At 37.6% G+C, this 57671-nt stretch carries 45 protein-coding genes, 2 tRNA genes and 6 pseudogenes; 20 read left to right on the forward strand and 33 right to left on the reverse strand.

Annotated features, from left to right (window positions below):
* Positions 1-69 precede the first annotated feature (69 nt).
* The 4 genes from JCM17102_RS09955 to JCM17102_RS09970 all read left to right on the forward strand — a co-directional run bounded on the left by JCM17102_RS09955 (position 70) and on the right by JCM17102_RS09970 (position 5598).
* Positions 70-1473: a hypothetical protein gene (locus JCM17102_RS09955; RefSeq protein WP_025075005.1), complete on the forward strand. Its 1404-nt coding sequence runs from the start codon at positions 70-72 to the stop codon at positions 1471-1473.
* A gap of 302 nt (positions 1474-1775) precedes the next feature.
* Complete coding sequence (locus JCM17102_RS09960) at positions 1776-2273, forward strand: hypothetical protein (protein ID WP_009128705.1); 498 nt, start codon at positions 1776-1778, stop codon at positions 2271-2273.
* A gap of 31 nt (positions 2274-2304) precedes the next feature.
* Positions 2305-2964: a hypothetical protein gene (locus tag JCM17102_RS09965; protein WP_009128706.1), complete on the forward strand. Its 660-nt coding sequence runs from the start codon at positions 2305-2307 to the stop codon at positions 2962-2964.
* Between the two features lie 15 nt (positions 2965-2979).
* Positions 2980-5598 (forward strand): UvrD-helicase domain-containing protein, encoded by a 2619-nt coding sequence (locus tag JCM17102_RS09970; protein WP_025075006.1) that lies wholly within the window; start codon positions 2980-2982, stop codon positions 5596-5598.
* 145 nt (positions 5599-5743) lie between these two features.
* Here JCM17102_RS09970 and JCM17102_RS09975 read toward each other — a convergent pair.
* A tRNA-Ser gene (locus tag JCM17102_RS09975) sits at positions 5744-5831 on the reverse strand.
* 235 nt (positions 5832-6066) lie between these two features.
* On the opposite strand from JCM17102_RS09975, the pseudogene JCM17102_RS27080 reads away from it, so the two are divergent.
* Positions 6067-8027, forward strand: a pseudogene (locus tag JCM17102_RS27080) (beta-N-acetylhexosaminidase).
* A gap of 419 nt (positions 8028-8446) precedes the next feature.
* Positions 8447-8606, forward strand: a pseudogene (locus JCM17102_RS32440) (two-component regulator propeller domain-containing protein); the annotation flags it as partial.
* A 505-nt stretch (positions 8607-9111) separates the two neighbouring features.
* On the opposite strand, the gene JCM17102_RS09990 reads toward JCM17102_RS32440, so the two are convergent.
* Positions 9112-10146 carry a YrzE family protein gene (locus JCM17102_RS09990; RefSeq protein ID WP_025075008.1) on the reverse strand — a complete coding sequence of 345 codons (1035 nt, stop codon included), beginning with the start codon at positions 10144-10146 and terminating at the stop codon, positions 9112-9114.
* A gap of 402 nt (positions 10147-10548) precedes the next feature.
* Here JCM17102_RS09990 and JCM17102_RS27085 point away from each other — a divergent pair.
* Together JCM17102_RS27085 and JCM17102_RS10000 are read left to right on the forward strand one after the other, a co-directional pair.
* Positions 10549-11690, forward strand: a pseudogene (locus JCM17102_RS27085) (OmpA family protein).
* 118 nt (positions 11691-11808) lie between these two features.
* Positions 11809-13032: an NAD(P)/FAD-dependent oxidoreductase gene (locus JCM17102_RS10000; RefSeq protein WP_025075009.1), complete on the forward strand. Its 1224-nt coding sequence runs from the start codon at positions 11809-11811 to the stop codon at positions 13030-13032.
* Positions 13033-13273: 241 nt separating this feature from the next.
* Here the strand turns inward: JCM17102_RS10000 and JCM17102_RS10005 are convergent, their stop codons facing one another.
* The 4 genes from JCM17102_RS10005 to JCM17102_RS10025 all read right to left on the reverse strand — a co-directional run bounded on the left by JCM17102_RS10005 (position 13274) and on the right by JCM17102_RS10025 (position 14736).
* Complete coding sequence (locus JCM17102_RS10005; protein WP_025075010.1) at positions 13274-13480, reverse strand: hypothetical protein; 207 nt, start codon at positions 13478-13480, stop codon at positions 13274-13276.
* A gap of 52 nt (positions 13481-13532) precedes the next feature.
* Positions 13533-13823: a YtxH domain-containing protein gene (locus JCM17102_RS10010; protein WP_025075011.1), complete on the reverse strand. Its 291-nt coding sequence runs from the start codon at positions 13821-13823 to the stop codon at positions 13533-13535.
* 328 nt (positions 13824-14151) lie between these two features.
* Complete coding sequence (locus tag JCM17102_RS10020; protein ID WP_025075012.1) at positions 14152-14448, reverse strand: YtxH domain-containing protein; 297 nt, start codon at positions 14446-14448, stop codon at positions 14152-14154.
* Positions 14449-14478: 30 nt separating this feature from the next.
* Positions 14479-14736, reverse strand: a complete 258-nt coding sequence (locus JCM17102_RS10025; protein WP_025075013.1) for a GlsB/YeaQ/YmgE family stress response membrane protein — start codon at positions 14734-14736, stop codon at positions 14479-14481.
* Between the two features lie 617 nt (positions 14737-15353).
* On the opposite strand from JCM17102_RS10025, the gene JCM17102_RS10030 reads away from it, so the two are divergent.
* Positions 15354-15845 carry an outer membrane protein gene (locus JCM17102_RS10030; RefSeq protein WP_025075014.1) on the forward strand — a complete coding sequence of 164 codons (492 nt, stop codon included), beginning with the start codon at positions 15354-15356 and terminating at the stop codon, positions 15843-15845.
* 507 nt (positions 15846-16352) lie between these two features.
* On the opposite strand, the gene JCM17102_RS10035 is transcribed toward JCM17102_RS10030, so the two are convergent.
* Positions 16353-16437: transfer RNA gene (locus JCM17102_RS10035), tRNA-Ser, on the reverse strand.
* 240 nt (positions 16438-16677) lie between these two features.
* Between JCM17102_RS10035 and pflB the strand changes: the two genes are divergently transcribed.
* Together pflB and pflA are read left to right on the forward strand one after the other, a co-directional pair.
* The gene (gene pflB, locus JCM17102_RS10040; protein ID WP_025075015.1) at positions 16678-18906 is read left to right on the forward strand and encodes a formate C-acetyltransferase; all 2229 of its coding nucleotides are present in this window, start codon (positions 16678-16680) and stop codon (positions 18904-18906) included.
* A 14-nt stretch (positions 18907-18920) separates the two neighbouring features.
* Positions 18921-19646, forward strand: a complete 726-nt coding sequence (gene pflA / locus JCM17102_RS10045; protein ID WP_025075016.1) for a pyruvate formate-lyase-activating protein — start codon at positions 18921-18923, stop codon at positions 19644-19646.
* 769 nt (positions 19647-20415) lie between these two features.
* On the opposite strand, the pseudogene JCM17102_RS27090 reads toward pflA, so the two are convergent.
* The 3 genes and pseudogenes from JCM17102_RS27090 to JCM17102_RS10060 form a co-directional block, all read right to left on the reverse strand.
* A pseudogene (locus JCM17102_RS27090) lies at positions 20416-21320 on the reverse strand (glycerophosphodiester phosphodiesterase family protein).
* A gap of 127 nt (positions 21321-21447) precedes the next feature.
* A complete protein-coding gene (locus JCM17102_RS10055) occupies positions 21448-22740 on the reverse strand; it encodes an outer membrane beta-barrel protein (protein ID WP_025075017.1) in 1293 nt (430 codons plus the stop codon).
* Between the two features lie 7 nt (positions 22741-22747).
* A complete protein-coding gene (locus JCM17102_RS10060; RefSeq protein WP_025075018.1) occupies positions 22748-23296 on the reverse strand; it encodes an RNA polymerase sigma factor in 549 nt (182 codons plus the stop codon).
* 179 nt (positions 23297-23475) lie between these two features.
* On the opposite strand from JCM17102_RS10060, the gene JCM17102_RS10065 reads away from it, so the two are divergent.
* Entirely contained in the window at positions 23476-24189 is a 714-nt protein-coding gene (locus JCM17102_RS10065; protein WP_025075019.1) for a NigD1/NigD2 family lipoprotein, read from the forward strand.
* A gap of 139 nt (positions 24190-24328) precedes the next feature.
* Here the strand turns inward: JCM17102_RS10065 and JCM17102_RS10070 are convergent, their stop codons facing one another.
* From JCM17102_RS10070 to JCM17102_RS27100, 11 genes and pseudogenes are all read right to left on the reverse strand, one after another.
* Complete coding sequence (locus JCM17102_RS10070) at positions 24329-25255, reverse strand: hydrogen peroxide-inducible genes activator (protein WP_025075020.1); 927 nt, start codon at positions 25253-25255, stop codon at positions 24329-24331.
* 175 nt (positions 25256-25430) lie between these two features.
* Positions 25431-26543, reverse strand: a complete 1113-nt coding sequence (locus tag JCM17102_RS10075; protein ID WP_033886721.1) for an AMP-binding protein — start codon at positions 26541-26543, stop codon at positions 25431-25433.
* Complete coding sequence (locus tag JCM17102_RS10080) at positions 26540-27565, reverse strand: o-succinylbenzoate synthase (RefSeq protein ID WP_025075022.1); 1026 nt, start codon at positions 27563-27565, stop codon at positions 26540-26542. Before JCM17102_RS10080 ends, JCM17102_RS10075 begins: the two co-directional genes overlap by 4 nt.
* 30 nt (positions 27566-27595) lie before the next feature.
* A complete protein-coding gene (gene menB / locus JCM17102_RS10085; RefSeq protein WP_025075023.1) occupies positions 27596-28420 on the reverse strand; it encodes a 1,4-dihydroxy-2-naphthoyl-CoA synthase in 825 nt (274 codons plus the stop codon).
* Positions 28421-28423: 3 nt separating this feature from the next.
* Positions 28424-30091: a 2-succinyl-5-enolpyruvyl-6-hydroxy-3-cyclohexene-1-carboxylic-acid synthase gene (menD, locus tag JCM17102_RS10090; protein WP_025075024.1), complete on the reverse strand. Its 1668-nt coding sequence runs from the start codon at positions 30089-30091 to the stop codon at positions 28424-28426.
* 61 nt (positions 30092-30152) lie between these two features.
* The gene (locus tag JCM17102_RS10095; protein ID WP_025075025.1) at positions 30153-31256 is read right to left on the reverse strand and encodes an isochorismate synthase; all 1104 of its coding nucleotides are present in this window, start codon (positions 31254-31256) and stop codon (positions 30153-30155) included.
* Positions 31253-32485, reverse strand: a complete 1233-nt coding sequence (locus JCM17102_RS10100; protein WP_025075026.1) for a Cof-type HAD-IIB family hydrolase — start codon at positions 32483-32485, stop codon at positions 31253-31255. Before JCM17102_RS10100 ends, JCM17102_RS10095 begins: the two co-directional genes overlap by 4 nt.
* Before the next feature lie 84 nt (positions 32486-32569).
* On the reverse strand, positions 32570-32932 hold the full coding sequence (locus tag JCM17102_RS10105; RefSeq protein WP_025075027.1) for a DUF488 domain-containing protein: 363 nt from the start codon (positions 32930-32932) through the stop codon (positions 32570-32572).
* A 1178-nt stretch (positions 32933-34110) separates the two neighbouring features.
* Positions 34111-35760, reverse strand: coding sequence for a sialidase family protein (locus tag JCM17102_RS10110; RefSeq protein WP_025075028.1), 1650 nt, complete (start codon positions 35758-35760; stop codon positions 34111-34113).
* A 74-nt stretch (positions 35761-35834) separates the two neighbouring features.
* Positions 35835-36757, reverse strand: a pseudogene (rlmF, locus tag JCM17102_RS27095) (23S rRNA (adenine(1618)-N(6))-methyltransferase RlmF).
* 89 nt (positions 36758-36846) lie between these two features.
* A pseudogene (locus tag JCM17102_RS27100) lies at positions 36847-38153 on the reverse strand (histidine-type phosphatase).
* 563 nt (positions 38154-38716) lie between these two features.
* Between JCM17102_RS27100 and JCM17102_RS10125 the strand changes: the two are divergent.
* Complete coding sequence (locus JCM17102_RS10125; protein ID WP_025075029.1) at positions 38717-39670, forward strand: manganese catalase family protein; 954 nt, start codon at positions 38717-38719, stop codon at positions 39668-39670.
* A gap of 43 nt (positions 39671-39713) precedes the next feature.
* A complete protein-coding gene (locus JCM17102_RS31520) occupies positions 39714-39842 on the forward strand; it encodes a hypothetical protein (RefSeq protein WP_275564364.1) in 129 nt (42 codons plus the stop codon).
* Between the two features lie 629 nt (positions 39843-40471).
* Here JCM17102_RS31520 and trxA read toward each other — a convergent pair.
* On the reverse strand, positions 40472-40954 hold the full coding sequence (gene trxA / locus JCM17102_RS10140) for a thioredoxin (protein ID WP_025075031.1): 483 nt from the start codon (positions 40952-40954) through the stop codon (positions 40472-40474).
* Positions 40955-41640: 686 nt separating this feature from the next.
* Here trxA and JCM17102_RS10145 point away from each other — a divergent pair.
* The 4 genes from JCM17102_RS10145 to JCM17102_RS10165 all read left to right on the forward strand — a co-directional run bounded on the left by JCM17102_RS10145 (position 41641) and on the right by JCM17102_RS10165 (position 49206).
* On the forward strand, positions 41641-45636 hold the full coding sequence (locus JCM17102_RS10145; RefSeq protein WP_025075032.1) for a hybrid sensor histidine kinase/response regulator transcription factor: 3996 nt from the start codon (positions 41641-41643) through the stop codon (positions 45634-45636).
* A 1308-nt stretch (positions 45637-46944) separates the two neighbouring features.
* Positions 46945-47964 carry a recombinase family protein gene (locus tag JCM17102_RS28965; protein ID WP_159106324.1) on the forward strand — a complete coding sequence of 340 codons (1020 nt, stop codon included), beginning with the start codon at positions 46945-46947 and terminating at the stop codon, positions 47962-47964.
* Positions 47965-48044: 80 nt separating this feature from the next.
* Positions 48045-48431, forward strand: coding sequence for a hypothetical protein (locus JCM17102_RS10160; protein WP_025075035.1), 387 nt, complete (start codon positions 48045-48047; stop codon positions 48429-48431).
* A 136-nt stretch (positions 48432-48567) separates the two neighbouring features.
* On the forward strand, positions 48568-49206 hold the full coding sequence (locus JCM17102_RS10165) for a recombinase family protein (RefSeq protein WP_025075036.1): 639 nt from the start codon (positions 48568-48570) through the stop codon (positions 49204-49206).
* Between the two features lie 100 nt (positions 49207-49306).
* On the opposite strand, the gene JCM17102_RS10170 is transcribed toward JCM17102_RS10165, so the two are convergent.
* Entirely contained in the window at positions 49307-49786 is a 480-nt protein-coding gene (locus JCM17102_RS10170; RefSeq protein WP_025075037.1) for a hypothetical protein, read from the reverse strand.
* Positions 49787-49972: 186 nt separating this feature from the next.
* On the opposite strand from JCM17102_RS10170, the gene JCM17102_RS10175 reads away from it, so the two are divergent.
* The gene (locus JCM17102_RS10175) at positions 49973-50719 is read left to right on the forward strand and encodes a hypothetical protein (RefSeq protein ID WP_025075038.1); all 747 of its coding nucleotides are present in this window, start codon (positions 49973-49975) and stop codon (positions 50717-50719) included.
* An 88-nt stretch (positions 50720-50807) separates the two neighbouring features.
* Complete coding sequence (locus JCM17102_RS10180) at positions 50808-51539, forward strand: hypothetical protein (protein WP_136498331.1); 732 nt, start codon at positions 50808-50810, stop codon at positions 51537-51539.
* A gap of 55 nt (positions 51540-51594) precedes the next feature.
* Here the strand turns inward: JCM17102_RS10180 and JCM17102_RS10185 are convergent, their stop codons facing one another.
* The 10 genes from JCM17102_RS10185 to JCM17102_RS32670 form a co-directional block, all read right to left on the reverse strand.
* Positions 51595-52269 (reverse strand): DUF2971 domain-containing protein, encoded by a 675-nt coding sequence (locus JCM17102_RS10185; RefSeq protein WP_136498332.1) that lies wholly within the window; start codon positions 52267-52269, stop codon positions 51595-51597.
* A gap of 69 nt (positions 52270-52338) precedes the next feature.
* Entirely contained in the window at positions 52339-53091 is a 753-nt protein-coding gene (locus JCM17102_RS10190) for a WG repeat-containing protein (RefSeq protein ID WP_159106325.1), read from the reverse strand.
* A gap of 5 nt (positions 53092-53096) precedes the next feature.
* Entirely contained in the window at positions 53097-53921 is an 825-nt protein-coding gene (locus tag JCM17102_RS10195) for a hypothetical protein (RefSeq protein ID WP_025075042.1), read from the reverse strand.
* A 60-nt stretch (positions 53922-53981) separates the two neighbouring features.
* Positions 53982-54443 carry a hypothetical protein gene (locus JCM17102_RS10200; RefSeq protein ID WP_025075043.1) on the reverse strand — a complete coding sequence of 154 codons (462 nt, stop codon included), beginning with the start codon at positions 54441-54443 and terminating at the stop codon, positions 53982-53984.
* A gap of 5 nt (positions 54444-54448) precedes the next feature.
* Positions 54449-54850: a hypothetical protein gene (locus JCM17102_RS28970; RefSeq protein WP_136498333.1), complete on the reverse strand. Its 402-nt coding sequence runs from the start codon at positions 54848-54850 to the stop codon at positions 54449-54451.
* Between the two features lie 11 nt (positions 54851-54861).
* Positions 54862-55179: a hypothetical protein gene (locus JCM17102_RS10210; RefSeq protein WP_025075045.1), complete on the reverse strand. Its 318-nt coding sequence runs from the start codon at positions 55177-55179 to the stop codon at positions 54862-54864.
* Positions 55180-55198: 19 nt separating this feature from the next.
* A complete protein-coding gene (locus tag JCM17102_RS23180; protein WP_033886724.1) occupies positions 55199-55405 on the reverse strand; it encodes a hypothetical protein in 207 nt (68 codons plus the stop codon).
* A gap of 13 nt (positions 55406-55418) precedes the next feature.
* A complete protein-coding gene (locus JCM17102_RS10220; RefSeq protein WP_136498334.1) occupies positions 55419-55739 on the reverse strand; it encodes a hypothetical protein in 321 nt (106 codons plus the stop codon).
* 1190 nt (positions 55740-56929) lie between these two features.
* Entirely contained in the window at positions 56930-57097 is a 168-nt protein-coding gene (locus JCM17102_RS31530; RefSeq protein ID WP_245798499.1) for a hypothetical protein, read from the reverse strand.
* A gap of 76 nt (positions 57098-57173) precedes the next feature.
* Positions 57174-57251, reverse strand: a complete 78-nt coding sequence (locus JCM17102_RS32670; protein ID WP_245798500.1) for a hypothetical protein — start codon at positions 57249-57251, stop codon at positions 57174-57176.
* Positions 57252-57671 lie beyond the last annotated feature (420 nt).

Here is a 57671-nt window from a genome sequence, read left to right on the forward strand (position 1 = left end):
CACCCCCTAAGAACCCCTCTGCGGAAGCGAGCAAAGCAATCAATTGTAAACAATAAAAACAGAATAGTTATGGCAACAAAATCAAGCATACATATCAAGCCTTGCAACATCGCATCGAGCGAGGCGCACAACCGAAGGACTGCCGAGTATATGCGTAATATCGGGGAGTCCAGAATCTATGTCGTTCCCGAACTTTCCACCGATAACGAACAGTGGATAAATCCCGACTTCGGCACTCCCGAACTGCGGACGCACTATGACAACGTCAAACGAATGGTCAAGGAAAAGACCGGACGTGCCATGCAGGAAAAAGAAAGGGAACGCAAGGGAAAGAATGGAAAGACTATCAAGGTGGCGGGATGTTCCCCCATCCGTGAGGGAGTGTTACTCGTCAGACCAGACACCACACTGGCTGACGTGCGTAAATTCGGCGAGGAGTGCCAAAGGCGTTGGGGCATCACACCGCTTCAAATCTTCCTGCACAAGGACGAGGGGCATTGGCTGAGCGGACACCCCGAAGCCGAAGATAGGGAGAGTTTCCAAATAGGCGAAAGATGGTTCAAACCGAATTATCATGCCCATATCGTTTTCGACTGGATGAACCACGAAACCGGAAAAAGCCGAAAACTTAATGATGAAGATATGACCGAAATGCAGAGCTTGGCATCCGACATTCTAATAATGGAACGTGGGCAGTCAAAGGCCGTCACTGGCAAAGAGCATTTAGAGCGAAACGACTTTATCATTGAAAAACAGAAAGCTGAACTGCAACGTATAGAGGAAACCAAACGACACAAGGAGCAACAAATAAGCTTTGCCGAACAGGAGCTGAAACAGGTAAAATCGGAGATACGCACCGACAAGCTCAAAAGTGTAGCCACTGATGCAGCCACCGCCATAGCAAGTGGTGTCGGTTCTCTTTTCGGCAGCGGTAAATTGAAAGATTTGGAACAATCTAACGAGAATTTACGTCATGAAATAGCCAAACGTGACAAGGGTATTGATGAATTAAAAGCCAAGATGCAACAAATGCAGGAACAGCACGGCAAGCAGATTCGTAACCTGCAAGGAATACATAATCAAGAGCTTGAAACCAAAGACAAGGAAATATCACGATTGAACACCATTCTTGAAAAAGCATTCAACTGGTTCCCATTGCTCAAAGAGATGTTGAGAATGGAAAAACTATGTTATGCTATCGGATTTACCAAAGACATGGTAAACAGTCTTTTGACCAAAAAAGAATCTATCAGGTGTAATGGTAAAATTTATTCCGAAGAGCATAGACGAAGATTTGAAATCAAGAATGATGTTTTCAAAGTGGAGAAAAGTCCGGTCGATGATAACAAATTGGTGCTGACCATAAACCGACAACCGATAGGTGAATGGTTCAAGGAACAATGGAAGAAATTAAGGCAAGGTTTGCGACAGTCTGCGGAAGAGCCAAGAAAAAGTAGAGGGTTCAGAATGTAATTTTGATAGTATTTGATTGTATCTCAATAAAATTAAATATCTTTGTAAGCGGATTGAGGCAACTCTTTCCAAGACATAAGAAAAAAGAAGAAGCGTTATGCTTATCTTGTACTTGAAAACGTAGGAAATTTTCAAATTGGATACAAGGATAGCATAGTGGTTCTCACGCTATAGCGTGGGCTGCTATTGTTACATCCGTATCCAAGGTTTCCTACGACCTTCAAGTAAGAGTGTGGCATACAGTTCCACGCTTCGTGATTTAACCCATCCTTTGTGGAAGCTGGAGGATAAATGTGTAGTGTATGAACGCAATTAAAAATTGGCTATTAGTTTTTTGCACCATTCTATTAGCAAATGGGTGTGCGCCACTTCGAACACCTGTAATAGTAAGGAATGCTCCTATTGAAATGTATAAATACGCATACATTTCTCCGACAAAGGAATTGACATCAAGCACAGGAGGTACATATGGAGGTCAATATGGTATCTATGGCTCTTCAACTACCAAAAGTGTTAATCCGAGTGATGTGATAGCAGGAATATTGATAAAACAGGGGTATATTATATTGCCTGAACTCAAATCCGAATTAGCGAATGAAACCTTAATCGTCAATTATGGCGAGAGTGGTAGGCGTAACAGAGGTTTAGGCTATACAATAGAAGTAACCATACAATTTAGTTCTGCAAAAACCAATGAAATGATATGCTCTTGTACGGCAGAGGGGCAAGGAGAAACAGAAGCAGATGATATTCGCCAAGCCATTAGACGAGCATTGTCAAGTTTATTCCCTGAAAAATAAAATCAATTAATAGCCAATAATATAATAAATTATGAAGAAGCTTATTGTATCATTTGCATTGATGGTTATTACGTTGGCATCGTATGCCCAAGTTTATAAAATGTATAGTACGCGAAACTATCATAACCAGCTTCGTTTAAATACGATGACAGGTGAAGTGCAGCAAATACAAGATGATGGTCAGTCTTGGATTATTTGTAGTGCAAGAGAAATATCTGGAGATAAGGAAAGTAGGTTTTGCCTTTATGAAACACAAAACATGTGGACTTTCATAATGCTTGATACATATACAGGGAAAAATTGGCAAGTTCAATTTAGTGTAAAAGGTGAAGATTATATGTTTGCTGCCCCAATCAACATCTTCTCTCTTGCATATCCCGAAGCAACTTCAAATTGGACTAATAGGTTTCAGATGTTTGCCACCCAAAACATGTGGACTTTCATATTATTAGATTCGTATAATGGACGACTATGGCAAGTCCAATATAGCACACAAGATTTAGATAATCTATTTTGCATACCTATAAACAAAGACGAATTAGGATCTGATAACGAAAAATGTATATTCTCTATTCAACCATTGACAAGCATGTATCAATACTATCTCATAAATGATAGAACAGGTGACATGTGGAAATTCCAATGGAGTACCAAGGGGGATGATTATAGGTGGATTGAAAAATTTAAATAGTCATCATCCTCTGATATGCAGTTGGTTTTACTTATAGTTGTGGTTTCTCTTGTTGCTATTTCTGTTATTGCAGTAGCCACAATACGAATACGCCTAAAAAACAAGTCCAAGGAACTTTCAGAAAAGTTAAACCACATATCTTCTTATAGCAATAAATCCAATTATGAGCAAGCAAAAGAGAGATTGTCGGCATTAAACAACGAAGCATTTATTGATATTCCGACCGACCTTAATAATGTTTTTTCATGTAAGATAATCTCTGCAACGCAAGAAAAGGATTTCACAAATCATTATATACCATATTTTCAAGAGGCGCATTCATTAGTCAAGAGACTTGAAGCCTTCAATATCACTCCATCTGTAGCAATCTCAAACCTAATTCGTGACTTTGGGAATATCAATAAGATTGTCGAGCAACATAATGATGCGGTTATAAATTCTTTACTTGATACACATAAAGAATTTTTCGACCATTGTTTGAAATATCCATTGGACAAGCAGCAAAGACGCTCAATCGTTTCAGAAGAAGATAATTGCTTGGTTGTTAGTAGCGCAGGTAGTGGAAAGACCTCTTCTATTGTTGGAAAAGTCAAGTATCTAACAGAAATAAAAGGCATTGTACCTCATAGAATCTTACTCATTAGTTACACGAACAAAGCAGCAGCCGAACTTACGGAAAGAATGGCTACTAACGGCTTGAAAGGTTATACTTTTCATAAATTAGCCATTGATATTATTGGAAGAGCAACAGGCACAAAACCATCTATTTGCGATAATACTGATTCTTTATTCGTAGATATTTATCACACTTTATTAGGGAATAAGGATTTTAAGAATAGTATAGTAGAATATTTTATTGATTATCAATCCAATGAAGCGGATTGGGAGCAACGCAAGAATGAAAGGCGAAAAAAGTTATCGGAACAAAAAAATGTTCAGTTAAAAGCAATGTGTCCCGATATGGATGGTCGAGCCATATATGTGAGAAGTGAGCAAGAGCAAAAGATATGCTTTGTCTTGTCTTCACTTGGAGTAAGATTCAGATATGAAGAGGCATACGAACATCAATTGGCAGATGAAATGCACTCTCAATATCGCCCCGATTTTTCCATATATTTCGAGCAAAATGGAGTAACCAAACGAATCTATCTGGAGCATTTCGGGGTTGATGAACATGGTCTTGTTCCAGCTTGGTTTGCAAAGGATAAAAATATAACATACGAAGAAGCCAATCAAAAATATAATGATGGTATAACTTGGAAGAAAGCAGCTCATGAGAAATTTGGCACTCAACTTTTAGTAACATCAAGTGCTGATTTCCATTATTCTGATATTAGGGATAAACTCCGTAAACTATTAGATGATGCAGGTGTACCAATTCAAGAGAAAACGGATGAAGAGTTATATGATTTAGTTTTACCCAAAGGAAGTAAGCAGGAAAAGGCATTTATACGACTTGTTGTTACTTTTGTGACATTAGTGAAATCAAGCTGTAAATCAGTTAAGGACGTTCTTAAACGAGCGAAGTATGCAGAGGATGAACGGAGTGTTTTTATTATCAAGAATATATTCCAGCCTGTATATGAACGCTATATAAGCGCATTAAGAGATAATAACCAAATTGATTTTACTGATGCGATTCTTCAAGCCACAGAAATATGTCGTGTTTCACGTCCTGTTGAGTATGATTATATCATCGTGGACGAGTTTCAAGACATATCTGTTGACCGTTATAACTTTTTGAAAGTGTTGCGTGAGGGAAATCCACCAGCAAAGTTGTATTGCGTAGGCGATGACTGGCAGTCCATATATCGTTTTTCGGGAAGTGATATGGCTCTTTTCAATCAATTCTCCGAATACTTTGGAGCAACAGAAATAAATAAGATTGAAACCACATACAGATTTGGAGAACCTTTGGTTTCGTTGTCCTCTCATTTCATACAACGCAATAAATCACAAATTCAGAAAGATATACACTCGTTCAGTTCTGAAATGAAAACAGAATTGGAGTTTTATTCTTATGACAGACGTGATTATTGCAATACGATAGGGCAACTTGTAGCTTCTATTCCATCAGACAAATCAATATTTTTGTTGGGACGTTATTCCTTTGATGATTATTATCTCTCTTTTATGTACCAATCCATCAAAGAGGGCAATAGGTTCTTTTATGTGATAGGAGGACGAAAAATCGAGTTTTTGACTGTACATAAATCGAAAGGTCTTGAAGCAGATTACGTAATACTCTTGCAATGCAATAAAGACACTTATGGCTTCCCATCTCTTGTGAGTGACGACCCTGTGCTTAACTATGTACTAACTAAAAGCGACCAATTCCCATATGGAGAAGAACGTAGATTGTTTTATGTAGCAATAACAAGGGCAAAGATGAAAACTCTTGTGCTATATGACAAGCGTTTCCCCTCTGTATTTGTGGATGAATTTTTGCATCCTGAAAAGGTTTCAGAAGAGAGTTATGTGAAGCACCCCAATGCCAATAAAAGATGGACAAGAAGTGCAGACCAATTTCTATTGAAACTGCATAATGAGGGTAAGAGCGTCAAATATATTGCAAACAAAATGGGCAGAAGTCAAACGTCAATTGTTATGCGATTGAATAAACTTAATCAATAATAATGCTCTATTTTTACCCAATAACATTGGTTGTGTCCCTATTTTCAAGTATAAATCTTAAATAATACAAAAGCACCCAATTTTACATTCTTGGGTGTAAAATTGGGTGCTTGTTTTACAATCTGCTGATTTTCAGCGTTTATTGCGGAGAGAGGGGGATTCGAACCCCCGATACACTTTTGGCGTATACACGCTTTCCAGGCGTGCCTCTTCAACCACTCGAGCATCTCTCCTCGTTTCGGGGCGCAAAAGTAGAAGAAGTTTTTGAAATTAGCAAACATCTGATGCAAATTATTACACATCAATAAATTCAACGATTTTATATTGACGCATTGAATTTCATTAAAGAACTCAAAAAGCAAATGAATAAGCCAATATTATTAAAGGAAATTGCATGAAAGCTTAATTTTGTTTATCTTTGCAAATCAATTATTTAATAACTCTATTACTCACTTTTTAATCTAGAATATGCAAACCATCCGTCGAGTTCTTTTTACTCTTATCACTATCTTATGTATCAGTTCAGGTATTAAGGCTGAAATAAATCCCCAACCTTTTATTATCCCTGAAATTAAAGAATGGAAAGGAGCTACCGGTAACTTTACACCTACTGAAAAAAGTAGAATTGTATGCGCTGATAAGAATCCTGAATTAATGCGCATAGCAAACATGTTTGCTGAAGACTATAAAATCATGTTCGGTATCAAACCGGAAATAATACAAGGGAAGGGAGCAAGTGGAGACTTTATTCTTTCTATCCATGCAGATAAAAAACTGGGTAAAGAAGGATATGCCATCAAGATTACTGATCGGATACAGCTCTCAGCTCCCGAAAACATGGGCGTTTATTGGGGCACACGTACTTTATTGCAAATAGCCGAACAAACGGATAATCATAGTTTTCCTAAAGGCAAAATTCGTGATTTCCCCGACTATGCCATTCGCGGCTTCATGATCGATTGTGGACGTAAGTTCATTCCTCTTACTTTTCTACAAGATTATGTAAAGATCATGGCTTATTATAAAATGAATACGCTACAGATACATCTCAACGACAATGGTTTTAAACAATATTTTGAACATGATTGGAACAAGACATATGCGGCATTCCGATTGGAATCAGATACTTATCCGGGTTTAACCGCAAGAGATGGCTTTTATACCAAACGTGAATTTATTGATTTGCAGAAACAGGCAGAAAACTGTTTTGTAGAAATCATACCAGAAATAGATGCTCCGGCACATACCTTGGCTTTCACTCACTACAAACCGGAAATAGGAAGTAAGGAATACGGCATGGATCATCTGGACTTGTTCAAACCTGAAACTTATGAATTCATGGATGGGTTATTCAAAGAATATCTGGAAGGAAAAGATCCTGTGTTCCGAGGCAAACGAGTACATATCGGGACAGACGAATACTCTAACAAAAACAAGGATGTAGTAGAAAAATTTCGCGAATTTACTGATCATTATATTCGTTACGTAGAAAGTTATGGAAAACAAGCCTGCGTATGGGGTGCATTGACACATGCCCAAGGAGATACCCCGGTAAAATCTGAAAATGTAATTATGAGTGCTTGGTATAATGGTTATGCTGATCCCGTAGAAATGATTAAGCAAGGATACAAATTAATTAGTATTCCAGATGGACTGGTTTACATGGTACCGGCGGCCGGTTATTATCATGATTATTTAAATACAAAATCTCTATATCAAAGTTGGACTCCTGCCCATATTGGTAACGTTGAATTTAATGAAAAAGATCCCGCTATATTGGAGGAATGTTTGCTATATGGAATGACCATGTCGGCAATGGCATATCAACCAAAGATATTCATCATCGCGTTTATCCGGCACTGCAAACACTGGCCGTTAAAATGTGGACAGGCAAAAATCCAACCTTACCATATGAAGATTTTGATAACCAACGTAATCTTATTAGTGAAGCACCGGGAGTTAACCAACTGGGACGTATCCTCCGACAAGCGGGAATAGTTTATGAACAGGCTTCTGTTACACCGGGTAGTCGAACACCTTATCGAGAAATCGGTTACAATTATCTGGTATCTTTTGACATTACCGGAGCAAATGAAACACAAGGTACAGAATTATTTCGTTCACCAAATGCTGTCTTCTACCTATCTGATCCAATTAAAGGTATGTTAGGGTTTGCACGAGACGGCTATTTAAACACTTTCAATTATCGCATTTTACCAGGAGAACATACCACTATCAGTATTGAAGGTGATAATCATTCTACACGATTATACATCAAAGGAAAGTTAGTGGAAGAAATGAATATTCAGAAAAGATTTTTTAATGGAGGGAAAGATTCTATGAGTTATGTCCGTACATTAGTATTTCCGCTGGAACAGGCAGGTAATTTCAAGAGTAAAATAACTAATCTAAAAGTTGTTAGCAAATAAAAAGGTGTTTTATCTGGCATAATTTGCAATGCGCATTCATTCTTATCATATTCTAATATTAGGAAAAGTTATGCGAATACCCAATCTATGCCAACCATTGTTTAGTGATAATTATAAATTTAATTCCATCACCCATATAAGTTCCTCTGATGAAATGAATTAGGCTAATAGTGAAACAAAATTCATTTATTTGGTGGAGATTTAATTAATATATTATATATTTCCCAAATGTATTTTTGAATCTTTTGCAACAAATATGAAAGCATTTTGAATATCAAGAGAGTTTTCTTTTTACTATTTTTTTCATTAATAGTATTATAAGAAAGTTTCAAATTTATAAGTAGATAGGATTAGAAGAGGGTCTAATAATCAGAATATATATATCATATCCCCAAAGTAAAAAAGATCAAATCTGACATGCTAATTATCCTACCAGCATTACCATCCGTAACAACCGTTATGGAAGTTACGACCTGATAAAGCATTCTCTCGGCAACAACCGCTCATTGGTGAACGATCAGGTTCATGACGTAATAGAGGACAGTGAAGGTGAACTTTGGTTTGCAACCAGTAACGATTACTTTCCCGGAAGAAACAACCATCTCCATAAAACAAAATTTATCTCTCCCCGGTCAAAAACATACATACAAATCGTACTTTGCTCAGTCAAGTTTAAACAGCATTTGAAGATAAAAAACAAACCAGTCAATTGTACTAATACTTTGGACTGTAAATTCATAGCCTCTGTTAAGGAATGAATAGAGAGGAACATAGGAAACTCGGATTTTAATGTAGACATGGTCAGATTCTCAGATGCAAAATATACCCGTTAGGTATTAAAATTACAATATAAATCCTAGTAAATTTAATATAAATCAGAAGATTGATGATCAATAACAAATCTCACTTACCTGAGCCCCCAGTGTCTTAAACATATCGTTCCTCCTCAGTTATAATCATCCCGTTTGCCCTAACTGAAACGAAATGAAAGACATCTGGTATTTTTAAGGAATGATTCGGTTGAGACACATAGGGGCAATGCAAATGAGATTACAGGAATTTTATTCCTAGTTCTTTCTAATTATCAGATATCCACTCTTTCCTGTGTTTTTCTACTACCATAAGCACCAGCGACACAACACAATACAGCCCCTAACAGAATAGCAAAAAATGAAATCAGAGCAGAACGTGCAGCCGCATCTGTTGCCTTATCGGCAGCTACCAGTGCCTTATGTTTGAATTCTTTCAATTCTTGTGCTGCTTGTTGCAAATTGACTTCCAAATTGTCTATCTGTTGTCCGGCTTCCATACGTGCATTATCTATCAGATTCATATACTGTTCAACCGTCTTATCCGCTTCTGACTTAGACATATTTGTATTGTTAGCTATAGCTTTAGCCAAATCATTTCGGTTTATATTCCGACTAAGTTTTTCCGCACGTTGTTTCAAGCGCTCCAAGAAGCTGTTGATAGTTTCCTCCATTTCCTGAGGAGACGCAACAATTTTCTTGACAGATTTACTTAAGTCACCTTTTACTTCCTCCAGTTGCTTATTTAAATAGTCTGGATGCAATTCTTTCACATTACTTTTGATAAGTGCTGTACGGATATTCTGTGGTATATTTCCTTCTTTCAAAGTTGCATTGAAATCGATCCCAGCAAATAGTTTCTCCGCTTCTTCAGACAATGCAGAAACTCCGCTTCCAACAACATTACTTGCTCCAGACAGAACGCCACCTGTCACAGATGAAATAGCTCCAAGTGCATTCGCTGTCATTTTTGCTGTACCTACAGCTAAAAAGATTCCAAGTACTACGGCTACAATCAGTGTGGTAGCCCAAACCAAAAATCCATGTATTATACCATCTACCCCGGCCAGCTTTCCGGCTACAAAACCACCTGCAGCCATGCCAACAACCAAAATAATAGCGGAACCAATCCCTACAGCTGTACCTATGCCAGAAGCTGGATGTCCATCCAAGGGATCAAACATAAATAATCCGATACTCGAATTCAGAATAGACAGTAGCACAGATATTGCTAATACTGTCATGACACCACCTAAAACACTCCCCCAGGACACTCTGCCCTTCAGTTCTGCAAAACTTAAATTTTTCATAATTGTTAGGTTTTTAATTAATACTAAAAATGATACTTCATAAAAAAAAACAGCACTAAAGAATATTTGTTTGACTAATATTTGTCATCATAATAAATTTTTGTGTTAAAAAACACATAAATATATAAAGTTATATTGGAGAGCATTATATACAAATTCTGAAGATATATACCTTAATATCTGTAATGTGTATTTATAGATAATATAGGATCCATAGGCTTTTTACTTCTTAAATAGTTGTTAATTCCGTCCTTCTTTCCGAACTATCCTTTTTTATGGTCTGTTTCTTAGATAAAGTTCAGTGACAAAGTAATTCATTATCTTGTATACAATCATAACTATACAAATGACAATATAACGTGTGTGAAATTTTATTGTATTACCATTAATTTATTTTTAATTATGAAAAGATCTATCTTTGTATTAGCACTAAGCATGGGTATCTTTACCATGCATGCGCAAAATGAGCGAACGGCCCTTGAAGGCACACGTCTTGGCGATAACTGGTCTATTGAACTAAAAGCTGGTGCTGTGACACCTCTTACCCACAGCGCTTTCTTCAAAAATGCCCGGCCGGCTTTCGGATTCGGAATCGGAAAACAACTCACTCCAACATTCGGTCTGGGTATCCAAGGTATGGGATATGTAAATACCTCGAGTAGCAAGACCGCATTTGATGCTTCCGAAGTGAGCTTACTCGGCAAAGTCAACCTGATGAATCTCTTTGGAAGCTATACAGGTGAACCACGCGTTTTTGAAATCGAAGCCCTAACAGGTATAGGTTGGCTACATTACTATCAGAATGGTCCCGGAGATACCAACTCATGGTCCACACGCTTTGGTCTAAACTTGAACTTCAATCTAGGTGAGGAAAAGGCATGGACACTCGGTATCAAACCAGCCGTTGTATATGATATGCAAGGAGACTTCAACAAAAACAAAAGTCGTTTCAATGTCAATAATGCAGCTTTTGAACTGACTGCCGGAATAACCTACCATTTCATGTGTAGCAACGGTACACATCATTTCACGACCGTTAAACCATACGACCCAATAGAAATAAAAGAACTGAATGATGCGGTCAACAACCTGCGGTCACAATTGAACGATAAAGATTTGCAGCTAAACAATGCTTTGCAACAGACAAACAATCTGCAAAAAGAACTGGCTGACTGCAGAACCCAGACTACCAACACAGAAACCATAGTAAAGACCAATCGCATTCCTGAATCCATCATTACCTTCCGGCAAGGAAAGTCAGTAGTTGACGCATCCCAACTACCTAACGTAGAACGTGTAGCCAATTACATGAAAAAGCATCCTGAAGCTAAAGTTATCATCAAGGGATATGCTTCTCCTGAAGCAACCTCGCTTTCAATGAGAAATTGGCAAAAGCACGTGCCGAATCTGTGAAGGCTATCCTTGTAAAAAAATATAAAATCAATAATACTCGCATTACTGCCGAAGGACAGGGAATCGGTGACATGTTCTCCGAACCAGACTGGAACCGCGTCAGCATTTGTACTATTGAAGAAGGTAAATAAATTCCAGCTGTAAGCGGAAGATAAATTCGGATAAAATAACTTTTCTAATTTCATTTCCCCCCTTCACTTCTTTCCTGTTTTTCAGTAAAAAGTGAAGGGGGTATCAACAAAATATATTATGGACTTACATTCAGGATTACCCTATTGGATCGTCAGAAATTCTTTATTGGACTATTATCACCCTTTAGAGAATGATCTGACAACAGATATCGCCATCATAGGCTCAGGCATAACGGGTGCCTTGATGGCCCACGAATTGTGTCGTGCCGGAATAGAATGTTGCATCATTGACAAACGCAGCATCGCAACCGGAAGTTCCGCGGCAAGTACTGCCTTACTACAATATGAAATAGATGTTCCCCTTTACCGGATGGCAGGAATCATCGGCGAAAAAAATGCTGAGACAGCTTACCATGCATGTCTGCAATCCATTACTGATATCAAAAAAGTATTGGAGGAAACAGGAGTCGATGCAGGATACGAACAACTGCCCAGCCTCTTTTATGCCAGTAGTCCGGCAGATAACAAGCTTCTGGAACAAGAATATGAAATGCGGAGAAAGCATAAGCTACCAGTCAGTCTGCTCAAGAAGAAGGAAGCCAAAGAACGATTCAATGTAGAAACGCCCGGCAATGCTTTAGTAAATGAAACATCTGCACAAATTGATGCATATAGAGCTGCAACCGGACTACTGACCTATCATATAAAGGAAAATGGACTGAAAGTTTTTACCCATACCGACATAAAGGAGTGCACCGAAACGTCTGATGGCTGTATCATGACAACAGATAAAGGATATAAAATTAAATGTGGATATGCAATCATTGCAACAGGATTCGAAGCCGGCCAATTCCTTCCCAAAGTAATCATGGATTTGACTTCCACCTACGCACTCATATCCCACCCAGTAGCTCCTGAATACTTATGGCCAACACATTGCCTGATTTGGGAAACAGCTGATCCATATTTATATATCCGAACCACTGACGGAAACCGGATTATTATAGGCGGTGAGGATGAAAAATTCAGCGACCCACAGCGTCGTGATTCACTACTCAGAAATAAAACCCACATCTTGGAGAAAAAATTCAGAAAACTATTGCCCAATATCCCTTTCAAAACAGAGATGGCATGGTGTGGCACATTCAGTACTACCAAAGATGGATTGCCTTTCATCGGCAACTGGCCCGACAAGAAACGTATCTTTTTCGACTTAGGATATGGTGGAAACGGAATCACTTTCAGCATGATTGGAGCACAAATAATCTGCCATATGCTACAAGGCATTAAAGATGAACGCAGCTCTGTATTCGGCTACAAAAGAATTGAGAAATATTGGTAAGGGCAAATGCTTCTCACGAGAAAAACAAAAAACTTCAGAATACTTTTCTAGGCATGGGTTTTGCTGTTTTTATTTATAAAACACACAATCCATGCTTATTTTATACAAATACTCACGAATTGCCAACACATATCCTATACACAAATATCCCAAAACAAAATGCATTGGTCACTATTATCAACCAACGCATTTCTTGTTTTAAGATATTCTCATCCAGCCAACTTAAATAGTTATACAACCATCAGTACCTTTCAAGACCGGTTCCCAACCACTGTGTCATACGAGGCTTGCCATAAAAATAATAGAACAGCAAACCTATCCAACTGGTTAAAACGACTAGTACAATAGCTATCAGCCTTCTTTCTACCGGTGCATGAATGCGCCATATCTCCAAAGCAGCTTTAATAGTCAGAACCAGTCCAATAATCCATATTACGAATCCAACCATAATTTACTTATATGTTAAGATATAACTACTAACGGAATGATATACTCAAAAATCAGTCAAGTTTTTTGCTTGCTTCTTTTTTTACTTCATTATATCCTTCCTTGATTTCTTTCTTAGCTTTTTCAGTGCCTTGTTTGACATCCTTCTTCGCATCATTCCATGTATCCTTTACAGCATCGGCACCATCTTGAATTTTATCAGATACCTTGTCTGCTGCATCATTGATGCCCTCTTTTACTTTTTCAACCTGATGTTGCGTTCTGTTCTGCTCTTTTTTATCACGGCAAGACGTGAAAGACAGTACCAAGGTCAATACAAAAACTACTAATGATATTTTTTTCATATTCATTCAAATTTAATTACTATTAGACAACCCGTTTTTTTCTCGGGTTGCCTATATAAACTCTAAAGTTTTAAACTCTTACTTCTTCTCTGTCTTCTTGCATGAGGTTGAAGATTTGCATTCTTTGGTCTGAACACCCTTTTTCGTATCTTTTACCTCTTCCTGTTTCTTTTCAGTTTTCTTTTTCATAATTTAAATGTATTATAGTTAATACTAACAACAGCTAACGACTATTTTATTGCAAATACTTGCATCAAGACATCTCTTTTTATTAAAAGCAGCCTACAGTAATTAGCATATGGGTTGTCAACAAATTCCCTGTTCAAGCTTATTTTTTCATGTCGGAAGCCATCGTATGCATTTTACTTTTAAAATCGTCCGCTTTCTCAGCAAGGTCCAAGGTTTTATCAGCCACCTTGTCCGCTACAATCTTTCCAGCATCTACCGCTTTCTCCTTGGTTTCATCCAACATGTCTTCCGCTTGTCCAGCTATTTTATGAAAAGTATCACATACTTTTTCTTTCAATTTCTTGGCTTTTGATGTACGTGAAAAACGATAAGCCAAAGCACCGATGACCGAACCTATTCCTAGACCAATCCATAAACTAGAATTTCTATTCTCCATAATTAAGTTGTTTTTAAAAGGTTAAAATAATTATTGTTCAATTTTCTTTTTATTATTAAACAACGAAACAATCCACAACAATACGACAGCTCCTACAATCGAAGTAAACAGACTACCCAACAGCCCCGTCGTTGCAATTCCTAGTAGACCGAACATCCACCCGCCTAAGACACCACCAACAATACCCACTAGCAGGTTGATAAAGAGACCAAAGCCTCCACCCCGCATGAGTTTACCAGCAATAAATCCGGCAATAATTCCGATAATAATGTACCATAAAAAATACATAGACTGATTTTTTTAAGTTATACACTCCGTTTTAAATTTACATGTAAATATATAGATCGATATATCATCTACTTATTTTAAATATTAATACATACTTTTCAATCTTTTATATTGTCATCACTTTATCTGTCTGAGGGTACTAGAACATAAACAAACTATTGCCCTAATAACAGAACTAACTATTAACCTGGTCCGCAAATCAAAACTTAGACTTTTCATGGCTATAGATTTTAACAATAAAACAATCCAGATAACTTACCGTTTTAAAATTATGCAGTTTCTATCAGTTAGCACACTCCCATACACATTCCACAGTCCCATTTCTACAAACTGGCTATTCAGGATGTAACTAACTTTAATCCCTGACATATACTGAAAAACACAGTATAAAAAAAAATAGTTCAAGCAACAAAAACGGAATTAACATCATTTTTTGCTTTATACAAAATTAAAAAAATCTCGCATATTAACGTCAACACTCTTTATATGTGTAACAATATATGGCAAACAAACTTAATCAAACATTTGTTGTTTACATGAAAAGAGGATCGTTCTTCTTTTAAAGAAACATTTTATTAACTAAATGCCTTAATTATGAAAAATTAATTTTACTAGCCATGGTTGCAATCGCATCAGTGGGCATGAATGCCCAAACAGTTAAAGGTGAAGGTTCCTTGATGGGAAATATCGGTTATCAGACCAATTATGAAAGGTTTGGCCTGGGAGTTCAGGGACGCTATGCTATAGCTAATAATCTTCGGATTGCTCCCGATGTGACTTTCTACTTTCCTAAAGACAAAGTTACTGGACTGGATGTAAACGTGAATTTCCATTATGTATTTAACTTTAAAAAAGATGGTCAAGGATTTTCTGTTTATCCTCTTGCAGGTATCGGTATGCAAAACAATTTCTATGGGAAAGAAAGTGTTGAAATAGACGGGAAAGAAGTGGAAATAGACCGAAGTAACTCCACCAAATTTGCCTTCAACGTAGGAGGAGGTATCACATTACCTATTACGGAACGCAGTTATTTGAACGCTGAAGCAAAATTCATGTTTGCTAAAGATGACAATGTGTCAATCATGCTGGGATATGGATACAGATTCTAAAAAACAATATAAAGACAATTCAGCGTTTCTCAAATGATAAATACAATTATCAAATGTTATTTCAGACCTTCATATAATCTTAATATGGACTTTTCCCATGTCTCTTGTTGTTGGAATATCAGCATTTAATTACGTATTTCAGCGATATTTGATTTTTGCGGAATAGATAATGATTTAGTAACGAAACGTTGTCTTTTCAAGGGATCAAGCGTAAATCCTGATTGGTGATTTTTCTTCTATTAAAACAGTAACGGTAAACCGTAAGTATAGTGACGGTATATGGTTATTATACCGTCACTATCATAAGCACATAGCGTCACTGTTTTTACATAATACTAAATAAAATTTTAAAATACGTTTATTTTAATTCCAACAAAGATTTAGACTTGATCCTATTCAAATTCTGTTACTGTCTTGGGAACAAGACCTAAAAGTAATAAAAAACCTACAAATCAATGATTTGTAGGTTTTTATACGCTTTCTTTCCTCTTTATCTAATAAATTTAGCGGAGAGACAGGGATTCGAACCCCGGGTACCTCGCAGTACAACGGTTTTCAAGACCGCCGCAATCGACCACTCTGCCACCTCTCCAAAACTTCTTTATCAGAAGTGCTTTTTGTTAAAAGCGGTGCAAAGATACAAATCATTTTCCAATTTACAAGAATTTCCGAATATTTTTTGAAAAACTATTTTCCAAATAATCCCTATTTATAGGTATTTTGTGTTGAAAAGCATAAAATGAGGTATAATTATGCCGAATATATGAAAAATCATTGTAACTTTGTGCGCTCTAAAGAAAGGATAACTAAAACCTCTAATTTTTATCATTTTATGGAATTAAACAAGATCTTTAAAGACGGTCTTTGGAGCAGCGAAATCAACGTAAGAGATTTCGTAAGTCATAACATTACTCCGTACCATGGAGACTCCTCCTTCTTGGTAGGTCCCACCGAACGTACTAAAGCTGTATGGAACCATTGCGTAAAAGCATTGGCAGAAGAAATTGCTAATAATGGAATCCGTTCTCTGGACAATGTTACCGTATCCACGATCACTTCTCATAAAGCCGGATATATTGATAAAGAAAATGAGCTTATTGTCGGTTTGCAAACAGATGAACTTCTAAAACGTGCCATCAAGCCGTTCGGAGGAATCAATGTTGTCAGTAAAGCTTGTCACGAGAATGGTGTAGAAGTAGATGATCGCGTTAAAGAAATCTTCACTCATTACCGCAAAACACATAATGACGGAGTATTCGATGTATATACTGAAGAAATCCGTTCTTTCCGTTCTCTGGGTTTTCTTACTGGACTCCCCGATAACTATGCTCGCGGACGTATAATTGGTGATTATCGCCGATTGGCTCTTTATGGTATTGACCGACTTATCAAAGCTAAACAAGATGATTTACGCCATCTGACTGGTCCAATGACCGAGGCGCGTATTCGTCTGCGTGAAGAAGTGGCCGAACAAATCAAGGCATTGAAGGACATGAAGGTGATGGGAGAATATTACGGACTTGACCTAAGTCGACCGGCATACACAGCGCAAGAAGCTGTTCAATGGGTATATATGGCATACTTGGCTGCTGTAAAAGAGCAAGATGGTGCTGCGATGTCACTTGGTAACGTTTCTTCTTTCTTGGATATTTATATTGAATATGAATTGAATAAAGGAACCATTACAGAATCTTTTGCACAAGAACTGATTGACCAGTTTGTGATCAAACTACGTATGGTACGTCACCTACGTATGCAATCATACAACGATATCTTTGCCGGTGACCCGACTTGGGTAACCGAATCTTTAGGTGGACGTTTCAATGATGGACGTACTAAGGTAACTAAAACTTCTTTCCGTTTCTTACAAACACTGTACAACCTCGGTCCTTCACCAGAACCGAACCTGACAGTTCTCTGGAGCCCGGAACTTCCTGAAGGTTTCAAAAATTTCTGCGCCAAAGTTTCTATTGACACCTCCTCTATCCAATATGAAAACGATGACTTAATGCGCGAAGTACGTCAATCTGACGATTACGGAATCGCTTGTTGCGTTTCTTTTCAGGAAATCGGTAAACAAATTCAATTCTTTGGAGCACGTTGTAATTTAGCAAAAGCATTATTACTTGCTATCAACGGTGGCCGTTGCGAAAATACAGGTACAGTGATGGTAAAGGATATTCCAGTACTGACTAATGATGTATTGAACTTCGAAGAAGTAATGAGCAACTACAAAAAAGTACTAAAAGAAATCGCACGCGTTTACAACGAAGCAATGAACATCATACATTATATGCATGATAAGTACTATTATGAAAAAGCTCAGATGGCACTTATCGATACTAACCCACATATCAATTTGGCGTATGGTGTAGCAGGACTTTCCATAGCACTCGATTCTTTATCGGCTATCAAGTATGCAAAAGTAACTGCCCGCCGAAATGATATCGGTCTGACTGAAGGTTTTGATATTAATGGTGAGTTCCCTTGTTTTGGTAACGATAATGATAAGGTAGACCATTTGGGAGTTGATTTGGTATACTTCTTCAGCGAAGAATTGAAAAAATTACCGATCTATAAGAATGCCCGTCCTACCCTTTCACTATTAACCATTACTTCTAATGTGATGTATGGTAAGAAAACCGGTGCTACTCCTGACGGACGTGCTAAAGGTGTCGCCTTTGCTCCAGGTGCCAATCCAATGCACGGACGTGATAAGAATGGCGCAATTGCTTCCTTAAGCTCTGTAGCAAAACTTCGTTATCGTGACTCTCAGGATGGTATCAGTAACACTTTCTCTATCATTCCGAAATCATTAGGTGCAACTTCAGATGATCAGATCGAAAACTTGGTAACGATGATGGATGGTTATTTCACCAAAGGTGCTCATCACCTGAACGTGAACGTACTGAATCGTGAAATGTTATATGATGCCATGGAACATCCGGAAAAATATCCGCAACTGACAATTCGTGTTTCCGGTTATGCCGTAAACTTCATAAAATTAAGTCGCGAACACCAATTGGAAGTTATTAGCCGTAGCTTCCATGAACGTATGTAATTCAGTATTATATGATGATAAACGTACATTCATACGAAAGTATGGGAACATTCGACGGGCCAGGTTTACGGCTCGTCGTTTTTCTTCAAGGATGTAACTTCCGCTGTCTGTATTGTGCCAACCCTGATACAATAGCAGGAAAAGGAGGCACTCCCACTCCGTCGGAAGAGATTATACGCATGGCTATGAGCCAAAAACCTTTTTTCGGAAAGCGCGGTGGAATAACTTTCTCAGGAGGTGAACCAACCTTCCAAGCAAAAGCGTTAGTACCTCTGGTCCATGACTTGAAAGAGAAAGGTATCCATGTCTGCCTTGACAGTAATGGAGGTATCTGGAATGAGGATGTCGAGATGTTATTAAAGCTTGTTGATCTGGTATTATTAGATATAAAAGAATTTAATCCATCTCGCCATCAATCACTTACCGGAAGAAGTAATGAGCAAACACTTCGCACCGCTAACTGGTTAGAAGCTAATGAAAAACCTTTCTGGCTACGATATGTATTAGTACCGGGGTACAGTGATTTTGAAGTAGATATCCGACAACTCGGACAGAACCTTGGAAAATACAAAATGATTCAGAGGGTTGAAATTCTCCCTTATCATACATTGGGCATACATAAATACGAAGCTATGGGACAGAAATATTTGCTGAAAGACGTAAAAGAAAATACTCCTGAGCAACTCGATAAAGCTACAGAAATATTTAAAGAATATTTCTCCAACGTTGTAGTGAACTAGAGGAAATAAAGAGTGAAGAGTTTTTATCTCGTGCAAAATAATATACGACAATCACTCTTCCTCTTTTTCATCATCATTTAATCAGTTAATAGAAAGTTTTGAAAAATCCAATCTTTGTAATAATCAAGTTCCTAATATAAATCACTTTACTTTTTTCAACAAGAGATTTATTGTCTTTATTTCTCTTTATTCTTTCGATAAAAGTATCTGTTTAGTGACTATCTCTTTAACCTTTTCTATTCATTATAAAAAGGCATCTAACAGATAATCGCAATTTCTTAATACATATATTTATATTATTGTAAATCAATCCCCAAATGCCCCCCAAATCACTGTTTACCAATAAGAAATGAGATTTAATGATTATAAATCAAATAAAAAAGAGAGATCGTTACCTAATTACTAAGCAAAACGATCTCTCACACAAATTAACTGGTTGGGGGAGTCCATTATTATGTTGTTTCAATATAGTAGTTCTGAAAAACTTTATCTCTTTAATACTTTGCAAAGATGAGAATTAAATTCGACATAAACAATATTATTTGCAAAATTTATTTCAAAAATCATCAACTTCTGATATTTAAAGATGATTGATAAACGAAAATAAGTAAAATTACAACAGATAATTTTAAATATTACTTATAAAGAAATCAAGCAAAGACCTATGATCAACAGGACAGGAATAAAAAAGAGGATACATATGTATCCTCTACTAATAAGTATAGTATCAAGTTAAATTCCTTCTAATCAACTTTCCTATGTTTCTCTTTTACTTATTACCCGAACGCTTCTTACGAGCTTGCAAATACTCCAGCAAATATGCAGTCCGATCTGTCTGAATAATAGTTGCACCTAATTCATCAATTAAATATCCATAACCTTCATCCGGATCTTCAAGCGACATATCATCATCATGTCCTCCTGCCATAGTATCCCAAAGTGTATTATACCAGATTTTACTTTTACCTTCCAATAAACTTTTCACTTGTTTAGGAACTTGGTTGGTATCAGATTTAAATAATAGTTCGAAAGCTACCGGACGGATTTCTTTCATAAAATCTTTTATTTGTTGTAGTGCTCCCGGACTGTCTAAATTGACGATTGGCATGTACAAAATACGATCAAGGTATTTACCTAAATCCTTTTTCACCTGTGCAACAGGCTTAGAACCTTTCATTATTATCTGATCAACAGTTCCGGTCTTTTCAAGTATAGGAAAAATTTCATCAAAAATAGGATATGCTTTATCCAGATTTACCATTACATGTCCTTTAGCTGTCAGTAATGCTTCCTCCAAGGTGGGAACACGATGTTTCGTTCTCAATGAAGCCCCATTTTTTAAATAAAGAGTACGAATAGAATCCAATGTCCATTCTGAAACCTTCCCTTTTCCTGTAGTCGTTCTATCTAATGTATTATCATGCATTAGAATCAACTTCCCATCTTTTGTTTTCTGAATATCCAATTCCACTACATCCGCTCCTAAACGAATGGAACTTTCAATGGCAGCAATTGAATTTTCAGGAGCATACCGCCAATCTGCCGATGGGCTACTACAGTAACTTCTTTATTGGCAGGATTCACAATTTTCCTATGAATAGCTTTCACAGGCTCATCTGCAAATAAATAAACGGAAAGCAACAATGCAATTCCTACTAGTAAGTTTCTTTTCATAATTGTAGTTCTATCTTAGATTTTATAACAAAGGTACACGATACTATTGCACAAATGAATGGCAATATTATGAATATTTTCCCAAATATCCAATTTTCAAATAAGTTATTTCTAGTCTCCAGCCGACTTAATAAGTCAAACGAATACCTGCTTGCATATTAAAATTAAATGGATTCTCCTTGCGTATAGTTTGTATACTTGAACCATCATCAAAGAAATATGAAACCCCAGGTTCAAAATATACTCCTACGCGCTTCGTTGCATTCACTTGAATTCCGACTCCTCCAGACACAGAAAATTGTAATGGTTTTACTGTTTCTTTCTCAGAACCCAATTTACCATATATACACTTTTCGGCCATACCTCCACCTGTAACGTAGAGCGTAAAGTACTTCTCTTCAAGAAAATTCCAATTGGCACGCAAAGGAATACCAAGATAATGCAACTTTTGTTCTACATTACGTTCACTATCCCTCAATTTTACATCAGAAGATAATAATGTATAAGTCAATCCAGTTTCTAGAGAGAAACCTCTGCCTAAACTCTTACGAACAGATAAACCAAAAGAAATAGGTTGGTGATGTTTAATATCAACAATATCATTCGCTTTACGCAAATATGGAACACCACCTTCAAACACAAGAGTTTGATCATTAGGAATTGCCATTAGACCATTCGAAACAGCCAACATACTCACACGCGAGATATAAGAAGGCATCCCTGCACCGATCTCGGCAGAAGCTCCTCCTGCATTACCAACCGATAGTCCCATTGACCATCTCCCTTTTTTTGCCGAAGTATTCGTATTCCCTACAGGAATATGTAATTTATCCTTTGCTGAAGGACGATAAGGCCTATTCTTATTTATTTGTTTTTCCTGAATAGAATGCGTCTGTTTTTCCTGAGCAACGCTTACTTCTTCCGGCTGTTCTATCAATTCATCATCTTTCTTATTTTCCACATCTACAGTGGATGCTCCGTCATTATCTATTTTTGTCAATCGTTCATCTTTTATTCCTTGTTGCGTGATTTCGGTCCTTCTTTCACTTCTATTTACTTCAGCTTTTGCTAAACGGCCTTCAGCTACCGGACTTACTAAAGGAGCAATGATCGTTCCCCGCGTATCTGGTTGATCTATTCCAGGCAGCACATCCGGTGATGAAGCCAACACTGGAGTTTTGATATGTCGTATTTCATCAGCTGCAGGAGTCCCTAAGAAATATAGGCTCAGTGATGATACAATAGCCAATAATATAACAGCCGCAGCAGCCATTGTCCATCTACGATAAGGATATATCTTCTTCTCCACAGGAGGTATAAGTTCCTTCTCCAGTTGTTCCCAGCCAGAATCAGGTGTGGGCTCGGAATAATCTGCGAGCTTCTCCTTCAACTTACTCATCCACAATTCTTTCTCTTCCATCTCTAATCTATCCGTTATTCATTAACCATTCTTTTACCTTTTTAGCCAATACGTTTTTGGCCCTAAATAGCTGAGAAGCTGATGATTTCTCATTGATACCCAATAACTGTGCAATTTCTTTATGAGATTTATCTTCAAAAGTATAAAGGTTAAACACGGTACGATACCCAACGGGCAAATCTTTTACGAATTGCATTAATACACCTTGCGGAATCAATTCAACAGTAGAAGCTTCCGGTTCTTCGTAAACTTCCGGAACTTCTTCCAAAGTTGTCGATTGATTGATTACATCATTCTTACGAAGATATTGCAAAGCGGTATTAACCATCACTCTCTCCATCCACGCCCTTAAGGAACCTTCACCTCGCCAAGTAAATTTATCGAAAGAACCGAATATCTTCAAAAAGCCATCGTGAAGCAAATCCTGAGCTGTATCCCGATCGCCTGCATAACGAAGACAGACACCAAGCATACGCCCCGCATACTGCTCATACAGTTCCTTGCGGGCTCGGTTATTGCCTTGCCTACATTGTTCCGACAACTCAAATTCTTCCATTATCTCAAACACGTGTTTATTCTAAAAATGCGGTAAAGATAGAAATACTGCATAGAGAGAACAACTTTTTCGCAACTTTTGTTTCTTTAACAGATCCAAATGCAATATTTACTATTCTCCTGCATTTCTTAGATACTAAATAAAAAGCAGTAATACAAAATCTAAAACTTACAAAGTATATGAAGAATTTAAAGTTCATAGTATTTATCTTTGCTGTAATAACCGCTATTCCCTTTTTGCAGTCATGTCAAGATGATGATACTCCCACCAATTTATTGGCCATCGGTACTATTAATACCATTCAGGACACCAAAGATTTATACTTTACTCTAGATGATGGAAAGACCATGTTTCCAAGCAATCCTCAGGAAATGGGAGCTAAAGAATACGAAGATGGACAGCGTGCTTTTATTATTTTCAATAAACTGGACGAGCCCGTCAATGGCTATAACTATAATATACAGGTAAAACGTATCCAGGAAATTCTGACAAAAGAGATTATTACAATAGACGAAGATGGAAATACAGAAGAGAAGATAGGAGATAATAACATTAATGCTACGTACATGTGGATTACGCAGGATAACAAATACCTGACCATTGAGTTCCAGTACTATGGAACACATACCGAAGACAAAAAACATTTCCTGAATCTGGTTATCAACCCATCAGATGAACATCCCACAGCAGATAGTGATAACGATTATATTAATCTGGAGTTCCGTCACAACAACGAAGATGATTATCCCGAACATTTAGGTGAAGGATACGTATCATTCAAACTGGACAAAATAAAAGATCAAATAGAAGGAAAGAAAGGACTGAGAATTCGTGTCAATACTATATACAACGGAATAAGGTACTATGAAGTGAAATTTCCTTCGAAAAAATAAATTAAAGTGCACGATAAACACCCTTATTTATAATTTGCAATATATATGTGAGAGGGCGGTTGTTGTGATAACAATCACCCTCAATTTGTATTCTATCTCTCAAAATGTGAGATCAATGACACTCTTTCATTCAAGCTTTTTAAAGCAAATATTGAACAGATTGTAGAGACAACATGTTTTTAGGGATTGCAGCCTGTATCTCTTCTTTTAACACATTGAGCAAACTATACCGTATAAAGTCTTTGCTTGTCACCAACACTATCTGTCGAGTAGGACGAGGAATGGCAAATGGACGTACAAGTTCACGCTGCTCTTCAGATAGTTGTGCAACAGCCAATTCCGGAATAAAAGTAATTCCTTTCCCGCTTTCAACCATTCGCATAAATGTCTCCATACTTCCCAGATGATACGCCATTTGACTGACTTTTACAGCTTCTATCTGACAAAAGCGAATGAGTTGATCACGAAAACAATGACCTTCATCCAACAGCCAAAGCCGCTCACCTGTGATATCAGAGGTACGAATAACCTCATGCTTGAATAATGGTTCTTTCTTTGACACATATCCATAGAACTGCTCATAAAATAGTGTTTCTTCTATCAAAAAAGAATCTTCCAACTTATTAGCAATGATTCCTGCATCAATATCTCCTGAATGTAGCGCTTGTTGAATATCCTGTGTCTTCATCTCAGTAACACGAATATCCAATTCCGGATACTTCTCCATCAGTTGGGGAAAGAAACGAGGCAACAAATAAGGAGCAATAGTAGGCAATACCCCTAAACGAAACACACCAGTTAGTGTCTGCTTCTCTTCACTAATAATTTCCTTTACTTGCGCTGCCTGTGCCAGAATAATCCTCGCTTGGCTAATAATCTTCTCTCCGATAGCTGTCGGGCAAACCGGTTGCAATGTCCTATCAAATAACTTCACCCCCAATTCATCTTCCAACTTCTGAATCATAGCACTCAGAGTCGGTTGTGTCACCCTACAATACTCTGCAGCCCGAGCAAAATGGCGAAACTGGTCCACCGCTAAGATATACTCCAATTGTTGTATCGTCATATCTTCTATCTTATTGAATTATCTATTATGATTTATAGAGTTCATCTATGCAAAGATAGAAATTTTCAGTTTGACACGAAGCATTTTCCGCCCTATCTTTGTCGTACAGAAAAACGAGTATAAATCATTAAAAGCGAAAAGAACATGATAACTTTCATGTTATCAGTCAGCCCTACTAACATTTTTCTACATCCTGTGATAATAGAATCTTTTTCGCTAAATCACGACAAGCCTTACGATCTATTTTTCCATTTTCAGTTTGTGGGATTTGCTCTACAATATAAATGTATTTAGGACAGTAATAGAGAGGTATCACAGACTTTATTCTATTTTCCAATTCCTCTACATTTGACGGCTGCATGGTTAATAATGTCACAGCTTGCCCCAAACGGCTATCAGGTACTGAAGTTATAACAAATGGTTCGGAGATCAATGAATGAAGTTTCTTTTCTACTTCTTCCGCTTGTATTTTAATCCCGCCACTATTGATAACATTATCTTTCCTGCCCAGAATTGTAAAACTCCCGTCCGAATAAATACACGCTATATCATTCGTATATAATGTGTCATTACACACTAAAGGGGCTTCGATCACTAATGTATTTTCCTGAGACAAAGAGAGTTTTACTGAATCAAAAGGATAATAACGTTCCGAAGCTAATTTTCCATTGAGCCGTCGAAGAGCGATATGAGATAAAGTCTCTGTCATACCATAGGTAGAATAGACTGCCCCCGAAAGATTTTTAATTTCGGCTGCCAAGGAGTTATCTATTGCACCTCCACCTATTATTAAAATATCGATTTGTTCTAATCGTTTGCGTTCTTCTTCTTTTTGAAGAGTATTATATACCTGCAAAGGAACCATTGCCGCAAACCTTAATGGCCCCTTCACATCCGCCAACGGATGACCAGAAGCCGGACGAACTATTAAATTCAAACCTGCAACCAAAGAACGTACAACTACCATCATTGCTCCAATATAGCGGAGATTCATACAAAGCAATGCCGTATCACCTGACTGTAAGTTCAAATGCTCACAAGTCAGCCGAGCACTTTGCATCATTCGGTCTTTACTAACTAATAATTCTTTGGGTACCCCCGTAGAACCAGAGGTATGAACCACTAAAGTAGGAGAATCATCAAACCATTCCTTCAAGAATAATAGTAATTCCCAAATGGCGTGAGGAAATTCTTTTTCACCTCTTTTTATCAGACTGCTCACATCTTTGGAAGTATATTTTCTCCCGTCCAGCAGTAAGCTCTGTTTCTGTCGATCAAATATCATCATTTACAATACCACAGACAATCTTTTCTTATCTCAAGCGGCATCTCTACATTATCCGTAAAAAGCAAACCGGTCCCCAACCCTTGTGGCAATGGATTATGGAAAATTGAACACCATTGTGCGATAGCATTTAAACCTATATTCGATTCCAAAGCAGAAGTAATCCACCAACCAATTTGTTGTTTTTCCGCTTCAGCAATCCACTCTCCTCCTCCAATCATTCCTCCATGAAGTGAAGGCTTGAGAATGATATATTGCGGATGAATAACAGATAGAAGTTTTTGCTTTTTCTCGATGGTATTGAGACCTATCAATTCCTCATCCAAGGCTATTGGTAATGGAGACTCAGAAGCTAGACGAGCCATTTCTTCCCACTGTCCGGCACGAATAGGTTGTTCGATAGAATGCAAATCAAGTTCAGACAGACGTTTTAGTTTTTCCATAGCATCAGCCGGAGAAAATGCCCCATTTGCATCTACACGCAATTCGATTTCTTTGGAAGAGAAGTGAGCACGAATATGACGAAGTAATGCCAATTCTTCGTCAAAATTGATAGCACCTATTTTTAGCTTGATACATCGGAACCCTATTTCCATTTTTTTTTCTATCTGCTCAAGCATGCTTTTAGAATCCCCCATCCAGATAAGTCCATTGATAGGAATCCCAACTTTTCCACGCGAGAAATCAGTATCCCATAAAGCCCAATCACCGATAAAGAAATGTCTGGTAGCTGTTTCCAAACCAAAAAGAATGGAAGGATAATCCCGTAATGCCTCTACATCCAACCTCCCTCCTTGCTGTTCCACTTTTCGACATATATCTGCCAATATCTGTTCATAACCCGGAACATCATCACAACTTAAGTTAGGTAATGGTGCACATTCACCTATCCCTATCCGATCGGGAAATTCAGAAGAAGTGAAATGAAGATACCAAACCTTCCGAGTAGTATATACTCCTCGTGAGGTACCAGCCGGCTGTTTAAAATGAAGCAACCGGGGAATAATGTCAATTTTGCAATCCATTCTACTAAATGCGCAAATTTGAATGTTATTTTATGGGAATTTGGGATATTGTTTAAAGTTAGGTTTACGTTTCTCCAAAAAAGCATTTTTTCCTTCTTGTGCCTCGTCAGTCAAATAGTAAAGTAAAGTTGCATCACCCGCTAATTCCTGAATACCGGACTGGCCATCCAATTCAGCATTTAAACCAGCCTTAATCATTCGCAATGCTAATGGACTAAGCATCATCATTTCCTCCGCCCATTGAACATATTCATCTTCTAACTTTTCTAAAGGAACAACCTTATTTACCAATCCCATATCTAAAGCTTCCTGTGCATTATATTTGCGGCAAAGGAACCAAATCTCACGCGCTTTTTTCTGGCCAACCACACGTGCTAGATAGGAAGCTCCGAATCCTGCATCAAAACTACCCACGCGAGGACCTGTCTGTCCGAAAATAGCATTCTCCGAAGCAATGGACAAATCACACACCACATGAAGTACATGACCGCCGCCAATAGCAAATCCATTTACAGCAGCAATCACCGGTTTCGGAATACTACGGATTTGCTTCTGCACATCCAATACACTTAAACGAGGTATTCCATCCTTCCCAATATAACCACCGCGTCCTTTTACATTCTGATCACCACCGGAACAAAAAGCTTTATCACCTGCACCTGTAATCACAACAACATCAATATCCGCCTCTTCGCGGCAGATGCGTAGCGCATCACTCATCTCGGCTGTAGTAGTGGGAGTAAATGCGTTCCGATAACGTTCCCGATTAATCGTTATACGAGCGATTCCATTATAATAATCAAAAAGAATATCTTCATATTCTCTGATAGTAGTCCATTCTCTTTGTTCTGACATAATCTATTTTTGTTTTAATTGATAATAATAATCTTTCAAAATACGTGCATCTTTGTTCTTGTTCGTAAAAACTTCCATCAAGACAGGCTGCTCCATTGCTTCCGGTAAAGTAAACACTTCCATTGCTTCCGTTAATTGTTCGTCATTTTCCACACACAGATATAAGAAGCCACGTTCCTCTGCCCACCCTTTAGCAGATGTTTTATGAGTAGCAGTGATAAACTTATGAGAGGTCCCTGACATATCTAGTCCAGGCAAGGTATGAAATATTTCCCCTCCTCCGTTGTTCAGCAAAAGAATACGTAAATTGGGACGTATATTGTTAGTCCATAAAGCATTCATATCATAAAAGAAACTTAAATCGCCAATGGCTACAAAGTTCAGTTTATCCGAACAGGCTGCATAGCCTACAGCAGTGGAAAGAGAGCCTTCAATGCCACTTGTTCCCCGATTACAACAGACCTCAATGGTTGAAGGTACAGAGTATAACTGTGCATAACGTACAACAGAACTATTTGCCAAATGTAAAGCACACGATTCCGGTAAGGATTTAATCAATGCTCCTATGGCAGACATTTCCGAATAAGGAAAATTGGGTTCGGGAATTATCTTACAATAATTCTCCCACACAAGTGGATATCCGGGGGTACGGTTATCCAAAAATCCGGCTATTTTTTCCAAAAACTCAAAAGGATCCATCTCAATGATAGTAGTCAGTGAGCCATATAAATCTATGACTTCCCCATCCGGAGAGACATGCCAATGTTCCTTAGGCGGATGCTGGCGCAAGAATTTCTTCAATCGTTTCGAAACAACATGTCCACCATAAGTAATCAGAAGTTCAGGAGTCATCTGAGCTATCTTCTCTTCAGGTATGGCATAAAGAGCAGCATCAAAGTTCTTCACTGGAATGCCAGGAGTCGTCCGATTACCGATATGTTCTGTTAACCATGCGAAGTGTCTATACAATAGCTTTGTATGTTTTTTCTCAAATAGATAAATCAGATTCATCTGACCTACAATTACCATCCGCTTATTGTATTTATTCAGACGATCAATCAAATCATTATAGTCTCTATCGTAAACATTTAATCCCTGATAACGAGTGATAACCCTTACTTGCGGAAGTGAATCTTCAGTAAACTGAAACAAAGGTTCAGAAATAGGAATATTAATGTGTACCGGACCTTTTCCATGATGATTAGTCTCCAAAAGAGCCTCATTGATAAGACGATTACAATACCATTCATCTTCTTCCGAATTAATTTCCGGAAGATTCACAGACTTCTTTACTAATGACTGAAAAACACCAGGTTGTGGCAATGTCTGACCATCCATCTGCCCAATCCAGGAAGCAGGACGATCGGCAGAAATAACGACTAAAGGAATATTCTGGTAATACGCTTCCGCCACAGCCGGATGTAGATTCAGCAATGCTGTACCCGACGTGCAACAAATAGCGGCCGGACGACCACCATTAAGACTCAGTCCAATGGCAAAGTAACCTGCACTTCGTTCATCTGTCATTGAATAACAACTGAAATTCGGATGAGTGGATAGAGTATGCACAATAGGTGCGTTACGACTACCCGGACATAAAACGACCTTTGTAATCCCATACGCTTCCAGTAGCGCAACCAATTGAAGTATATTTTTCTTATCTGTATACATAGGAATATCAATTATTACTTAACTTATTTTACCATCACCCATGAAAAGAGCTCACCTGTTTTTATGAAAGAGCTGGAGTAAGTCTCCGCATGGTTTGCAGTTTTTTTTCCGTTTCCTGCCATTCATCATTCAGTTCAGAGGAAGCCAAAAGTCCTCCCCCGGCATAAAACGTCAAAGTCTCTTTACCAACCTGCATACAACGCAGATTCACATACAAATCTGTTCGTCCATCGGGATCAAGCCATCCTATAAATCCGGAATAATAACTGCGGTCATACCCTTCATTATCTAATATAAAACGGTACGCTTCTTCTTTGGGAAGTCCACAAACAGCAGGAGTCGGATGTAACACATTCAAGAGTTCTCCCAAAGTCTCGCTATTCTTTAAAGAAAACTGGAAATCCGTCTTCAAATGTGACAAAGCACCTGCATAAGCAGGATAAGGTCCGTTTTCAGTGGCCCGAATTCCTAACGAAAGCAGTTGATGACGAATATACGATGTCACATACTCCTGTTCCTTCCGATTCTTATCATCCCATATTTGCGGAAGTTTTCCGCCTTGCAATGGCTGAGTTCCTGCTAAAGCCACTGTATTCCATTCTTTTTTTTCTCCGGACAATAGAATCTCAGGGGTACTTCCCAGCCAAATACCAGTTTGAGGAGTATAACATAAATATATATACGAATGCACATAACGTCGGCAAGCAATCCGAAAAGCAGCTAATGGAGAAAATTCGGATACTTTCTGAATGGTCAAGCTACGTGAAAGCACGAGCTTATCGAAAGTATGATTGCTCAATGCTTCTATAAAAGTATGAAAGCATGCTGCATACTCTTCAGAACAAGAAGCTATAAATGATTCCTCCTCTGAAGAAAACACTGAAAAATCATCCGGAATTATTCCTTCCTCAATAGGCAAAGGCTGTCCCGGCTGCTCTGATTGTATTAATACAATAGGGCATGCCTCACTTACATGAAAAGGTGCAATTACAAATCCTCTTTGTCTATCCAAATCCTTCACATCATAAATCAAGCAAACTTCGCCGGTCGTTTGTGTCAAAAAACGAGGATACTCCTCCCCCGGAATACGGTAAATAGCAAACGGCTGTTTCCGCTGAATAAATGCATCAATAGTTGTCAAGTTCCTTATTTCTTCGTCGGTCATCTCTTTTTCATAACACTGTTTACTACCCGTACGGAAGATACTAATTTATTAGTTGAAGTAAATACATCGACATTCCATACATGGGAAGAACGGCCTTTATGTACAATAGTCCCTACTGCACGAACAGTATCCCCTTCGTGTGCGGAAGATATATGATTTCCACTGACTTGCATACCAACAACAATTTCATCCGGCTGGCAAAGAATCATCGATCCAAGCCCGGCAACAGTTTCTGCCAATGCAAGAGTAGCTCCGCCATGTAAGATACCAAAAGGTTGGCGGGTACGATGATCAACCGGCATTGTGGCTTCCACCCGATCTTCGGCAGCATAAGTATATTGAATACCCAGGTTTCCCATCAACGCATGGCGGGCCTGTGCATTCAATTCATCAAGAGGAATTTCCGTCGCACGAATTTCTTCCAGAATAACTTTCTCCACAGCAATAGCTACTCCGTCTTCTTCATTCGAAGCTGTCACATAATCTGCACAAGCTTTTACTGAATCTTGCGAATGTCCCATGGCAATGCCCAATCCGGCTAACTGAATCATAGTCACATCACATACTCCGTCACCTATTGCAATCACTTCTTCACGTTTCATCTTCAACTGTTCCAATAAAGCGCCCAGTGTATTAGCTTTGTCAATGGAACAAGGAACAACCTCAAGAAAATACGGTTCAGAACGGAAAACATCCAATGCTCCATTCAACCGTCTTTTCCAATGATCTTCCAAGCTTACCAATGATTCTTCGTCATCACTTACCAACATACATTTGCAAGGAGCGAAATCAATAGCCGTTGAAAACTCTTCTTCCTTAATTACCCGCAGATTATTGAGCCGAGCTTCACTTTGAATATGTTCATTCTCTGGTGCATTCGTGATAAGAGTATCATCATGATAAGTAAATAAAGCAAATCCATTTTTATGTGCTTTCTTCTCCAGATATGGCAGCATCTCAGGATTGATCCGTCTTTCAAACAGTATTTTCCCGTTTTGTGCATCGATTATCTGACAACCATTGTATGACAGGATATAACCTCCGTAATTTCCCAGTTCAAGAGACTTAGCTAATGGCATTACCCCATATGTAGGTCTGCCGGATGCCAATACAATGCGCACTCCCATTTGTTGCACTTTCAGTAAAGCGGCAAGTGTACGCTTACTAACTTCTTTTGTCTCATTGAGAAGAGTTCCGTCTACATCAAGAACCAATAATTTATATTTCATGGCTTCACGATTTTGATTTAGATTACAAAGGTAGGAAATTGAGCGAACGACAGAAAGCGAAAACTGATAAAAATTACTATTATTTTATTCTTTCAGATGTGTTTCCAGATAATCCCGAAGGATTCGGGCATGATTATAGATTAGTTCTTTAGAAGCGTAAATCAATGTTACTACAGGATATGGTTTGATAAGAGACAGAAAATCAGCCATGGCCGGAGAAGTTTCCAGCTCTTTTTGATACAATACCACAAAGTCATTCCAATGCCCCGGAATATCCTCATGAAACCACTGCCGCAACATTGCGGAAGGAGTTATATCTTTCGCCCAATAATCATATCTTAAACACTCTTTTTTGATGCCGCGTGGCCATAATTTATCCACTAAAACCCGATATCCATCTGTCTCCGAATATTCTTCGTATACTCGTTTTATCCTAACTTGAACCATTGTCGTTTATACTAAGTTTATATAGAATAAACCAAGAAAACAGTAAATTGTTTAAATAAGCTGTTCAATTAGTACTTTCTAAACCTGACATATAACCAAATGGAAAATAACTATACTTTATACGGTTTTATAGTAACATGATTCTCAATTCTAACGGTCACAAACCTGTGTCAATACAGGGAAACGCAAGATAATATAAACTTTTTTCAAAATAAGATAGGAGCAAACTGAAGTTCAACAATGAGAGTAAAAAATAAAAGTGAGAGTAATGCTCTACAAGACGCACAAAAGAATTAGTCACTGGTTATCAAGACATTAAATCAGTTTCAATTCTCCAAAAAGAAATTAATTCGCTACTCTCACTTTCACTCTCACCTTTATGCTTCTTCTCCTCAAAACACTCTCAGGTCAAGAACAGTATTTGTCAATAAATTACAAATACTGCTTACAGTACATCCGACTAATAATGTTTGAACTAAATTGCCATACTGCTTTTGACACTAGAAAGTAGGAAGAGCCAATTGAACACCATGACTTTCTGTTCTTACCTTATAAATTGACCGAGACTTTCTAAAGTGATAAAGATCCAACTACCGTTTTCTTGTTCAGGATATCAATGTCGTGTGCATATAGAAAAATGAGCAATCGTTCCTTCTGTGTTCCCGGAAGTATTAGGCAAAATGATTTAAACAATAGTTTAAATCATTTTTTCTCAATACTATCATAAACAAAGTACTCTCACTAAAAAATAAAAACAGTCACTTCGATCATATAGCCTCCAATAAGACAATCACACAATATACTAATAATCAACAATATACACATTACAACATAAAAAAAAGAGCAGGAAAGGAGCGTTAAGTGAGAGTGAAAGTAGCATAAATCAGCCTTTCCGAAAGGTCGATTTATGCTGAAGAAACGGAGCAAAAGCATCCATAATATCGTACAATAATTATATATTAGCGACAACTATTCATTCATTAAGTCCTCAGTATCCAATGAATAAGACAGAAAAATCAAGAGCCCAAAAGATTAATAAAAGTAAGAGTGAATAAATCGAGTACTAGAGTATTCCGAATCAAGTACTAGAACTGACAGACTGAAGTACAACAATTCACCAAGAGAAGCACAAGAAACGATCAGGTGAAGTACAAGAGTAGCGTATGTGAAATATTCAATTATTCAGGGTTTCCGGTTTTCAGAATCTCACCCAAACCTATTTTTATAAAAGCTATATCCGCTTGGCTGCTTTCATATAAAATTCCTATCGAAATTTCATCAATAGATGTGATACAAGAATAGCCCGCACTACGATACTGATCGAATAAAATCCAATATTCTTCGGGCCATGTCATACCATCGTCGAAGCTGACTTTCAGTGTTAGCTTATCACGTGTCCGGTAATCATTGGGATTAGCAAACAGAAGTATACTTTTTTTCTCCCCCTTTTCTGTATAATCGTGCCGGTGCAAACTACCCATACAGGTAGGCTCTATCAATGCTTTTCGTGAAGTGGGATGCTCTGTCCATGTTTCTCCCCAATCCGCAGTTGTACCGATTCTTCTTCCGTTTATTTCTTTGCTCCCGCGGTTTCTATTATCACGCATATTCAGCATAATACTACCATCACTCAATTGAACAGCATTGCATTCCGTTACATTGTCATAAGCAGGATTACTGGTGGTCCAGATCTTTCCATGATCTTTGCTGTAAGTGATATTAGAGAAAGGTACCCCCTCTATATCCCGTCCTTGAGTTGGAAATACAAGAGTACCATCGACTAACGTAATCCCCTGTCCGGGTGCAGGAGCAAACAACCACCATTCCGGACGCTTTGTTTTTTCCGTTATATTATCCGGGAAACCCCAAGTAAGTCCGTCGTCCGTACTCTTTGTCAGTAAGAACTGGCAGGTCTCTTTTAGTCCTAGTCCACGCTGAGAGCCTTTCTTCATCCATTGATGTATCCAATAAGTACTATTTTCATTCAGTCCTTCTATCCATTTACCATGATCATCCAATGCACCATGCATCCACAACCCTGCTACATAAATATCATCCGTATTTTTATCTACAAGAATGCAAGCATCACTTACTCCATTGTATTTTTGTGGCAATCCTCCCCACTCTCCCATATCTAACACCTTACAAATAGGCTGCCAGGTCATTCCCTTATCTATGCTTCGATGAAGAGCAATGTCTATATTGCCTTGTAAATCACGAGAAGAATCGTAACGGGCATCAAAAACGGCTAGTAATGTGCCTTTATTACTTGTTGCTAATCCCGGAATACGAGAAGATGTAATACCATCTTGTCCTTTTTGCCTTACGGCGACTCCTACTCTCAAAGGCTTAGCCTCATCTGTATTTTTTATGTCACCTTTACTTGTCTTTATCCGGCTACAATTTATCTGGATCCGGTGATCAAGGGAAACTGTATCTTTTAACGTCACTGCGATCCAAAAACTCAGAGAATCTTGTTCTACAGATATTTCATCAGTAAAAGAAATCTTTCGGGATGCACGAACCGGTTGGCATACCAAATGAGATGTATCAATCCATCCATCTTTACGTACACCATATACTGCCACAGAAACAATATCAGACAAATCAGTACAACCACGCAAATCAACATCAATCTGTCTGATTATGTATGGATGATTGTCTTTTCTAATTAAAGTTCCTTTTATTGTAGGATTAATCTGCTTTTTAACCAAAACAGGAATGACGGGTCTTTCCAACTCCAACTTAATTCCTTTACTAAAAGATATGCCCGGTGTTAATAACAAGACTATCGATATTATAACCAATATCTTCTTTTTTACTTTCACCGTATTTTTATTTATGTTTTCCATGGAATCAAGAATAAATAGGAATGCAATATTAATAATTATTTCCTATAAAATCAGATAAATTCATATTTATCAAAACCGCCAAGCCAATATTCTACTATTTTTGGTCCCTTGCTCATCTGAATTATCCTATATTCCGAAACATTGATTGTTTTCAATTTAGCACATAGTACATCCAGATTCTTTCCTTTAGAAACCAAACTACTGAACCATCCACAGTTCTGCTGATACTTCTGACTCTCAAAAATCATGTTCAATAAAAAGTGTAATTCCCCGCCTTCACACCAAAGTTCATTTGCATTTCCTCCAAAATTCAGCTTTACTTTTCTCACTTTTTCTCCCTTCAGACTACTTAATTTACGTATTGTGCCATCTTCAGCCTCTTTTCGGGAGCTATGAAGGGTGGATTACATATCGTCACGTCAAAGTATTCATCCGCAACAATGATTCCATCAAATATTTTCCGTTTATCTTTCTGAAGCCGTAATTCAATTTTATGTGCTAATATCGGATTACAAGTTATAATCTTTCTTGCATTTTCTATGGCCAAGGGATCAATATCAGAACCTACAAATCCCCATCCATACTCAGTTTGACCTATAATCGGATAAATACAGTTAGCACCGACGCCAATATCCAAACACCTATAGTTTTGTTTATTCCCTTGGTCAATACTACCACTCAAAGGTTGTGCTTGTATCAGATCTGCCATATAATGGATGTAATCTGCTCTTCCAGGAATAGGTGGGCACAGGTATCCTTTGGGTATGTCCCAATACCGAATACCATAATAGTTTATCAATAAAGCCTTATTCAAAGCCTTTACAGCATGTGGATTGAAAAAGTTTATTGTCTGTATCCCATGTGGATTTAAAGTTACAAACTTTTTAAGTGGAGGATAGACCTTTGTTAAACTGATAAAATCATATTGTCCACCATGCTTATTTCTTTCGTGTAGTTCGTTTCTTTCTATCATGGTGACAAAGATATGTATATTTTCATATCAAAAAAATAAAGACAGCCTACTGTATTGAAGCTATCCTTATATTTTTAGTGAGGTGTCAGTCAGTGTTGTGTATAAGAGGAAACAACTTTTAATTTTTCTCTTTTTAAAAGAACCTCTTTCGCCATTTCAATTCTCTCATTAAGATATGTACAAACTGTTTTCCACTGATAATAGGGAAAACGAGAAGTAGAGATAGGAAGTGTTGCCTCCCTTTCATTCAAAAGAATTTTCACCCATATTTCACGATCTTTATCATGATAAAAACCCATTGTACATTAGCAGCCATTGGAGAAATCTCATAATCTTTCCAATATCGGAAGACAGAATCAGCAATGGAAACTTGAACATCCGTTTTTTCTATTCCCATCAATGCCACAAAAGGAATAACTGTTTCCGCATGAGCAAAACGAAAGTTTGCACGAATATCAGACTTACCATCTATTACCTCATTGGTAGAATGAATGAATTCTGCTAATAAAGGCCATGCAATCACAACAGGTAACATCTTTCCGACAGGCGCAGAACTCTTGCTCATATATTGTCGCAAATTCTGTGTCTGCCAGTAATCGGCCCATTCGTTTATTGTAAAAAGACCATCCAGATTTGTTAAATCACCTGTATCCGGAAGTATGGCAGCAATGGAAAATAAAGCCATGACAAACTCCTCTGCTTCTTGATCTGTCTCTTGTCCCGATTCAAGAAAAAAGTTTTTCATAATAGGAGCAGGAGCTATTTTTTTTCGCACAAAATTCTCATATATAGGAAGCCAGTCACCTTTTTCCTTATACTCCACATAAGATTTGTTTAAGTCGAAAAAACGAAGAATATCATTATATTGTCTCCCTTCACTACGTTGTATGCGTAAAGAAGAATTATATTGTGTCATACAAGCAAGAAATGCATCCATACTATGTATACAACGGGGAACATAAGTCGCTATTGCCTCTATTTCAGCTGAATCGCTAAATAGTTGAGGGTAGTGTTCTATCATACGCCCGGCAATTCCTTGTTGCTCTAATTCTCCCACTACTGATAAATTTCCCCACTTTCCTTCAAAAGCCTCAGATAAATGTTGCAATGTGGAAAGTAATGATACTCCTGCTGTCGTCAATCTATTTTCTTGTTGAGCTGCAATTAATATCCCCTTCACCTTACTCAAAGCCTTTCCTGAAGTTGGGAAACGGGCTCCATGTCTTCCCAAATGATTCATATAGAATGGAACCATACCATCCTGAGAAATGACAGATGAGTCTTTCACAACAGGATATGGCATAGCTGTTCCTGCATATTGTTGTATTCCAGCCTGCCCCCATATTATAGAGACAGGACAAAACATAAGAATTCCGATGAACAATAATTCTTTCATAATTATCTATCCTTTTTATATATAGACTATAACGATGAAAGAAGAGTAATGTTCATCCAGAATCATATACAACACCTAGGACATTCAGTACCATGACATCAAGCGGTTCTCATTCCTCATCAAGCATGTCATTATCTTCTATCTCCGAGCGGCTTTTCGTAAAGTGCTTAAAAAAACATATATATATTTGACAACAGAACGTTACATGGTTACAATGAACCACATTAACATGCCATCTCCTGTCTATTATATAATTATGAAAATTGTTGTTAAATCCTTCTTTTAGCACAAACTATTCTTTTACGCACTGCGTTTTTTTCACAAACGGAATTGGTGGTTTTCTACCTGTTATAATTCCATAAACCATTAATACTTAACTAAAAATTGGTATTATGTATTATATTGGGCATATTATATCATTTCCGCTATCGGAGCAATTCTATTAAATGGATTGGATAAACTCTTATTGGTCAGTATTTACGGCCCATCAGAGATAACCTTATTCATAAAAATACAGATGTACATCTAATTAACCTAAATTATTAATTAAAAAAGAATCTATTATGTTTTACCATGTAAAAGATCTACAGTTCAATGCTCGAGTATCACAGCCGGATCCTCGTTTTGCACGTGTGATGCTTGAAGCATTCGGTGGAGCCAACGGTGAGTTGAAATCTGCTCTACAGTATTTTGTACAGGCATTTAGTTGCCATAATCCCCACCCTGACAAATATGACATGCTTATGGATATTGCCACTGAGGAATTCGGCCATCTTGAAATCGTTGGTGCAACTATCCAAATGCTTCTTGGACCTGTAAATGGAGAAATGAAAGATGTGATGGAAGATACTCCCTTACGTACCATGATGGGAGGAAAAGCAGGCAAAGAAGATCTCATTCACCAAGCTTTCACTAACCCTGCCTTTTTGGTAACAGCTCCTGGAAGCCCTGTACTAACAGACAGTAATGGTAATCCATGGTGTGCTACTTATGTGTCGGCCAATGCTGATCTAACGGTAGACCTACGGTCCAATATGGCTGGTGAAGCTCGTGCTAAAATAGGTTACGAAAATCTCATCCCGCTTACAGATGATCCACTCGTGAAGGAAACACTTGTATTTCTTATGACTCGTGAAGTGACTCATTTTCAACAATTCGAAGCTGCATTAGAAACAATTCAGCCCAACTTCCCACCAGGTGTATTTCAAACATCCCCTCGATATAGTAATCTTTATTTCAATCTTTCTAAAGGAAAAGAAGTTCGTGGACCATGGAATGAAGGTGAAAGTACCAGACTCAAGGAAGAATGGCAATATATCGAGGATCCGATAAATGAAGTCAGAGACACTGATGGATTACTTCAGCGTGAACCAAAAGGTACTGAACGGACAGAAGAGGAAGTACACCAGACTGATAAAAAATTAGCTAAAGAACGCAGCAATGAAATACTTTCCAGTATTCCTAATGGGGAAATGTCTTGGTGCAAATATGAAAATAAAAAGAATAAAAGGGAATAATATTTCCGGATTCTTTCATTGTTTAACTTAAATACTTAACTTTATGACAACAAAAACTGAGAAAAAACCAATGGAAGCAAAAAGTGACAAGAAAAGTGCACAAAGTAAGGCTAAGGAAAATAAGCTACTGCTTCAAAAAAGAAATCAGATAAGAAATAGTCTGATATTCTAACAGAGTGAAATTTATGTCTTTATCCCGATGGAGAACTCTTTTTCTCCATCGGGAACTCTACAGGGCCATTATTTAACCATCTAACTAAATGTCATATGAAAAAGAAAATCTTTATCATCTCAGCATGTTTACTAGCAATATACATATCATCTCGTTGGAACCAAAAGGAAGGTAACCCCAAAAGTCAATTATTATAACATAATATTCAATCAAACTCTTATCAAATTTATATAGGTATGAATATTCTTGCTATTTGGTTCGTCGGACTAGTACTAACAATAAAATGTGCTTGGGAAATTAGCCTCCTCAAAATTCAATCAGGAAAGAAACTTATAGCTATCCTAACTGTAGTCCTTACAAGCTGGATAGGCGCATTCCTCTATACTTTCTTTTTCAAAGAAAAAATAGTGACATGGCTAAACAAAGAATGATGAAAACCGATCTCGAGAAATATTCGAATATTTAAAGACAAAAAGGATAAAGCATTTTATGCTTGGTCCTTTTTTCTTATTTAGTTTCCGACTTCTTGCCCAAGATTTGTATTTCCTCCTTATATATCGAGAAATCCACTGTCTTATAAATAAACAATCCCCGCTTCTTACTAAGATACAGTTAATTATTTGTTCATACTATTTTAAAAGGACTTTATCAATTCTATCCTTTAACTGCTCTTTAGTTAAAGCTCCCACACTCACCTGTGGATCTCCTTTCATAGGAACAAACCAAATAGTTGGAAGACTCTGAATACCGAAAGCACTGGCCAACTCCTGCTCCTTATCAACATCTACTTTATAAATATATATCTTTCCTGCGTATTCCTTGGATAGTTCTTCAATGTCCGGAGCCATCTTTTTACAAGGACCACACCAATCAGCATAAAAGTCAATAATAGCAGGTTTATCACCCAGATATTTCCATTCATTAGAATTAGTTTCAAAATCGACTACTTTCTTTAAAAATTCTGCGCGGGTCAAGTGAATAGGACCTGATTGCGCTCTTCCAGCTTGATCTGTATCTGCCGAACCAACCTGTTTGTTTCCAGATGCTCCCGAACAGGAAGCAAACAATAACATTCCCATAAATAGGAAAGAACCAAGAATAAACTTTTTCATTGCTCTCTTTTTTTAGGTTATTACTTTCTTAATGATACCGCAATGTTAATCCTTCCGCAGACATACGGCAGTATCCTTAGTGCGATAAACACTAGATAAAGAGATGTTGTTCACCAGCTGTATATCAAAACACTGTTAATCTGTCTTTTTTTGCTGTATTATCTGTTTTGAATATACTGATAAAGAATCCTCCTATTACTCCCAATTATTATTCCTACAAAAGTGAGCCAATTCTTTTTAATATATACTTTCATCATCTTAATTTTAAATGGTTTTAATTTATATGTTTCTTATAAAACAATCTTATGTCAAAATCTCATACAGAGGATAAGATTCTTTATGAACTTACAGAAATATAATATAACTGCATTAAACAAAATATAGTTTGTGAAAGAGGGCTATTGAAATTTACCCATTTCGAAACAAACGTATACCATATGACAACATTATGATAGAACTATAAATCAAAAGCAAATTATCTTTTTATAAAATATTGATGAACAGTAAATTGAAGTATCATTCTCAACATCCGACTACTTATATAATTTTCCATTCACCATTTTTTATTGCATAACTACCTGAAACGCAAATATTATTTTAACGAAACAAAATTCATTCATTTTGATGGATATTTAACCAATATTTTATAATTTTGCAAATATCTTTTTGAATCTTTTGCGAGAAACATGGAAATAACTTTAAACATTAGACGAATTTTTCTTTTTACTGTCCTTTTCATCAGTAGTTCTGTAAGTAGGTGCCAAATTTATAAGTACATAGGACTGGAAGACGGTCTGAATAATCAGAAAATATACCATATCCAAAAAGACCAACGGGGATATATGTGGTTTCTGACTCAGGAGGGAATAGACCGTTATGACGGCAAACATATAAAGCATTACACCTTTTCAGATGACAACATGATGTTGGATTCACGAATTGCCTTAAATTGGCTCTATATGGACAACAAGAATGTATTATGGGTAATTGGCCAGAAAGGCCGTATTTTTAGGTATGATTCCCGACATGATAAGTTCGAACTGGATTATGTACATCCGGAACTGCTCAAAAATAAGTCGCAAGCCTTTCTGAATTACGGTTATTTGGATAAGAATGACAACATCTGGCTATGTGATAAGGATAGCATTACCTGGTATAATACCCATACCGGAACAGCATTACATATGCCACTGCCGATGGACGGTGAAATAACTGCCATCGAGCAGACAGATAGCAATCATTTTTTTATCGGTACCGGAAGCGGTCTGTTTCGTGCCGAGATAGAAGAGGGAGAGCTAAAACTCGTTTCTGATGAAGCTGTTGAAAGTATCACCGCACCTGTACATGAACTTTATTATCATGCAGTTTCACAACAGCTGTTTGTGGGAACCTACAAAGAGGGTATACTTATATATGATATGGCTGGAAAAGGAAAAATCACTACCTGTCAATCCCTCAATAATGTAGAGGTTAACCAAATTGTAGCTTTGAATGCTCATGAACTTCTGGTAGCCACTGGTGGAAAAGGTGTATTTAAACTGAATGTAAATACCTGCGTGGGTGAGCCTTATATAACAGCTGATTATAGCAGTTATAACGGGATGAACGGAAACAACATCAATGATGTTTATGTGGATGAAGAAGAACGCATCTGGCTTGCCAATTATCCTACCGGTATTACTATCCGCAACAACCGTTATGGAAGTTATGATTTGATAAAGCACTCTCTTGGTAATAACCGTTCATTGGTAAATGACCAAGTTCATGATGTGATAGAGGACAGTGACGGTGACCTCTGGTTCGCAACCAGTAACGGTATCAGCTTCTATCAGACTAAAACAAAAAAATGGCGTTCTTTCTTTAGTTCCTTTGATTCGGTACCAGATGATGAAAATCACATATTCTTAGCACTATGTGAAGTTTCTCCCGGTGTAATATGGGCGGGTGGTTTTATGTCTGGAATATACAAGATTGAAAAGAAGGAAGGATTTAAAATTAATTATCTTTCTCCTGCTGTTATGGCAGGAGTACGGCCCGATCAATATATTTATGACATTAAAAAAGACTCATGCGGCGATATCTGGTCTGGCGGATATTATCATTTGAAACGCATCAACCTTGAGACTAAAAGTGTACGTTTATATCCGGGAGTAAGTTCTATCACTACCATTCAGGAAAAAGATGCCCGGCATATGTGGATTGGTACGCGGATGGGGCTCTATCAACTTGAAAGGCAATCTGGAATTTACCAATATATTGACCTACCTATTGAGTCTCCTTATATATGCGCATTATATCAAAGAGAGGATGGCATCCTGTACATTGGTACCCGTGGAGCCGGACTTCTTGTTTATGACATCCATAAGAAGAAATTTATTCATCAGTACCGAAGTGACAACTGTGCATTGATTTCCGACAATATTTATACAATTCTTCCGCGTCATGACGGAAGCCTCCTGATGGGTACGGAGAATGGTATAACGATTTATTCACCTGAGGAACACTTCTTCCGTAATTGGACGCGTGAACAAGGATTGATGAGCGTCAATTTTAATGCCGGTGCTGCTACACCCTATAACAAAAACGCGCTTATTTTCGGTGGAAATGATGGGGCAGTGAAGTTTCCCACAGACATAAAGATACCAGAACCGCATTATTCACGTCTGTTACTACGTGATTTTATGATAGCTTATCATCCTATTTATCCGGGTGATGAAGGATCACCTTTGGAAAAAGATATTGACGAGACTAAACGGTTGGAGCTAGCCTACGGACAAAACACGTTTTCCATTGATGTAGTTTCCATTAATTATGATTATCCATCCAACATTCTTTTTTCATGGAAAATAGACGGTTATCATAAAGAGTGGAGCCATCCGACCCCGGACAACCGAATTCTTATCAGGAAATTGCCTCCCGGCAGTTATACGTTACAAATTCGTGCCGTATCCAATGAAGAGAAGTATAAAATCTATGAAACAAGGAGCATTCAGATTGTTATAACACCTCCGATATGGGCCAGTATGTGGGCCATAGTAGGATATGCAATCCTGTTGATTCTGGTTATGGTTATCATATTCCGTATTATCATGTTGCATAAACAGAAGAAGGTGTCGGACGAGAAAACACAGTTCTTCATTAATACAGCTCATGACATACGTACGCCGCTTACATTGATAAAAGCTCCGTTGGAGGAAGTCGTAGAAAATCATATGGTGACCGAACAAGCGATACCCCATGTAAATATGGCTCTTAAGAATGTGAATACATTACTTCAGTTGACGACCAACCTGATCAACTTCGAACGGATAGATGTTTACTCTTCCACTCTCTATGTTGCCGAGTATGAACTGAATACCTTTATGAATGATATTTGCGCCACTTTCCGTAAATTTGCTGAGATGAAACATGTCAAGTTTGTTTATGAAAGTAATTTTGACTATCTGAATGTGTGGTTTGACAGTGACAAGATGGGATCTATTCTAAAGAATATCCTATCAAATGCTTTGAAGTATACACCTGAAGGTGGTAGTGTACGCATTTATGCCTGTGAAGAAGGAAATTCTTGGAGCATCGAGGTGGAAGATACCGGAATCGGCATTCCCTCATGTGACCAAAAGAAATTGTTCAGGAATTGTTTTCGGAGTAGTAATGTCATTAACCTGAAAGTGACAGGTAGTGGAATCGGTCTGATGCTGGTATACAAACTGGTCAAGTTACACAAAGGCAGGATTCAGATTCATAGTGCTGAGCATCAAGGAACTTGTGTACAAATTACTTTTCCAAAAGGAAACAGCCATCTCAATAAAGCAAAATTCATTTCTCCCAAGACACCGGATGAGTGTTCGGAGACTATTATACCTGGTGGTGATACTTTAGAATTACCATCCATGAAAATATCTCAGGTAAACAGTTCTTTGCGACGTATCCTGATAGTGGAAGACAATGATGATTTACGTAATTATCTTGTTGATATGTTCAGAATGGGGTATAATATCCAGTCTTGCCCCAACGGAAAGGAGGCACTTATCATAATACGGGAATTTAACCCGGATCTCGTCATATCCGACATAATGATGCCCGAGATGGGCGGAAATGAACTCTGCTCAGTTATAAAAAGTAATCTTGAGATGTCTCATATTCCAGTCATTTTGTTGACTGCACTGAGTGATGAGAAAAATATGCTTGAAGGACTGGAAATCGGAGCGGATGCCTATATCTCGAAACCTTTCAGTGTGGGAATGCTAAAGGCAACGGTCAAGAATATACTTACAAATCGTACTTTGCTCCGTCAAGTTTATAATAGCATTGAAGATAAAGAACAGAACCTTCCGAACAACTGCACCAATACCTTGGATTGGAAATTCATAGCCTCCGTCAAAAAATGTATTGAGAACAACATGGAAAATCCGGACTTCAACGTAGACATGCTCAGTAATCAGCATCACATGAGTCGTACTAGTTTCTTCAACAAATTAAAGGCATTGACCGGTTACGCTCCGGCTGATTATATCCGGATGATACGTTTGCAACATGCCGCACAATTGCTGGAACAAGGCGAATATTCGATAACGGAAATTGCTTACATGATCGGCTACTCGGATGCAAAATACTTTCGTGAAGTATTTAAGAAATATTACAATGTAAGTCCAAGCAAATTTAATAAAAAATCAGAAGATTGATGGTTAATAAAAATATTACCAATTTGAAAACCAGTACCTTAAACACATCATTCCTCCTCAGTCCTAATCCTCCCGTTTTTCCTGACTGGAATGATGTGCAAGACATAATGGATTTTTTTAAGAGGTAGCTTAGCCAAGGCATATTATAGGGTCAATTCAGATGAGACTATAGGAGATATTCTACCTAATTCTTTCCAAAATCATAAATAAAAATATGCCAAAAACATAGTTTATGGATTTTGGCGGTGTATGTTATTGTTTATGTGATAGTTAAATGAGTGATTTGGGGCAATTTTAGAGATTTTTCAAAAGTGGAGGAAGTTAAAGGCATTTGATAGCCATTGAGTAGTGATTGGTGCTTAATCCTTATAAGGGGTTATTCAACGTTGGTATCTTCCTTATAAAGCCTATTGGAGTTTCAATAGCCTATAGCCATTAACAATGGTTATTGGCGACTGTTTCAGACTACCCCAACATCTAATAATTCAGCCTATTGCATTATTGAACGGTGTAAGGTATTGAAATATATAGCATTATCGCAATTAATAATGGGAATAGGTATTAATATAGAATGAGGACGGTTTCTATTATATATACTTTATTTGATTGAATGGGATTGGCTGTTATAGCTGTCCTCTCCATATTCCGCTATAATTTATTGTAAATGTTGTTGGTATAAGGTTTAATAATGCCGATAGGTATTATATACAATGCTTTTGGACTTTCCTTTTATATATAGATATTATCGGCTTCAATCCCCATTCACTACCTACAATTCGATTATCCCTCTATAATCACCACTATACCAATGCCATAACCTATCTAATACCGATTATAGGTTGAATGAAAAGGGTGGACGGCTCTTTCTCTTTATATATAAATACTATCAACGGTTATCGACTCCAATAGCTACCTCCCATATTAATGTGTATATACACCTATAAACCAACTAAATACACACCATTATCACAAAATCAGCACTCCATTTGTTAAAAATACGTTAAAATCGGAAATGCCTATAAACATCGCCTTTCTACATCTATATTAGAGTGTTCCTTTTCAATGACGATTGAAAAAGGAAAAGAGGACATTGAAATTTTGATAAAGGCTATAAAATCCCTTTTTACCTCCAATCCTCCTTTATATCTTCTATCCGATTTTTGAAAACGACCAATAAGAGCCTCCCTTTCTTCCACCTCCACTAATGGCTAATGGTCTTTTTCAAAAAATCCATTAAAAAGCAGAAGCCATAACTAAATTTTGGAGGTGCTTTTGGGATATATGGGTACAAAGACAAAAGGACTATTTATGGAAAATAAAGCAATCATATTAAGTAGAGTAAGTTCCAATCATCAGACATTGGAGCAACAAACTGAAACCGTCCTTAAAGAAGTAAAAAAAGACGGTTATACTGATGACAACATTATCATAATTGAAGATAAGGAGTCGGCAATCAAACTTTCAGAAGAAGAAAGAAACGGTCTTAATAAAATGAAAGAATACATCAACAACGACCCCTCCATTAATGTTGTGTATCTTTATGAATTAAGCCGATTAAGCCGTCGCCAAACAATGCTTTTCAATATAAGGGATTATCTAATTGAAAGGAAGATACAGTTAATCTGTCTTCAACCTTATATGAAGCTTTTGGATGAGGACGGAAAAATGTCAACTACTGCTGCCATTATATTTGCTTTATACTCAACCCTTTCAGAAACCGAAATGACGGTTAAAAAGGAAAGAATGTTAAGAGGACGTCGTTATAATAGGGCATTGGGAAAACATAGTGGGGGGCGTCCTCCATTCGGTTACACTACTGATAAAGATAAGTTCTACATTCTACACCCCCAAAATGCTGAAATCATAAAACGTATCTTTTCGGAATATGTGAATGATAGGAAGTCAATGTGGGTTATAACAAAAGAACTTAAAGAAGAAGGGCTTTTTCCTAAAACCTCCCCACATTCACTTTTCCATTGTATCGACTATTGGTTGAGTAGAGAAATCTATATTGGGAATGAAATGTACCCTCAAATCATTTCTAAAACAATGTTTGAAAAAGCACAAAAGGAAAGAAACGCCCATAAGAGATGCCCCAAAAAAAGTCATAAAAATATCTTCCTACTTAAAGGGTTGGTATTCGATGAAAATAGCGGTTTACCAATGTTTGGAGAAAGAGGTGTAGAGTCATATAGCGAAACAAAAGGATATGGTTGCTGTATCAAACGACTGTATTTAGACCCTATCGTTTGGGATTTCGCTAAAATGATGTATCAAAAATACATTATGAACAAAAGCCTCTATCGTCTCAACTCCAAAAGGAGTTAGACACAATTAGGGTTAAGATTGAAACTCTAAAAAAGGAGGGTAAAACAATCATCGAAAAAATTGATAAGGTAGAGGAACGGATGATTTTTGGCAACCTCTCAACAAAAAGAGGAGAAGAACTGATCTATTCATTAAAAGAACAAAAGGAGGAAAAGGAACAAAGATTGTTGGAACTCACAAATGAGTCAGTAGTTAAACATCAACAGTTAATAGACATTGACCTTAAAGAGATTTTTGATGAAAGTGCAATGACTTTAGATGACAAAATCAATATAGTTAGAAAAGTGATTAAGAAAGTAACAATAAAACGTCCTTCCAAATTTACCGCCCATATAAGTATTTTCAATCGGATTAATGATGTGGTTACGGTATATGAAGCGAAAAGCGGTGGAAGATATAGGGAAAGGGGAGTGAGAGTTATTGATGAATACCACCTAAAGGGAAAATCAATTCAGAAAACATATTAAAACCGAAATCATATTAATTTAACATTGAAATCGGCATAAAAAGCAATCGTAAACCCTATTATTTTAAATTTTTATCTTAAATTAATAGGGTTTGATTGTTATATATATCCATAATGAAAAGAAATGACAAAACATTATGGACAAGGTAGTTATATTAGCGAGGGTCAGCACTGACAGCCAGGAATACCAACGGCAGATAAACGAACTGACTGACTATTGCGGAAAGGTCGGTTGGGAAGTGACAGAAGTATTCGCCAATAAGGTCAGCGGTGCCAAAAAGATAGAGGAAAGAGAAGAAATCCTTTCATTGGTGGAATATGTAAAGGAACATCGGATAAAGAGGGTTGTATGTTTGGAAATAAGCAGAGTGGGAAGAAACACATTGGAGGCACTTAAAATAATTCAGTTCCTAACCGAAAACGGAGTGAGCCTATTTGTAAAGAACTACAACATAGAAACTTTGGATGCCAACGGTAAACCCAATCCAATCACTTCACTTATATGTACTATCCTTTTGGAAATAGCGTCAATGGAGCGACTTACTATAAAGGAGCGAATGGAAAGCGGTCGTAAACAATATATTGACCGTTGTCGAAAGGAGGGAATAAAAATGGGTCGCCCCTCCACATATAGGAAAAGTGTTGAAACCTATAAAGAGCAGTACCCAAAAGAAATATCACTCATCCGTAAGGGTCTGTCGCTCAAAAACATTTCAGTCATTACAGGAACTTCAATCAACACCATACGGAAAATAAGGGATATAGTAAGGCAATAAACAAATCAAACCCTCCAATCTTATGCACTGCAACTGATTGGAGGGTTATTTCAACGGTATATTGCGCTTAATACGCTAAATCATCCTCATCAATATAATATCAATGTTCGGATAAAATCTCTTTAATAGCCGAACTTATATCGCTGATAAACAATAGCCTCTGTATTGGATAGAAAGCCACATTGCGGTAAACCCTTGAATACATCTCATAATCCTTTTCATAATCGGCACTGAAAAAGGCGTATGTGTCCCTTATGGTTTCGGCTGTAACCCAATTCAAATCATCTACCGTTACAGTCGGATTTATCAATATTTTTTTCTGATTGTGATAAGGCAAAAGGAGGGTGGCGGAATTTTCCAATCCTATAACCCATTTGGGACGGTGCTTTTTGATTTCCTCCCTTATTGCCTCCTTTGGATTTTTATATAAAAAATCATTGGTATAGACTTCTCCAAATTCTGAAGCTTCATCTTCATTATCCAATTGGGCGAATGTAAAGCCTATCTGACTGTCAGAAGTCGGATTGAGGTTATCCCAATAGTCCAAAAACACTAATATGTCGTAATCCTTTTTATCCATTGTGGTATTGAGGTTTAGAAGTGTAAAATTACTGATTTTTCAGCAGATAACCAAACATATCAGCCTAAATGTTAAGCAGTGTTAAAACTCATTCTTCGACTAAATATCCGACCCTTATTTGCTATATGTATTCAGAGGAAAGAATGGCAGACCCAAAGGAAAGCAACCCCAAAAGAACATTGAAAAATGAGTGTTAACGAAATGTTAAAATCGACCTCCAAACTAAATTTCGACACCTCATTTGGTATATGTGTTCAGAGAGGGAAAGAAAGCCAACCGAAAGGAAAAGCGACCTCTAAAAAACAGAATATTAACTATAAAAATCAGACAGATATGAAAAAGTCAGCTAAAACCGTCATCCGCAACAGCAAAAACAACAACACCGTCAGCAACGTAAAAAGTGCCACCGTTAGCACCGTTGCCACCAAAACCGAAAACGATGTAGAGGAAGTAATCGAAACGGTTGTTGAAAATGGAGTGAATTACGGCTCCCCCAATATAAAGATGATGAAAACCGTAACCATCTACAAAAACGGCGACTACAATACAAAACAGCATTTCTACATCAACGGCTATAAGTTCCGAATGGATGAACATATGCGCTATTCGATGAAACACTATCTAATGGAGGTTATACCCTCCTATAAGGAAGTTGAGGACATCGACAAAATGCTTACCCAAAACATCAATTTCAAAATCGGAAGCGAAGCACCCGATTTCCTCAAAATCAGAATGAAACAGCAGACAACCCTCGTAAGAGGTCTTATAAAGGCTCTCAGAGAGTCCACCAACTTAAAAGCCGAACTGACGGCAATTTTGGGAGAAACCAAATATGAAAAAATCTTCCTCCACAATGATTTCAGCGGTGAAATAGTCTGCAATTGGAAAACGGAATGGAAAAAGGATTATTCAGCTTCCAAATACAAACTATAAAAGACCACCTAAAGAGGGTGGAGTTTAGAAACCGCCTCTAAAATATCCACCCTCTTTCAATATGTTAATCAAAAATCCAAAAACCTATATGAGAGAAACCAAAGACCAAACGATTGCCAGATTGGAAAAGGTAATCAACGAACAGAAAAAGGAACTGACGGAAGTCAAAAAAGAAAGAAAACGCCTCAAATATGCCGTTGAGCGTTTGGAAAAAGAGAAGAAGAAAGCGTTAATAACAAGTACACCCTACGACATCGAACTCATATGCTCCTGCACCGATGAATTACAGGAACAGAAAAAGCAGGTGGAAGAACTCAAAGCTACGTTGGCAGAAAAAGAAAACAATATTCAAGTTTTACGAGATAGATATACAAAAGAGAGGGAGAATGCGGCTAATATACGAAAGGGAGTATTCGACGACTTACAAGCTTATATTGATGGAGCAAAATGGGGCGTAATTCAGAAAATCAATGAATTTCGTGTTCCTAAATATGGAAAAAGAACCTACATGGAGCATTTTCAAAATGGGGATAGATATTATGACTACGAATTTGAAGGATATGAAACTCATATCTTGGAGGCTATGTTTGATCCTAAAACTCTGTTTATTCGCATCAATCCTAAAAATGGCAGATTAATGGAGGAAGATATTGATAAAATGAATATGAGAGAATATCTTAAAAATATATGGGACTATATTGAGGCAAAAAAAGCATTGGAAGAATTTATGAAAACAAATCCAACGAATGATGAGATAGTTGAATGGACTTATAAAAAAGGAATGGAGTTATTACCTAAATATGAAGACATCCTTTTTTAATGATAAAAAAGAACACCGTTTTTAGGCGGTGTTCTCTATTCGTTGATTATTTCGGTTAAAAACCGAAATCTATATCATCCTTTGTGAGTTTTACAATCTCGATAGGCTTTTTCTGAGGGAAAGCTCTGTTTGCCATTTTTATGAGTTCGGTGTAAAAACTAACATCGGCTCGGGTCATCTTTGCGCCTAAATATATCGTGTCTATTTCAATTTTCAGATACGAAGATTTAGGGTTGGTGTTTATGTACCTAACTTCTTCCTCATGTTGCCACTGAACGGACTTTTTCCCCAATATGGTTTCAATAGAGGCATTTCGGTCAGTAATAAGAGTTCTTTCGGAAGTATAGTCAATGTTGACTTCTTTCCAATTAGGCGAGGTCACACGTAATTTTATACAACATCCCTTATGTTCATCGCCGTACATTGACCACATAAGACCATTGAACGGAGTTTTTGATAATGAACATATTAGGGTCGTCGCTCTTTCATCGCGTAGTTTAGATACAACGTTCCGAAGAACATTTTGGTCGTATAGAAAGTAGCCCTCCATTGGGTCGTTCAACTCCAAATATTTGGAAGCATACAATCTACGGTTCATCAGTATGTCGATAAACCGTTTCATATTTACCAAACTGCGGTATTTATAGAAATATTCCATTGTGCCAACTTTTTCTACAAAGTTACAAAATTCTACTCTAAGAAACAAACGGACATGCAAGATGTTTTGCATATCCGTTTGTTATAAAAGTCATTGACTGTCAACAGTGTTGAGAAAGTGTGAGTTTTCTCACTTTTATCATCATGGTATGATATTGCCGTTGATGTCAATTTTGATTTTTTCGTTATCTACCGTCACCGCGAAGATTACCAGATTTCCATTTTGCTTATAGAAGTTGGTGATTTTGCGATATTGTGGCTTTAATACAAACTCTCCTTTACAGTTTACCATTCCGAAGAGTTCGTTATCTGCGGATTGGGCAGACGCATAGCCTTCCTTAAAACCGCTAAGGTCGAGGAACGTAGGACGGACAATGTATTCAAAGTCACCATTCATGATACCCCATTTGTCATCAAGTGACACCACATACAACTGTTCATCATCAGTATTCTTACAAGAATAGATGGTGTCAAATTCCGGTTCGAGAACGAAATTACCGTTCTTATCTATGAAGCCATTTTTGCCATTGATTTTTACTTGGGCAAGACCTCCTCCGAAATTAGAAGCGTAGTCAAACTTCGGTTCAACCACGATGTTACCGTCCCTGTCGATATATCCGTATTTCCCATTGATTTCTGCTACGGCAAGTCCGTCATAAAAATCCCGTGCATCATCAAATTTAGGCGGGATTGCAAGTTGAGCTTCTCTATTGATATAACCAACTTTACCATGTTGTTTATATGTAAAAAGTTCACGTTCTTTGTGATACTTGATAGCAGAATCAAGTACAGCTTTGCGAGTGAGATAGTCGAACTGTTCATCGGACAAGTCCAACATTTCGATGCCTCCGTTGGCATATGCGATAAAGATGCAGGAACCATTGCCAAAATTCACTCGCACTATAGCTTTCCCATTCTTATACTCTTCTTCCCAATCGTAGGAATATTCATGTTTATTGCCTCCATCGCAGAACTCATTGAGGCTACACCGACGATATTATCACATGAATAAAGGTCTTCTTCTCCATCTTCAGAGTAAAAATCAATGGAAGCTGACAAGTATAACGTGCTTTCTTCTCCATCGGGAAGTTTGGAAATACGTTTTTTTGCCTCAGACATCAACCAGTCATACGAACGTTCGTCTTCAGAATAGACAACTGCGTATTGGTCATCATCGGGAACGCCATGATAAAGAACTGCAATTCCATCGTTGTTGTTGCCGAATATCTCTTTGGCATAATCCTCATAGGAATTTTCATCTTCAGGCAAATCAACTTTTGCAAAGTTGATGTCGATAAGCAAAATACCTTTGTATTCCTCTGGAACTTCCACATTTTCAGTCGCTTTTTCATTCACGACTTCTGCGTTTTCTTCCTCATCTCTCTGATAAGAAAGATGTTCTTCCATTTTCGCCTTAGTCATTCCGTTGGGAAGCTGACCTGCGGTTGCGAGTGTGATACCGTCTAACACCTTGACCCAATTGTCTTTGGTATAGACTTTTACTTTTAGGTTGAGTTCGTCTTGGAACGCTTCCTCAAACTTGCCTACTGTTCGGCTTGTCCTGCATTCCAATTCGCCCTCTTTCGCTCCGAGCGATACCAAGTTCGCTCCGTCGGGAGCCTCACTGCGCCCTTGATAGACACGGAGGACACACCCGACCTCATTGCCGAACTGCTCTTTGAGGTCGGCAACGGTTGTCTTTGGGGTGATTTTGAATTTTGCCATATTAAGCGTTAATAATATTGTTTCGTATACCGTTCTCATCGAAGTTATAAGTATGATTTCTTATACTTCGATAATAACCATTTGAAGTGATTGACCTTTGAGATATTCGGGTATTTCTTTACATCGGCAAACAACCTTTACCTCGTTGAAGTCAATTATACTGTCGGTAAATGGAAGCGTATCTCTTTTCAATGAATTTTTGATAAGATGCTCCAATTCCGCCTTATCCTCAATCCAACCGACTTCATCAATGTTATCAAACACAAATCCCTCATAACCACCGTGCATTACCTGCTTTTCTATAAGTCTGTAATCGCCTTTCTCACATTTGGAGAAGTCGATATATTTCAGAAAAAGGTCATGATTTTTTGACGGATAGTTATTTATCGGCATTTGATTGTCGGGGTCAACCAACAGAACGGAAAGCACTCCCTTTTTGAATGTCTTGTCAAAAAGGTTGAATTTCTCTATCATTCTGTCCATATCTCCGTTGAAGAAGCCGTTTAGATCAAGTACGCTCATAATGTTCAGTTTTTTAGGGTTTGAACATAATTAACAAGATGGCGACCGAAATTTTGTGTATTCCAACCGTTTTCTTTCGGGTCTTCGTCATATCTGGCAACCTTAGCCGCCTCTCTCAGACCGTCCATTGTTGTGGAATATGTACGGATTACATTGATACGGTTATTGGCCTCCCTCTCAATGGTGTATTCTCCGATTGTTCCCTCCTTATCTCCGTTGCAGAATTGGGAAAGGAGCAACCGACCCAAATGTTGGGTAGTCCATGTTTTCTGTACCTCTATGCCGTTGGCTTCCGCTATCTCTTTGAGAGCCGCCATTGTGCTTTTATATATACGGCTGACTGATACAGAGTCGTTATCGTCAATCGTAACTATATATTCGCCTATGATTTCTGACTTCTTCGCCATAATAGCTTGATTTACATTGACCTTATCCAACCTCCGTTTTCAAAGCGGAGTTCACAGCTTCCGTTGTTGTTTTCAACGAACACATCTTTTCCGCTCCAACGTGCGGTTCTGATGTTGCCGTTGCCCGAAAAAGATTTTAGCTGACCGCCGTTGTCATCGCATACGATTACAACGCCTCTTTCAGTCGTTACCAATATCTTTCCGTTTGAGGGATTGTAGTCGGCGAATACCGCTTTGCCTCCGCTATTGGGAGAGAATGTGCGTATTCTACCGCCATACTCATTTATGACAACGACATTGCCGTTTTCCACTTTTGCGAATTTTGCCATTGGGTCGTTCCGAAGTGGATTAGAGTTGTTTGATTGACCACTTTTTGCCTTTGTGGAGTGAGGAATATAGTGAACACATCCTCTTTCCGAGCTGGTCTTCTACTGCCTCTCTAACCATCGGGCCAGTGATTTGGGTTTCGTTCTGTGCCTCAACGATAACAGAGTCCCCGGGTTTGAGTTGTTCGCCCGGCATGTCTGCAATTACTGTCATTCTGAATTTTGCCATAGTCTTTTGTTTATTAGAGTTTTTCGATTGGTTTATGACCTATGACAAATCCCCAATAGGGCAGAAAAGAAAAAGGGTCGCTCCCTTTGAACTTTTCTCTATTGGGTTGGTAGGCTCTGCAAAGCCTCGTAGTCGCAATAAGGGAAAAGTAGGTTGCGCCCTGTTCGGGTACAATCCTACCGTCCGACTTATCATTTGGACTACGTTTGATGAATTTTGCAGATTTACCAACGCCAAATAACTTGTCTTCAAGTCGTTTGTAATATGTCTTTTGTTCTACTGTCTGTTTCTTCCTTTTTGTTTGAGGGTTTAACACTATCGCAAAATTAGCCATAATTTTCCACTCATCCAAACGAAAACGCCAAAATCTAACAAAATTTTTTCAAACGGCAAAATTTATAACCTATTTTGTTTCAGCAAAAAATGACATATATAACAAAAGTGCCTCCAATATTTAGTCAGATAGCCATTTTTTTTGAAAAAATTTTTCGACCTCCATTTTTACCGTTTTCAAACGACTTTCGACCTCCTTTCAAATACCCTCTAAAATCATCGTTCCTCCATTGATGAAGATAGAGAGATTGAAAAGGTTTCCCTTTTTCTTATCTAAAATTTCAATGTCCTCTTTCTCTAATGTTGTTCATTCCTCCTTTAATGAACACTCTAATATAGGTGTAGAAAAGCAATGTTTATAGCCAATTCCGATTTTAACACTTATTTAACATTTGAGGTGCTAATTTTGTGGCAATAGCAGATATGTCGTTGGTTTATAGGTATATATGCACATTAATAAGGGATATGGCTTTTGGAGGCTGTAATTGTTGATAGTATTTATATATAAAGAGAAAAAGCCGTCCTCCCTTTCCTTTCAACCTAAAATCGTTATCAGATAGGTTATGGCAATAGTATAGTGGCGGTTATAGGGGCAAATAAGGATTGTAGGTAGTGAATGGTGGATGAAACCGATAATATCTATATATAAAAGCATTGACCTAAAAGCATTGTCGATAATACCTATCCTCTCCAATAAATTACTTATTAACTACATTCCCAATGGATTACAGCCATTAATAAGAGTGGTAGGTATTGATTGGGAATGAGGACGGATTTTGGTTTATATATAAAGTAATACTGAATAGAACACCTCCAAATACCTATTTCAGTCATTATTTAGCCTATTGGCTACATATTCAATAGGTTATGCACTTTATCGGTTGGAATAGGTCTAAATGCCCCCTTTTTCGGTTTCCTTTTATATATAGTATCGAATTAGGCAACTCCAATCACTCTAAACCTATCGAAACATTAACCTCCGAAACCTCCTAATACATACATCGTTACGCCACCTAACGATATAACAGCCAATATATTAGAGCCTTATAAAAGCCATTAATCCCAAATTGATAAACTATGTTTTTGTTATGGTTTTATAAACAATATTTCCATCAATGGAATATTACACATGATTTTAGTCTTCTGTCTCCCCTGCATATCCACTGAACACCGTTTGAGTCCTCTAAGGTTTCAGGGGGCCATATCTGTAGCAAACAATTGGGTACATTTATCATAATGCTCGCGGAAAACCTCAAACAGAGTACACTGTACAGGTACATCCTTACTCAGGAAACAGTTCAGGTCACTGTTGGCAGAAATAGATATATACTCTATTTCCAGCTCACACTGAATCTTCATTATCCTCAAGCGGATAGAGTCAAGATACAAATTATGTCCCTTGTACTCACGTTTTTTTCTAAAGCTCTTCCCTTTACTATACTCCAAAACTACTGAAGAATTGTTTTTTCACTGAGGTATCCACACGAACCCCGTCCACTGTAATTCTTATCATTATCGGAGTTTCTCCGTTCCGATTTAATTTCGTCCTACAAATATAGAACAATAGATAAAATGGTATTCTATCCTCTTACTTGTTATTTAACCACAAAACTTATTTTCCTAGAGTAACATGTCAATATACAAAAAGAAACTGATAAACAATAAATTAACAGCTAAACAGGTGTACTTTTCATTGGAGGTAATCAGGTACATTGAAGAATTCTTTGATACGCTTTTGCTATGTACAAAAAATAAAAAATCCCTGTCAAGTGTTAATTACAGGGATTTTCTTTATTTTATAATTCTTTCCAGCGGAGAGACAGGCTCTCGAACTCATACTTTCAGAAAATATCACAAAATCACAATTTACTGATAATCAAATATCAATCAAGGTATAGAGTAAAACTAAATCTTTCTAAATGTCTTTTGCTAT

It is taken from the genome of Bacteroides faecichinchillae JCM 17102 (assembly GCF_000614145.1).
Taxonomy (GTDB): Bacteria; Bacteroidota; Bacteroidia; order Bacteroidales; family Bacteroidaceae; genus Bacteroides; species Bacteroides faecichinchillae.

Coding starts and splice junctions, on each gene's coding strand:
- JCM17102_RS10185 (WP_136498332.1), bottom strand. CDS start 52,269: ATGCAAAACATCTTGCATGTCCGTTTGTTTCTTAGAGTAGAATTTTGT.
- JCM17102_RS10220 (WP_136498334.1), bottom strand. CDS start 55,739: ATGGCTAATTTTGCGATAGTGTTAAACCCTCAAACAAAAAGGAAGAAA.
- pflB (WP_025075015.1), top strand. CDS start 16,678: ATGGAATTAAACAAGATCTTTAAAGACGGTCTTTGGAGCAGCGAAATC.
- JCM17102_RS10055 (WP_025075017.1), bottom strand. CDS start 22,740: ATGGAAGAGAAAGAATTGTGGATGAGTAAGTTGAAGGAGAAGCTCGCA.
- JCM17102_RS10165 (WP_025075036.1), top strand. CDS start 48,568: ATGGACAAGGTAGTTATATTAGCGAGGGTCAGCACTGACAGCCAGGAA.
- JCM17102_RS10025 (WP_025075013.1), bottom strand. CDS start 14,736: ATGTATTTTTTATGGTACATTATTATCGGAATTATTGCCGGATTTATT.
- JCM17102_RS09960 (WP_009128705.1), top strand. CDS start 1,776: ATGAACGCAATTAAAAATTGGCTATTAGTTTTTTGCACCATTCTATTA.
- JCM17102_RS10195 (WP_025075042.1), bottom strand. CDS start 53,921: ATGGCAAAATTCAAAATCACCCCAAAGACAACCGTTGCCGACCTCAAA.
- JCM17102_RS10095 (WP_025075025.1), bottom strand. CDS start 31,256: ATGACCGACGAAGAAATAAGGAACTTGACAACTATTGATGCATTTATT.
- JCM17102_RS10065 (WP_025075019.1), top strand. CDS start 23,476: ATGAAGAATTTAAAGTTCATAGTATTTATCTTTGCTGTAATAACCGCT.
- JCM17102_RS10180 (WP_136498331.1), top strand. CDS start 50,808: ATGAGAGAAACCAAAGACCAAACGATTGCCAGATTGGAAAAGGTAATC.
- trxA (WP_025075031.1), bottom strand. CDS start 40,954: ATGAAAAAGTTTATTCTTGGTTCTTTCCTATTTATGGGAATGTTATTG.
- JCM17102_RS09955 (WP_025075005.1), top strand. CDS start 70: ATGGCAACAAAATCAAGCATACATATCAAGCCTTGCAACATCGCATCG.
- JCM17102_RS10200 (WP_025075043.1), bottom strand. CDS start 54,443: ATGAGCGTACTTGATCTAAACGGCTTCTTCAACGGAGATATGGACAGA.
- menB (WP_025075023.1), bottom strand. CDS start 28,420: ATGTCAGAACAAAGAGAATGGACTACTATCAGAGAATATGAAGATATT.
- JCM17102_RS10105 (WP_025075027.1), bottom strand. CDS start 32,932: ATGGTTCAAGTTAGGATAAAACGAGTATACGAAGAATATTCGGAGACA.
- JCM17102_RS10070 (WP_025075020.1), bottom strand. CDS start 25,255: ATGACGATACAACAATTGGAGTATATCTTAGCGGTGGACCAGTTTCGC.
- pflA (WP_025075016.1), top strand. CDS start 18,921: ATGATAAACGTACATTCATACGAAAGTATGGGAACATTCGACGGGCCA.
- menD (WP_025075024.1), bottom strand. CDS start 30,091: ATGTATACAGATAAGAAAAATATACTTCAATTGGTTGCGCTACTGGAA.
- JCM17102_RS10100 (WP_025075026.1), bottom strand. CDS start 32,485: ATGAAATATAAATTATTGGTTCTTGATGTAGACGGAACTCTTCTCAAT.
- JCM17102_RS10160 (WP_025075035.1), top strand. CDS start 48,045: ATGATTTTTGGCAACCTCTCAACAAAAAGAGGAGAAGAACTGATCTAT.
- JCM17102_RS31520 (WP_275564364.1), top strand. CDS start 39,714: ATGACAACAAAAACTGAGAAAAAACCAATGGAAGCAAAAAGTGACAAG.
- JCM17102_RS10210 (WP_025075045.1), bottom strand. CDS start 55,179: ATGGCAAAATTCGCAAAAGTGGAAAACGGCAATGTCGTTGTCATAAAT.
- JCM17102_RS10080 (WP_025075022.1), bottom strand. CDS start 27,565: ATGGATTGCAAAATTGACATTATTCCCCGGTTGCTTCATTTTAAACAG.
- JCM17102_RS09990 (WP_025075008.1), bottom strand. CDS start 10,146: ATGAAAAATTTAAGTTTTGCAGAACTGAAGGGCAGAGTGTCCTGGGGG.
- JCM17102_RS10010 (WP_025075011.1), bottom strand. CDS start 13,823: ATGAAAAAAATATCATTAGTAGTTTTTGTATTGACCTTGGTACTGTCT.
- JCM17102_RS10020 (WP_025075012.1), bottom strand. CDS start 14,448: ATGGAGAATAGAAATTCTAGTTTATGGATTGGTCTAGGAATAGGTTCG.
- JCM17102_RS10145 (WP_025075032.1), top strand. CDS start 41,641: ATGGAAATAACTTTAAACATTAGACGAATTTTTCTTTTTACTGTCCTT.
- JCM17102_RS23180 (WP_033886724.1), bottom strand. CDS start 55,405: ATGGCAAAATTCAGAATGACAGTAATTGCAGACATGCCGGGCGAACAA.
- JCM17102_RS09970 (WP_025075006.1), top strand. CDS start 2,980: ATGCAGTTGGTTTTACTTATAGTTGTGGTTTCTCTTGTTGCTATTTCT.
- JCM17102_RS10075 (WP_033886721.1), bottom strand. CDS start 26,543: ATGATGATATTTGATCGACAGAAACAGAGCTTACTGCTGGACGGGAGA.
- JCM17102_RS10000 (WP_025075009.1), top strand. CDS start 11,809: ATGGACTTACATTCAGGATTACCCTATTGGATCGTCAGAAATTCTTTA.
- JCM17102_RS10175 (WP_025075038.1), top strand. CDS start 49,973: ATGAGTGTTAACGAAATGTTAAAATCGACCTCCAAACTAAATTTCGAC.
- JCM17102_RS10005 (WP_025075010.1), bottom strand. CDS start 13,480: ATGGTTGGATTCGTAATATGGATTATTGGACTGGTTCTGACTATTAAA.
- JCM17102_RS28970 (WP_136498333.1), bottom strand. CDS start 54,850: ATGGCGAAGAAGTCAGAAATCATAGGCGAATATATAGTTACGATTGAC.
- JCM17102_RS10030 (WP_025075014.1), top strand. CDS start 15,354: ATGGTTGCAATCGCATCAGTGGGCATGAATGCCCAAACAGTTAAAGGT.
- JCM17102_RS10170 (WP_025075037.1), bottom strand. CDS start 49,786: ATGGATAAAAAGGATTACGACATATTAGTGTTTTTGGACTATTGGGAT.
- JCM17102_RS28965 (WP_159106324.1), top strand. CDS start 46,945: ATGGAAAATAAAGCAATCATATTAAGTAGAGTAAGTTCCAATCATCAG.
- JCM17102_RS10125 (WP_025075029.1), top strand. CDS start 38,717: ATGTTTTACCATGTAAAAGATCTACAGTTCAATGCTCGAGTATCACAG.
- JCM17102_RS32670 (WP_245798500.1), bottom strand. CDS start 57,251: ATGATAAGAATTACAGTGGACGGGGTTCGTGTGGATACCTCAGTGAAA.
- JCM17102_RS10060 (WP_025075018.1), bottom strand. CDS start 23,296: ATGGAAGAATTTGAGTTGTCGGAACAATGTAGGCAAGGCAATAACCGA.
- JCM17102_RS09965 (WP_009128706.1), top strand. CDS start 2,305: ATGAAGAAGCTTATTGTATCATTTGCATTGATGGTTATTACGTTGGCA.
- JCM17102_RS31530 (WP_245798499.1), bottom strand. CDS start 57,097: ATGAAGATTCAGTGTGAGCTGGAAATAGAGTATATATCTATTTCTGCC.